Genomic DNA, 40583 nt, shown 5'->3' on the forward strand with positions numbered 1-40583 from the left:
CAACAAAGTTCGTAGTATTAAATTTTTAAAAATCCCATTTTTCTCTTAGGGATACTTTAAACATTTTTAGAATAGCTAATTATGAAATAGCTTCATGTATCTAATTTTTAATTCTGCGGCATAAATATACTGTTTACATTGTTTGCGCATAGACTTGTAAGAAATGGGGGGCTCTGTCAAAATGGTCATGAGTCTTTCAAAAGGATAAATTAACCTGTCTATTTTTTCAGATAGTGATATAATAGTACTAGTTGGAATTCTATATTCTTGGAGGTGGCACTTGATGATTGAGGTCATCACCCATGCAGAATTTGTATTACGTCTTTCTACTTTTCAAGAACACTTGAAAGCGGTTAAACATATCTTGGCCCAAACTGACAAGAGTAAAATACAACTACAAGAATTAGTCCATATCAATGAGCCTACAATTAACCCTAAAAACCGTGCAATCGAATGTGAAGTTAATGTGACGGTTCAATTAACTATGCCAGAAGATTCAAAAAAACAAAAAGTAGATGAATATATTGAAGAGATTGTCCCTTTTCTACAACGACATTTACCAAATTGTAACCGAATCAACCATACGAAAATTATTCAAATGAAAAGGATATTAGAAGATCCTAATATCCATGAATATTCTGTTAAGTTTGATTAAACAGTTTTGAGTATTTCTTTGGAGTAAAGCCTTCTAAACGTTTAAAGGTTGCTATAAAATGGCTGACATCATGAAATCCCACTTGTTCTGCTATCTCACGTAAAGGTACTTCTGGGTGGGTTAATATTTTCTTCTTTGCTTCCCGAATTCTTAACTGCACTAAGAATGTGTAAGGGCTCATTTTTAGAGTTTGCTGAAACAGTCTTGTTAAGTATTGTGAGCTCATATTCATGCGATTTGCCATGTCTTGCAGGCCGATATCTTCTGCATAATGGTCCTCTAGCCAATTTACTAATGGGCGAATTTTATCGTAGTATTGGGATAAGGATTGTTGTTTTTCTACATCACCATATTTTTTCAAGGCAATCATGTAGCTAAATAAATACTCTGAGGAGTCTAGCCTGGAGAACTCGGAGCTATCATCAATATTATCCATAATCTTATGAACAATGTTAGAAAGTACGGGATAATCTTTTTTATCAGAATAGACATTGGTATGATGTATATCAAAAGAAGTCATAATTTCTTCTACAGCTGCACCTGAAAAAGTCATATAAATAGTAGACCAACGACTGCCCTCTGAGAAATAAGAATGCGGAGTAAATGGTAATAGCAAAATACCATGGCCTACTGGTAATCGATATTCTTCATTGTTAAATATAAACGTACCCTCTCCTTTAACCGTTTGGAGCCAATGATAATATGGGTAGCCTTCTGGTCTCGCAAAGTCCTCCTCCTGTGGATTATATCCAATACTCTCAATATATAAAGGCAATGACTTCTCAGAAACAGAGAATACGTATCTCCTTTTAATCTCTACCATTTACACCCTCCTTTCCTCACCATAGTTTTCATTATATATAACATTATACAATAAGGATTAATAAGAGTAGATAAGTAGAAAAAAGAATCTGTCAATTCAGATTCTTTTTTCTAAAACAATTACTTCATATGGTTCCAACTCTATCTTTCGCTTTACTTTGTTTCCGGAAATACAATCAATAAATGAATCTTCTTCTAGTGTTAAATTACTTTTATCCTCATTAAAATTCATAACAAACAGATGCTCCCCTCGTTGCTGAACACTTACAACTTCAGGAATAATTCCTTTTAATGGAGGTGTAATATCGTGTTCCCGCATTAAATAATGAAAGAAATCGTCTTGGAACGACTGTTCATTACGAGATGCAATATAATAAGCTTTTCCTTTACCATGCTCATTCATCGTAACAGCTGGTTTTGCTTGGTAATAATCAGATTCATAAACAGCTAAAACCTGCGCGGTTGTTAAATGAATAACTTCACAATAGTCAAATGCACGATAACTTTCTTTTAACGGGGCAATCTGATTTGAGAATATTACTCGGTTCTCTTCTCCATCATAAAGAGAGTCTATTTCTTCTACCCATATCCCTAAAATATCTTTCAAAGGACCTGGAAATCCATCCAAAAAGCATAAATCATTCTCATCCACAATCCCGCTCCAATAAGTAGAAACAAAGGACCCACCATTTTTGACAAAGCAATCTATCTTCTCTTGATAGCTAGCCTTAATCATATATAACATTGGTGCAATAACTATGTTGTACTGGGAAATATCTTTAGAGAGAGAAATAATATCAACGGAAATTCCCTTCTTCCAGAAAGACTTATATATGGACTGGCATGTTTTGATATATTCTTTCTTGTCCATTTTTAGTCCAGCTGCGTCGTCTATCGCCCATTGATTCTCCCAATCATATATAATCGCTACCTTTGCTGGTTTCTCTCTTCCTTTTACAGGAGTTATTTTTTTCATCGTTTCACTAAGCTTTGTTATTTCTTGAAACACTCGTGTCTGATCTGCCCCTTTTTGAAAGTGATCTACTACTGCACCATGGAATTTCTCGAAGGAACCTCTACTCTTTCGCCATTGGAAGTACAGAACGGAATCAGATCCATGAGCAATAGATTGCAAAGCGGATAATAAATGCATGCCCGGGCGTTTTGGTTTATTAACTTGATGCCAATTCACTAAGCTTGGTGTATTTTCTAAAATGAGAAAAGGTTGCCCATTTTTGATAGAGCGGTATAAATCATGAACGAATGCGACATCGGAAGCAAGATCAGCTGTTGATTGCCAATTATTATGCCAAGCTGGGTAGGCGTCCCAGCTAACGATATCTACATGCTCCGCAAACTTATTGTAATCTAGGCCAGTGAACGGTCCCATATGTGGGTAATCACCCATAAAGTTTGTCGTTACAGGTAGATGAGGAGTGATATTCCTTAATGGTTTAATTTCATTTTTATAAAAATCAATCGTTTGATCGGTAACAAATCGCTTCCAATCAAGATTGTGGGCATGAATAGAATCTTCACCGTGTGGGGCAGGAGATTCTATTTCGGACCAGTCACTAAATGTATGACTCCAAAAAGGTGTCCACCAGGCTTTGTTTAGCCGATCTAAATCATGTTGATATTTTTTTTGTAACCATAAACGAAAGGCGTCTTGGCATAAATCACAGTGACAATCACCACTATACTCATTAGACACATGCCATCCTAATATGTGGTCACGCTCGCCATATCTTTCTGCCAATAGATGATTAATCTTCTTTGTTTTTTGACGATAGAATGGAGAAGTAAAACAATGATTGTGCCTCTTTCCATGAAGATTGCGTTGGCGATTAGCTCCTACCCTCAATACTTCCGGGTATTTTTTTGATAACCATGCAGGTCTTGCTCCACTTGGGGTTGATAAAATAACGTAAGCTCCTATCTGTTCCAAGCCGTTAATAATAGAATCTAGCCATTCGAATTGGTAATTTCCTTCCGTGGGTTCAAGCGCGCTCCATCCGAAAATACTAACGGAGAACGTTTGACAACCTGATAACTGCATTAATCGAAAATCCTCTGTAATGACCTCTGGCATGTCCAACCATTGATCAGGGCTATAGTCTCCACCATGGAGAAATTCCTTAGTCTTCGTATAAATTGGCATTTTTTTATGAATCATTAGATTTATTCTCCTATATTTTTTAATATTTTACTTCACTGCGCTACCAAGCATTCCAGCAATAAAGTGTTTCTGTAGAACTAAGAAGAAGATAATAATGGGAACAGTAGCAATTGATATTCCAACCATCACCTGACCATAGTCGATAATAGAAAAGCCAATTAAGCTAGATAATGCAACCGGAAATGTATACATATCTTGGCTAGATAGTACAACGAGTGGCCACATAAAATTATTCCACTGCATCATAAAGAGAAAAATAGCAGTTGCGGCTAAAGCTGGTTTCATGGATGGTAAAACGATACTAAAGAAAATTTTTAATTCTCCTGCTCCGTCGATACGAGCTGCTTCGATTAATGCTGTGGGAAAGGCTAAGAAGTTCTGTCTCATTAGAAAAATAGCAAACGGATAACAAAGCTGTGGTGCTATTAATGCAAAGTAAGTATTTAATAAGCCCAATTCAGAAAATAATTGAAATAAAGGAATTAAAGTTGCCTGATAAGGGATCATCATGGACAACAGAAAGGTAATAAAAATTGCGTTTCTACCCTTGAATTCAAACTTTGATAAAGCATATGCAGCCAAGGTACACACAGCTAAAGCCAGTACAACATAGGTTAAAGAAACGAAAAGTGAATTAAACAAGACTCGCCATATTCCAACCGAATTATTTAAATTCGTCAAATTCTCCATTAATTGACTTCCAACAGTCAGCGTTGGTGGATTCGTGAACATTTTACTCGTATGATTCGTAGAACCGACAAACATCCAATAAAAAGGAAATACTGAAATAATAAAGAAAATAATTAAAAGTACATATTGCACTATTTTTTTAATTTGCTTCTGTATCATATTATTGATCCCCCGATACCTTTAGTTGGAAATAAGAAAGTATAGCTACCATTATGACAACAACATAAGCAACGGCAGAAGCATAGCCAAAATCGAAATATCGGAAACCATTGTTATAAATATAGAGGCCAAGTGTCATCGTAGCATCTGCAGGGCCGCCATTTGTTAAGTTGTATGGTTCATCAAAAAGCTGTAGTGTTGATATGGTCGATATAATGGCAGTGAACAGGATGACAGGCTTTAAGTTGGGAATCGTAATGTGTAAAAATTGCTTCAATTTCCCAGCACCATCCAATGAGGCAGCCTCATATAATTCATTCGGAATATTTTGCATGGCAGCTAAATATATGACCATATTATATCCAGTCCATCTCCATGTCATAGCTAGAATAATAGATGCCTTCGCCCAGAACGAGCTAGATAGCCAGCTAATTGGACCAATGCCGAAAAACCCTAGAAACTGATTAATAATTCCAGCATCTTGGAGCATGATACTAAACAATATGGAATACGCCACTAAAGACGTTACAGCAGGTAAGAAGAATCCTACACGAAAGAAACCGCGTAATTTTAATAGCTGATTATTGAGCGCATTCGCAAGTACTAAAGCTAGGAATAACATAATTGGTACTTGGACTACCAGTATAATAATCGTATTAAGAATGGCTTTACCGAAGACTGTATCATTAAGAAGCCGAATGTAATTGTCTAACCCGACAAAAATATAGGAACCAGCATCAAGAGTCTGAAAACTTAATACAAATGATGCAAAAATTGGATATATCGTAAAAGCGAGAAACAAAATTAACGCAGGCGCTAAAAATAAATATGGTGTCCATTTAGAATATGACATACTATCACTCCATCTTTTCTGACTTTTTTCCCAAGTTAATGTTCTAAATGGTAAATGTACAGCAAGCTACTGTACATTTACCAACTTGTTTAATTGATTCTATTTTCTATTCTTCCGTTGGCATCAGAAACAGATTGTTCAGGATCTGTTCCTTCAAGAACTTCAGCTTGTACCTTGACTGCTTCGTCACGTCCAAGTGAGTCATGCTCTGTATAGAAAACAGATGGAATCTTCGTCATTTCTTCCGCAAAGAATTCCCACACAGGCTCATTGTTAAAGTACTCCACAGGCTCAGCGAATAAGTCTGATTCATAGACAGGTAGATAACTAGGGAATAAACCACCTTCCATAGCAAGCTCTTGAACTTCAGTACTTGTAGCAAAGAATACTAGAAAGTCATACAGTTCTTCTTTGTTATCACTGCTTTCAAAGATAGAGAAGGAACTTCCACCCTGGTTTGCAGAGCGGCTATCGCTTCCTTCGAAGGAAGGTAGTGGCATTACTGCCCAATTACCAGATTGATCGGGGACCTGTTGTTCTAATGTCCCGATTAACCATGCTCCTGTTATGGCAGTTGCTGTTTGACTATCTACTAAAGATGCAACCCAAGCATTCCAACCAGGTGCACGGAATATAATATCTCTTTCAGCCATTTCTGAAAACACGGATGCCGTTTCTATAGATACTTCACTATCCATATTGCTCGTTCCATCCTGTTCAAAATAACCTTTCCCCTGCTGGCTCATTAAAATGGTGTAAACTGTTGAGTCATTGGAGTCAAAACTTAACATATTAGCCCCAGTTACCTCTTTAATCTTTTCTCCAGCCTCAAAGTAGTCATTCCATGTTTTAATGTCTTCCGCATTAACCCCTGCTTCTTCAAATAAATCTGCCCGATAAAATACACCAACTGGACCGGCATCGAAAGGTATGGCATACATGTCCCCCTCATAAGATACACTGTCCATTTTATATTGAGGAAATTGATCTTCGTGTTCATCGAAACCTAGCTCTGTAATATTAGCAAATGTATCTGAGAAGTTGGTTACATATCCAGTGATACCATCATCTACGAGTAGCGCACCATCAGGTAAACCTTGTCCTGCTGATTGAAGACCTGCAGTCATTTTGGAACGAATATCATCATTGTTCATTTCTTCTACATTTAAATTAAATTCAGGGTGATCCTCTTTATAAAGCTCTGCTGCCTTTTCTAAAACAGGTACATTAATGTTCGTTGCCCAAATCGTAACATCTACATTTTCCTTCTTACTAGAATCCTTACCTCCATCTGTACTATCATTGGAACATCCAGCTACAAATAAAACGACTAAGCTAATTCCCAATATGAGTTTTTTCAATTTTGACCCCTCCGTTTTATAATCTAATATTTTACCATTACACCTTAATTATAATAACGCTTACAGCAGGGTGAAATATAACATTTTTATAAATAGATATAATAATATGAAACTTAGTATTAGAGTTAAACGAACTGAAAAGATAGTGAGCAACAAGAAAACTATCCGTTTCTTATTGTAAATATATGTAAATATATGTAAATATATAATTTAAATAGAATAAAAACATATTTGTTTCAAAATATTATATAGTTTCAGTGAATTCTTATATACAGGGAATAAGCAAATGACTTTATAATTTAACGTAACAATGCGAAGGAGGGATTTAATGAGGAAAAGAAAACATTTAATAAGGTTTTTACTTATTGGTTTCAGTTCATTCGTTATATTGTTCTTTGCTTTATCTAAAGAAATAGAAGCGAATTCTAATTTTGCTTTAGGAGCTGACATTGGTTGGATGAAGCAGTTGGAAGATGAAGGAGTAAAATGGTTGGATGATTTTGGTGTTCAGCAGGATCCCCTGCAAATCTTGAAAGAGCATGGAATAAATGCTGTTAGATTAAGGGTTTTTGTTAATCCACCATCCAATTATTACTGGTTAAAAGATGGAACAACATGGACGATGCTTGGGTATAGTGATAAGAACGGTGTAATTGAAGCGGCACAAAGAGCAAAGGCTCTTGGAATGGATGTCATGGTAGATTTCCACTATAGTGATGTATTTGCTGATCCAGGTCATCAATACAAACCGTCAGCATGGGAATCGCATAATTTCAATCAGTTACAAGCGTCTGTTTATAGTCACACTTTGGATGTATTAACTGAACTAGGGCAATATGGAATAACACCAAAGTGGGTCCAAGTTGGGAATGAAATAAATACAGGCATTCTACATCCTAGTGGGAGTACTAATAATTTTGGACAACTCACTGCATTACTCAATAGTGGATACGATGCTGTAAAAGATGTGAATCCATCTATTAAAGTTATAACCCACTTAGCAGACGGAGATGATAATAGTTTGTTTCGATGGTGGTTTGACCAATTTTTTCAAAATGGTGGGAAGACAGATGTTATCGGAATGTCGTTCTACCCTTATTGGGCAGGTGAACCATATTGGGAATTGGTAGATGATCTAGAGTATAACTTAAATGATATGGTTTCACGTTACGATAAAGAAGTTATGGTTGTGGAAGTAGGTGGAGAAGATGTCAGTCCTGAGGAATCTTACTGGACGATAAAAGAAACAATTAATGCGGTGGATTCAGTACCTAATGGAAAAGGATTAGGAGTCTTTTACTGGGAACCTCAAGCTAATTCGAGCGTTCTTCCTGATCAATACGCTCTAGGTGCAACTAGAGTTGTTACAAACAATACGTTGCAATATACATTGGCGATAGATGCGTTTAGCGATGCATCAGAGGAAACAGGTATTAATCTCCTTTCTAACCCAGGATTTGAAGCGAATGAATTTAGTTATCAACCATTTGGATGGGATACGTGGTCTTCGAATAGTCAGAAAGTGAATTATGTTGAGGATAATGGATTTATGGGTAGTTATAAATTATCGCATTGGAGTGAAGCTGCATACCAAGTTAGCACTTATCAAACGAAGTATGGTATTGCCAACGGAATGTATACACTGCAAGCTAGGGTGAAAAGCAGTGACGGATTTAACTCGAATAAAATGTATATAAAAGATTATGGGGGATATGAGTTAAACATAGATATTCCAATTACGGATCAATGGACGCAAGTAACGATACCAAATATTCAAGTAACAAATGGACAAGCAGAAATCGGATTTTGGACAGACGGAAATCCAAACAGTTGGATTAACGTAGATAACGTACAGTTTTTTAGAGAATCGTAATATTTTTGCAACCACCTCAATGAATAATCGTGAGGTGGTTGTTATCGTTTAGATGATCCCCCAACCTCGGAGAATACTATAATTATCTTTCTATCAGTACATAAATTACAGACAGTATCTATTTAATATCCTAATCTAGTAGACCCTGATTTAAAAAACACTATAGAAAACCCCTTAACTAATAGGAAATTCCTTGTCTGTTAAGGGGGATATACAGATATATGATTGTTACTCTGTAATTGTTTCAGGTTCTACAGTTTTAATAACTTTTATTCTTACAATTTGATAGCCATTGATTTCTTCTACGATAAATTGGTATCCTTGAGCTTCAATAAGAGTACCTACTTTCACATCTAGTTGCTGTGCGAAAATCCATCCACCAATTGTATCAATATCTTCATTTTCTAACTCAATTCCCAGGACATCATTTAATTCTTCAATTTGTAATCTACCAGAAACGATATAGGTATGATTGTCTTGTTCTTCAATTAGAGGAACTTCATCAACATCAAATTCATCACGTATTTCTCCAACAATCTCTTCTAAAATATCCTCTACCGTCACTAGACCTGCAGTTCCACCATATTCATCATTTACAATAGCCATGTGAATTTGGTCCTTTTGCATCTTCAGTAGAAGTTGTTTTATAGGAGTTGCTTCTGAAACGTGAATAATCGGACGAATATAATTATCGATTGAGAACTCATTTTCATCTTCATATCGTTCAGTTAGGATTTCCTTAATATTAATTAATCCAACGATATTATCTTTGTCGTTATGAGCCACAGGGTACCTTGTAAACTGTCCATCGTGAACAATTTCATAAATTTCATCGAAACTGTCCTCTTTATAGATACAAATCATTTCGGTTCTTGGCTTCATAATTTCCTTAGCTAATCGTTCGTCGAATTCAAATATATTCGTAACATATGTCATTTCTGCTTGATTAATTTCGCCACTTTCATAGCTTTCGGATAGAATTAATCGTAACTCTTCTTCTGAGTGAGCAGCCTCATGATTATTGATAGGTTTAAATCCAAACAAACGAATAAATTGGCGTGCCGACCCATTTAATAACCATATGAATGGATACATCACATTATAAAAGAAAATTAACGGTCTTGCTAAAAGCAACGTAACTTCCTCTGCCTTTTGAATTGCAACGGTTTTCGGTGCAAGCTCCCCGATTACCACGTGTAAAAAAGTGATAGTAGCGAAAGCAATAATAAATGAAATAACCGAGCCTATGGTTGGATTCAATCCAATACTTTCAAAAACAGGATTTAACAACCTCATAATAGTCGGTTCACCTAACCAACCTAGTCCTAATGCTGTAACGGTTATCCCTAATTGACAAGCGGATAAATAACCATCTAAATTGTTTAAAATCTTTTGAGCAGGTAATGCACGTTTATTCCCGTTATCGACTAAATAATCTATCCTTGTTGATCGTACCTTCACGATCGCAAATTCGGTTGCTACAAAGAATGCTGTCATCAGAATCAATATAGCAACCAAAAGCAAATTAACAATATCCAAATAATATCCCTGTACCTACCTTATAGATACAAGGATTTCACCTCCTGGTTTTACAAAAATTATTGCGTCCTCATGTGTCCGTTTCTAAGCGATGACACATGGAAAACGTCAGATACTTGATTATTAACTTATTTAGAAAACGTTGTAGTTTTACCTTCCCATGAGCATCACTCCTAGAAAAAGGACCCTTTTTGTTATACCAAGTGAATATTCCTCTACCAGGTCACTTCTATTAAATAATATTACTATTTATCTTATTAAAGGACTAGTTAATAGATAACAAAAATCTCAATTTAAATTTAAGAATGATTTTACTAGATTTCACTTAAAATAAAGCGAAGTGTTTTCTCGAAAGTAATAATAAAAAAAAGAAGGAATCAAACTGATTTCAACAAACCGTTCGATTCCTACTATTGATAAAATATCTCAGACTCATTCACTCTATGTGCATCTATAAAAAGTCTCAAAATTATTCATAAATAGCGGCCTGTATTTCATCGCTATCTATATTGTCCTTGTCATACCAGAAATATCCTGTATCGATACTCTTTTCGACTTCTTTGTTGTTCAGTGTTTCTACTGCTGCTTTAACCGTTTCATATCCGATGCCTTCAGGATTTTGTGTAATCGCACCATTCATTACTCCATTTTTGATGGCGTCTATCTGTTGTTTTCCTGAATCAAAACCAATGATTACAATTTCTTCTTGTTTGCCTAATTCCGTAATCGCATTTACTACACCAATTGCAGACCCTTCATTTGAACCATAAATACCGGCTAAGTCTGGATGTGCTTGAATGATGGTCTTAGCTAGGTTGGTAGATTCCAAATGGTCCCCACCACCATACTGAGTATCAACGATTTCAATATCTGGATATTCATCATTTATAGTATCGACAAAACCATCACGTCGCTCTACACCTGTTACGGATACTTGATCGTGAACGATTAGCGCTACTTTCCCTTTTTCTTCTATTAATTCTGCCATTCGATGAGCTGCTTCAGCCGCTGCTGCATAATTGTCTGTCGATGCGGTTGTAACTGGAATATCGCTCTCGACCCCGGAGTCAAAGGCTACTATTGGAATGCCTCGTGAATCAGCTGTTTCTAATAGAGGCGCAGCTGCTTGAGAATCTAGTGCTGCAAATCCTATGGCATCAGGATTTCTATCTAACGCTGCCTGAAGCATCTCAATCTGCTTATCAATTTGAGATTCATTATCTGGACCTTCAAATGTAATTTCTACGTCAAATTCTTCCGCTGCTCTTTCTGCACCACTTTGTACTGCTTGCCAGAATTGGTGCTGGAAACCTTTTGACACAATAGCAATATAAGGTTTGTCTCCATCCTCAGCTTCTGTTTCATTATCGGTGGTTTCTTGTTCTGAATCGTCTGTATCAGGAGCAGAATCACTACCTTCATTCGTTGTGTCGCTACCACATGCAGCCAAAAATACAAAAGACAGAATGACAATTACAAAAGGTAAAAATAATTTCTTAGCCATTTTATACTCCCCTTTATAAAATTTATATATAACTCAAAATGTGAGTTATTACAAAATGGTTAGTTATGCACCTTTTTTGCGTAGCATATCTATGTAAACCGCAAGAAGGATTACAATTCCTACAACGACTGTCTGCCATTCTTGAGGAATAGACATGATACGTAGACCGTTCGTTAGAACACTCATAATTAGTGCACCAATCATTGTGCCAATTAAGGACCCCTTTCCGCCACTTAAAGATGTACCTCCAATAACAACTGCAGCAATTGCTTCTAACTCATAACCCATGCCCAATGATGGTTGAGCGGAATTTAATCGAGAAGCCATAAGAACCCCAGCAATACCTGTGAAACTACCAGCAATTGTGTAGATTATAATCTTCCACTTTTTAACGTTAATTCCTGATAATCTGGTAGCTTCTTCATTACTACCTATAGAAAATGTGTATCTTCCTACGATAGTTTTTGATAATAGAATCCAACCAATAATCACCATAATAAAGAAGATAAGAACGGCGTTAGGAATGGAGATGGACGATACTACGTTACCTAAAGCTATTTGGTTAAATCCTTCGATATCCGTGAAATAAATAGGTGAAGCTCCTGAGATTACAAGAGATAACCCTTTTGCAATCATCATCATTGCCAATGTCGCAATGAATGGTGGAATTCTAAGTATAGATACGGAAAAACCTGATACAAATCCAATTAGAGCGCCAACTAGAACACCGCCAATAATACCAACAATGATAGGTAAACCTAGAAATACAATGAATACGCCTGTCATCACCGAGGTTAATGTCATACCTGTACCAATGGATAAGTCAATACCGCCAGTTATAATAACGAATGTGGTACCTAAGGCTAAAATACCAATGACAGTAGTAGACAACAAAATCCCTTCAATATTAGACCAAGTTAAAAAGTGTTCGGAAGCAACAGAAAAAAAGATAATCAGAAGTATTAAACTAGCAAACGCTAATATTTGCTGTAATGCTGATGTGCCACGAAATAATTTCTCCTTTTTTTCTTCGTTATTAACAGCTATATCTGTCATGGATTCCCACTCCTCCAATATATATTTATTGCATTGTTGCTAGACTCATAATTTTCTCCTGAGTTGCTTCCTTACTTATTAATTCTCCAGTGATACGTCCTTCGTTCATGACAATTATGCGATCACTAAGACGTAATATTTCTGGTAACTCAGAAGAAATCATAATGATGGATTTCCCTTGGTTTGCAAGTTGCTCCAATAAGTCATATATTTCTTGTTTAGCACCTACATCAATCCCACGAGTTGGTTCATCAAAAATTAAAATCTCGGAATTCTTAAGCAACCATTTTGCGATGATTACCTTTTGTTGATTACCACCGGATAATAGTTTCACACGTTGATTAACATTAGGTGTTTTAATCTTTAATAGGGATGAGTAGTGTTCAGCAGCTTTTTTTATTTGTTGGGGTTTTACAATAGAAGTCGTTGTATAGTTATTCAATGAAGAAATTACGATATTTTCTTTTACTGTCATGTCTAGCATCAAACCATATTGTTTTCGATCTTCTGATAAGTAGCCAATACCGTAACGAACAGCATCAACAGGTTGCTTTATCTTTACTTCTGTTCCATGGATTATAATGCGACCTGTATAAGGGTCAGCTCCAAAGATAGCCCGAGCCATTTCTGTTCGTCCTGCTCCTACTAAACCAGCAAATCCAAGTATTTCGCCTTTTTTTAGTTGAAAGGACACGTCCTTGATAAACTGGTTATTAAGACGATTGGCCTCTAAAACAACATCTCTAAACTTCTCTGGATCGGAAACCTTTTTATTAATGGTTACTTCTCTACCAACCATAAGTGACACCACTTTACTAATTTCTGTTCCGGCTGTGGGAAGTGTATCAATGTATTCTCCATCACGCATCACCGTAATTCTATTTGTTATTCGTTTTAGTTCCTCCATACGATGGGAGATATAAATAATACCTACCCCATCCTTCCGCAGCCGTTCAATTAACTCAAATAACGTGTCTATTTCTTTATCTGTGAGAGCGGCAGTTGGTTCATCCATAATTAATATCTTGGCACGAAAGGATAATGCTTTTGCAATTTCAACCATTTGTTGTTTGGCAACCGTTAAATCAGAAATTTTAGTTTGTGGATCAAGTTTAATATTTAAACGATGAAGTAGTTTTTCGGTCTTAGTATTTAATTTCTTGCTATTAATAAAGAAATTTAATGAATCACGTGGCTCTCGACCAATAAAAATATTCTCAGCTACGGTCAGGTCAGGCATCAGGTTCAGTTCCTGGTGAACAATATTGATTCCCATTTCCTGAGCTTCTTTTGTATTCTTCGGAGAGATTTCCTCATGATTATAAATAATAGAACCTTCATCTTTCTGGTAGATACCGGTTAAAATTTTCATTAAGGTGGATTTACCGGCTCCATTTTCTCCTACGAGAGCTAATACCTCTCCTTCATATAAATCCAACTGGACATTGGATAAGGCTTTAACACCAGGGAAAGATTTAGATATATTTTTCATCTCTAATATCTTTTTCGTCATGAATTAGACTCCTTTCCTTTTTTTAATCGGAACCAAATGAAAGATCTACTTTTAATAAAACAGAGTAACTCGCTTTTTGATAACGCTTTCAGTTATCGGTAACATAAAAATAGCATAACGGTTTAGAGGTGTCAACAATGTATTTTATCGTTTTTCTACTTCTAGCGATTGTTATATAGGTAAAACCTTAATGTATAAGGCTTTTAATTTACATGTAAAATAAAATAAAGAAAAATCTCTTGCAAAATAATTATGTTACCGCTATCATATACATATAAATATTCGAGTATGACAACAAAAAAAGAGGTAGATGAACTTGGTAACTATTTACGATATAGCAAAAAAAGCAAAAGTATCGCCAATGACTGTTTCAAGAGTAATAAATAATTCGGGGAATATCCGGGTGGCAACTAGAGAAAAAGTAGAAAAGGCTATTAAAGAGCTCGGATATATTCCAAACGAGGCTGCGAGAAGTTTAACCTCAAACCAAACAAAAACATTAGGATTAATTTTAACCGATATAACAAACCCTTTCTTTGCTAAAGTCGCTAGGGGAGCAGAGGCAAAGGCTATGGAAACAGGGTATCGTATCTTGTTAGCGAATACCGATGAGGACTTTGAAAAGGAAAAAAGCTATACAGATATGATGATCTCTGCTCGTGTAGATGGAGTTATTATGACCCCTACTAATGATGAAAGCTTGAAGCATGTAGAACGTTTGAATCAACATAATATTCCAACCGTTTTGTTAGACCGTACTGTTGAGGGATTTGAAGGAGATTGCGTGCTAGGGGACAGTTATAAAGGCAGTAGAGAGTTGGTCCGGCATTTAATAGACTATGGCCACAAGAATATAGCGTTAGTAAATGGTCCTAGAAATATATCAACTTCCCGAGAGAGAGAACGAGGATATGTAGAAACATTAAAACTGAATGACCTACCAATCCATGAAAATTATATATCCGAGTTCGATTTCCGTAGTATGGAGCCTCATGCTGCACATAGCATTGTAGAAAAGCTCATGTCTTTAGACGAAGACAAACGCCCTACTGCAATATTTGCCTCTAATAACTTTATTGCAATAAGTGTTATTCAATCATTAAGACAAATGAATCTTCGCGTTCCGGAGGATGTGTCTATCGTTTGCTTTGATGAGATAGAGCCAGTGGAATATTTTGACCCTTTCTTTACTGTTGCAGCACAGCCGGCTACTGAGTTCGGAAAAATCTCTTTACAATATTTGGTTGAACGATTAGAGAATGACGGGCTCGAGCAATCAAGAAAGGTTATTTTACCCCCTGATATTCATATACGTAAGTCTACTCAGAGAATAGAAGAATAGGAGTGTCTAACCATGCTAAGGAACATACCTGATGTCATTTCTCCAGAGCTTTTAAAAATTTTGCATGAGATGGGGCATGGAGATGAACTTGTTATTGCAGATGGTAATTTCCCTGCAGCACGTTTAGCTAGCCGTCTCGTTCGGTGTGATGGGCATCAAGCATCGGATCTTTTAAAAGCAATCCTAACCCTATTTCCAGTAGATACATTTGTAGAGAAGCCAATTACACTTATGCAAGTAGTAGATGATAAAACGGAAATGGAGCCAGAAATTTGGAATGTTTATAAAGGCATTTTTAAAAAGTTAGATGTAGAACCCAACCAAATTAACTATGAAGAACGTTTTACTTTCTATGAAAAAGCTAAAGCAGCATATGCAATTGTCGCTACATCCGAGAAAGCACTTTATGGAAATATTATATTAAAAAAAGGTGTTCTTTACTAAAATCTATCTAATTTAGAGGAGGCTTTCTTAATGGAAAATGTAAAAACTATCCTAAGTGAGTACGGTAAGAAGTTGGTTACTTCTGGACTGGTTGTGGGAGCTGGCGGAAATCTAAGTATGCGTGATGGAGACTATATGTATATTTCGCCAAGTGGTTTTGACTTACAGGATATTCAAGATGAGGATTGGGTAAAAGTTAACATTGCTACAGGTGAAGTATTAAGTGAATTAAAACCATCCTCCGAGCTTCATATGCATTTACAATGTTTTCGAAAGAGGGATGATATCAATTCTGTATTACATGCACACCCTAGCTATTCGGTCGGAGTTTCCTCAACTGGAAAAGAAATTCCCAGCATGTTTCCTGATTTTCCCGCTATGATAAAAAATATCAAATACCTAGACTATATGATTCCTACCACCAACATTCTAGCGGACGCTGTAGGAGATGTTATTCATGAAACAGACGTAGTCGTTATGCGCAATCATGGTGTATTAACGGTTGGAACCTCAATGAAGGAAGCGTATTTCTTTATGCAATTAACGGAAGAAGCTGCAAAAGTATACACTATTTCTAGTTCTGTAGGCGAACCAAGGATACTTACAGAAAATGAATGCTCCGATCTTAAAAATTTATCGAGTGAAAAATTTCGTGCAAAGCTATTAAAAGAATCACAATAATCTCTTAGAAAGTAGGGATTTTATGAAAAGCGTATGGGCCTTCGATATTGGAGCATCAAACGGAAGGTTAATACTCAATAGTTTTGATGGGGAAAAAATGTATACGAAAGAAATATACCGATTTACGAATCTAGCTGTCTCTGTGACTAATAATTATTATTGGGACGTTTTGAACATATTTACACAAATGAAAACAGCAATACGTACTAGCGTTCAACAAGGGCACAAGGTAGAAAGTATGGGAATTGATACATGGGGTGTAGATTTTGGCTTATTAGCCTCTAATGGAGAATTACTTGCTAACCCGTATAGCTATCGAAACCCAAAAAACAAAATGGGAATGGAGCGCGCTCTACAAAATATCACCTCAGAAAGCTTATTTCAAAAAACAGGCGTAGAAACAGCACCAATCAATACACTTTTTCAATTATTTACAATGAAAACAGAACACCCTCACCTATTAGAAATGGCAGATCAATTGTTACTGATGCCTAATCTACTAGCTTACTTCTTCTGTGGAGAAAAAAACAACGAATTCACAATCAGTACAACAACTCAACTATTAGATCCTCAATCAACAGATTGGGATTCATCCATCCTAGATTTTCTACAAATAGACAGAAAAATATTAGCACCGATAGCTCAACCAATTACAATAGCTGGTGAGACTTTACCAGTTATTAATGATGAATTGCAAATAGATCCAATAAAAGTCATTAATGTACCGGGCCATGACACAGCATGTGCTTTAGCGGCTTTACCACTGAAAGACCATCACTCTATTTTTATGAGCTGTGGAACTTGGGTAATAATAGGCATTCCTGTAGAAAAGCCAGTAACAGAAGAGCAAGCTATGACGTGGGGATTTACAAATGAAGGTACGATGGAAGGCACGTATCGTCTTCAGAAAAACATGATGGGAATGTGGTTACTGCAACAATGCCGTATCGTTTGGGAACGTGAGGGAATAGCAACAGATTATGAAGAAGAGAATCGCTTATTCGAACAGGCACAACCATTCTATTCTTATATTAATCCAGACGACGAACGATTCTTTAATCCTCTTAATATGGTAGAAGCGATTCAAGATTATTGTCGAGACACAAACCAAAAGATTCCGGAAACAAGAGGCCAAATTATTCGTTGTATATTGGAAAGCCTCGCATTCCATTACTTCTTAGTTATCAAACGCCTTGAAACGTTAACTGGAATAAAATTAAAGCGCATACATATGGCTGGTGGCGCTACACGTAATGAGCATCTATGTCAATTGATTGCTAATGCTACAACCCTTGATGTATTGGCGGGACCCGTCGAATCTAGCTCTATTGGTAATGCAATCGGTCAATGGATAGCATTAGGGGAAATGAAAAATTTACAGGAGGCAAGAGAAGTTGTTGAGCGTTCCTTTCCTATTCAACATTATCAACCTACAGATAGTGCCGGATGGGAGACCGCATATCAGCAATTTTTAAAGGTTATAGAATGAAATAATACAATTTTGGGAGGAATAATAAATGAAAAATCAGCGCCTAATTGGAGAGATGCCGAAAGTTGGGATTCGTCCAACAATTGATGGAAGAAGAAAGGGTGTCCGAGAATCTTTAGAAGAAAAGACAATGAATATGGCAAAATCTGTAGCTGAATTTTTATCGGCTAATCTAACATACAATAATGGAAGTCCGATTGAGACCGTTATTGCTGATACATGTATTGGTGGTGTAGCTGAAGCTGCGTTAGCAAAAGCGAAATTTGATAAGGAAAATGTAGGAGTAACAATTACGGTTACACCGTGTTGGTGCTATGGTTCTGAAACAATGGATATGAATCCGAATCGACCGAATGCTATATGGGGATTTAACGGGACAGAGCGTCCTGGTGCTGTCTATTTAGCAGCAGTGCTTGCTGCACATAATCAGAAAGGAATTCCCGCCTTTGGTATTTACGGTAGAGATGTTCAAGATATCGAGGACAATACGATACCAGCTGATGTCCAAGAGAAACTGTTACGCTTTGTTAAAGGGGGCCTTGTAGTAGCGACCTTAAAAGACAAATCGTACCTATCGATAGGATCTGTTTCAATGGGGATAGCTGGTAGCATGGTCGATGAAGGCTTTTTTCAAGAATATCTAGGCATGCGAAACGAGTATGTCGACATGACAGAGTTAATACGACGAATAAATGAAGAAATATATGATAAAGAAGAATTTGAAAAAGCGTATAAATGGGTAAAACAAAAAGCAGTATTTGGAGAAGATATTAATTCGGAGAAAAATAAGCGTACAGAAGAGCAAAAAGATGAAGACTTAAAGATGAACATAAAAATGACAATGATCACACGAGATTTAATGGTAGGTAATCCTAAGTTAGCAGACTTAGGATATGAGGAAGAAGCAATGGGGCATAATGCAATTGCCTCTGGGTTCCAAGGCCAACGACAATGGACCGACCATTTACCAAATGGAGATTTTATGGAGGCTATATTAAATTCTTCCTTTGATTGGAATGGTATTCGTGCGCCATATATTGTAGCAACAGAAAATGATACTTTAAATGCAGTAACGATGTTATTTGGTCATTTGTTAACCAATTCTGCTCAAGTATTTGCTGATGTTCGGACTTATTGGAGTCCGGAAGCAGTGAAACGAGTAACGAATAAAGAATTAGTGGGAAGAGCTAGTAATGGAGTGATTCATTTACTTAATTCTGGATCTGCCTCTTTAGATGGTACAGGAGAACAGAAAATCAATGGCGAGCCAGTAATGAAACCATTTTGGGAGATTTCAGAAACAGAAGTAGATAAATGCTTGCAAGCAACCAAATGGCGCCCAGCTAATACCGAGTATTTCCGTGGTGGTGGATTTTCAAGTAACTTTAAATCAAGAGGTGACATGCCTGTAACAATTGCTCGAATCAATTTAATTAAAGGCTTAGGGCCTGTTCTTCAGATAGCTGAAGGTTATACAGTGGAATTAGACGATGATGTTCACGAGATTTTAAATAATCGTACAGACCCAACATGGCCAACGACTTGGTTTGTCCCTAACTTAACGGGAGAAAATGCGTTTCGTGATGTATATTCGGTAATGAATAATTGGGGAGCAAATCATTGCTCTATGAGTTATGGTCATATTGGTGCAGATTTAATTACGTTAGCATCTATGTTACGAATTCCGGTTAACATGCATAACGTAAGTAGCGAAAAGATATTCCGTCCAAGCGTTTGGAATATGTTTGGTACGAGTAATTCCGAGGGTGCAGATTATCGGGCATGTCAAACCTACGGACCTTTATATAAATAAAATCCAATAGTTTAATGACGATATAGAAAAAACACTTGATTACATGTGGTTATCAAGTGTTTTTTCGTGCATATAACATCTTTTCAGTCGATTTGTGAAAGGTTTCTCTTTATGAACAAATTCGACACTTACCAAGAAAGCACTTACAATTATCTTATAAAGGAAGGTGAAATTCATGCGATATATATTCCCTATATTAATACTTATCCCATTTTTACTTATGTTGTATTTTGGAAAGGAAACATTTTATATAGAAGATTCATTGAAAGAAGCGCAAACGTACGATTATCATTTTGTTCTTATTACAGAAGAAGTAGGAAATCAATATTGGCGATTAATTGAAAAGGGAGCAAAGGATGCTGCCGCAAATCATAATATTTATCTTGAATATATCGGACCGAAAGTATCGGATACCGAAGAAATACTAGCCACGCTCGATCGAATGATCGCTGCAGGGGTTGATGGAATTATGACAAAAGGAATGAACGAAGAGGAATTTAGTGAGCTTGTCCATAAAGCAAGCGAACAAAATATTCCTGTTGCAACGGTAGATACAGATTCGGAAGGTAGCGGCAGAGAATTTTATGTTGGAACAGACAATTACCTAGCGGGATATTTAGCTGGAGAAAATTTAATTGAAAATACTTCTGGTGAGCAGAAGGTAGCTGTAATTATTGGATTATCTTCAGCACAGAATCAAATTGAACGATTGGAAGGTTTTAAAGATGCAATTTCACAGACTAATAGAATCGAGCTTATCGCTGTTTCAGAGTCTAATATTACGGAGCTAGGAGCAGCGCAAGCTACGTATCGTTTGTTGAAAGTGCATCCAGAGATTACTGCTATTTTTGGTATAAGTGCTTTGGATGGTATTGGAATTGTAAAAGGTATTGAAGAAATGCAACCGACAGAGAAGCCGTATGTCATTTCATTCGATATTTTGCCGGAAACATTAGATGCAATAGAGAAAGGACACATTGATGTAACCATTGCTCAATATCCAGAAGAGATGGGACAACTAGCAGTGGAGCAAATGCGAACACTGAAAAACAATCAAAAGGTAGAAACGATACTTCATACTTCTACCGGAATAGTAGATGCCTCGCATATTCGTAATGGAGAGTTAATCGAACCACCTAAAGAAGGTGAACTACCATGAAAAAACATCTCTATCATTATTTTAGTGGAAGAACGATTCAATCTAAGCTTACTTTAATATTTGCTGTCATTATTATTCTTTTTAATATTGTAACAATCTCTATTTACGTAAGCTCCACTCAGCTTATGCAAAATTACCATGATAGCTTCGAAACATTACTTAGGATGAATTCCATTTCACAAACAGCGCGGGATTTATCCGATCACACAAAATCCTATGTGCTAGAGCAGGAAGAAACAGATTTAGAAGACTATTATAATAGTCGCCTCCACTTAAAGGAGCTCGTTCTACCATTGAAAGATGAAGGAATACCAATCCGGTACAAAAATTATACGAATATGGTAGATGCACTCATTGATGAATCAGAATTAACGATTGGATTTGTTTTAAGAGAAGATATTGAACAATATACAGCGCGAATGAAGGAAGTCCAAAACACTGCGAATTATATTCAAGAGACAACACTAGAGCTACAAGACGAATCATTAATGGAATATCAAACACTCTATCGTGATATGGAGAGAAGAAATAAATCGTTTAAGTATTTTACAATTTCGTTATTAATTACATCAATTATGCTAGGCGGATATATTGCGGCTCGATTCTCTCGCAGTATTCATAAGCCTGTTCGAAAGTTATCGGATGCAGCCAAGGAAGTATCTTATGGTAAATTCGATGGCGAGCCAGTACACGTTTATTCCAGTGATGAATTAAAATTACTCGGTGATTCCTTTAATACAATGCGTTCCAATATTCAAGGATTAATTAAGGAGATAAAGAATCAATCAGAACAAGATATGCTAATGAAAGAATTAGAATTGAAGCATCTTCAAAATCAAATCCATCCTCATTTTCTATTTAATACATTAAATACTGTTTCGAAGATGGCCTATTTCGAGGATGCCCCTGCCACCTCTAAGCTAATAGAATCACTCGCAACAATGATGAGACATAGTTTAGGAGATTTAAATCACATGGTAGATTTGCAGGAAGAGATAAAAATGGTAAGAAATTATGTACATATTCAAAGCGTTCGTTTTATGGAGCGGGTAGAATTTTATATGGATCCACTCGCCGAGGATGTTCATGTACCTATTCCACGCTTAACGATCCAACCTTTGGTAGAGAATGCATTTATCCATGGTATTGAGTCACTAGAAGAAGGCGGAAAAATTGAGGTACTACTAAGAGAGGAACTTGCCGATATAATTATTGAGGTGCGTGATAATGGAGTAGGAATAAGTGACGAACAACAAAAGAGGTTATTTCAAGGCGACAACCAAGAGCATGTTGGTCATGTTACAGGTATTGGCCTGTCTAATGTGTATAAACGCCTCCAGCTCTTTTATCAACGAGATGATGTATTAGAAATTGATTCTACTATAGGTGAGGGAACAACGATACGATTAAAGATTCCAAAACAAGTAGGAGGAGATGCAGAGTGAGAGTAGTAATAGCAGAGGACGAAATGCTAGAAAGAAAAGCGATGCGTAAATTCCTCGAGGAGCATTTCCATGATATCGAGATTGTAGGTGAAGCGGTAAACGGACGTAAAGCGATAGAACTAGCGGAAGAGCAAAAGCCAGATTTAATGCTCATGGATATAAAAATGCCAGGGATTGATGGTTTGGAAGCGATGGAGCGAATAAGTAAAACACACCCGATGATAAAGTTCATTGTCGTCTCAGCATATGATTCGTTTCGTTATGCTAAGCAAGCAATGAAATTCGGCGTAAAAGAATATATATTAAAACCGAGCAATCAAGAGGAAGCGATTCGCGCCATCTTAAACGTCAAAAAGGAAATTGCTCGAGATCGTCAGATGAATGAAAATAGACGTGCATTCTTTTTAACGAAGATTATGCAAGGCGAAGAGATCAAATCCTTGCAACAAAGTTTATTTCCAGAAATGAAAAGTGGTTTCTTTATTGTTATGAATCAAACTGTCCCTCTTCCAATTAACTATTTGCAAAAGGATCAGGTAGCCTTATATATATCCAATGAAAAATTAGACAATGCGGCAGTATTAACGAAGGTCCGTACGCTTCAATTACAGCTAGGCGCACATGTGTATATTGGCATTGGCCATCCAAGCTCACAAGTGGAAGATTTAACGAACTCCTATTATGAAGCAAAACAAGCATTATTTCAGTTAGTCGAAGCAGGTCAAAAGAAATACGGATTTCCACCATTACGGAAGACAGGGCCGGACATAACTCCTTTCTTTCAAGCTTTAGAAGAAGGAAACGAAGACCGAGTATGGCTTCTATTTGAAGAGATAGTAGATCAGTTAGATGTCGAATGTTATTTTAAAATAAAGCAACTAGTAGAAGAGAAGGAACGTACATTTCCAGATATCCCTTCTCATCAATTACAAACGGCGTCTGACTGGCGAGGCTTCCTTGAAATGGTATGTTATGAAATCCGTGAATACTATCAATCAAAAAATAAGATTGGGAGAGCAAAGCAATATATTAGCGAGAACTACCAACAATCATTAACGTTAGAAGAAGTTGCCGATGTAACGGAATTAAGTCCTAATTACTTTTCCCAACTCTTTCGTGAGGAGACAGGCTATACCTTTAGCGACTACGTAACAGAGGTGAGAATTCAAACAGCGAAAGAACTTTTACGAGAGAATAATGCTACTTTAAAGGAAATAAGCAGTCATATCGGTTATCGAGATCCTAATTATTTCAGCAGAGTATTTAAAAAGCAAGTCGGTATTTCGCCAAAGCAATATCAAAACCAAATCATAAAAAAGTGAAGACAATCTTAATATAATACAGAAATTTTCAACCTAATAGGAAACGCTTTCAATATATAATCACTTTGAAAGCGTTTTTTTATTATATAGAGGGGGTTGAACATTTTGTTAAAAAGAAGTTTATCGCTTTTATTTATGATGGTTGTAATCAGTCTGTTAGTAGCTTGTGGTAGCGACAGTGAATCATCGAATGATGCAGCAGATGAGAATGCTTCGAATGAGGAAACAGACAATAACTCAGAATCAACGGGCTCTGGTGAAGGTGGAACGTTAGAGATCTTCAGCTGGTGGACAGGAGCCGGTGAAGAGGATGGCTTGTTAGCACTTATTGATTTATTTGAATCCAAATATCCAGATGTAGCAGTTGAAAACGCAGCTGTTGCAGGGGGAGCAGGTACGAATGCAAAAGCTGTATTAGCAGCGAGAATGCAAGGGAATGACCCACCATCTACCTTCCAAGTACACGGAGGTGCAGAGTTGAATGAGAGCTGGGTAGCAGCCGATATGATGGAGCCATTAAACGATTTCTATGAGGAATATGAATTAATGGACAAATTTCCAGAAGAACTGATTGATCTAGTTAGTAAGGACGGCAACATTTATTCTGTTCCAGTAAATATTCACCGTGGAAATGTTATTTTTTATAACAAAGCAGTCTTTGAAGACAATGGAATAAGTGAACCGACTACATTGGATGAGTTCATGGACGTACTACAGCAGTTACAAGATGCGGGTGTGACACCACTAGCAATGGGAGATAAAGAGGCATGGACCGCAACACAAATTTTCGAAAACTTATTACTTGCTACATTAGGTCCAGATGATTATCGCAACTTGTGGACAGGAGACGTAGCTTTTGATGACGATCGTATCGTCGAAGCAGCAGAATATTTCAAAACAATTCTTGGTTATGTGAACGAAGACCATGCTTCCCGTAACTGGCAGGATGCGGCGCAGTTAGTTGGTGAAGGTGAAGCAGGAATGACTAATATGGGAGACTGGGCGAAAGGTTATTTCTCTAATGACTTAGAGTTAGAAACGAACGTAGACTTTGGCTACTTTGCATTCCCAGGTACAACAGAAGACTTTATGGTTATTACCGACACATTCGGCTTACCGAAAGGTGTGGAAGATCCAGAACTAGTGAAGGAATTTCTAAATGTGTTAGCTTCAGCAGAAGGGCAAGATGCATTTAACCCACTAAAAGGGTCAATCCCTGCACGTGTAGATGCAGATCCTTCGAAGTATGACGAATATGGTACGGACACAATGGAAGATTTCCAAAATAGTAATTTAACACCGAGCTTGGCCCATGGTTCTGCAGCCTCTGAAGGTTTCCTAACGAAGGTGAACCAAGAAGTAAACATTTTTGTTACACAACAAAATGTAGAACAATTTATTGAAAAATTAGTTCAAGCTGCAGGAGATTTATAAGTTTCCCTCATGGCTCGCTCTATGCGGGCCATGTTTTTTAACGAACTATCAAGATATAGAAACAGATAGATGGGAGGACAAACTGAATGAAATTAACAAAAGATCAGCTTATGGCAGCATTATTTCTAGCCCCATCTTTATTGCTTATTGCCATATTTGTATACGGTTTTATTGGATGGACAGGTTGGGTGTCGGTAAGTAATTGGAACTCTCTTATGCCTGATATGTCGTTTGCTGGCCTTAAAAATTATCTATATTTATTTGGCGATTACCGTTTTCAAGCTGGAATTAGAAACACTATTTTCTTCACGGTTTTATTTATTCTATCCGTAATTGTTTTAGGGTTAAGTCTAGCCATTTTATTAGATCAAACGAAAAAAGGAAATGCAGTTTTTCGAAATATTTTTCTTTTCCCGATGGCACTTTCTTTTGTCGTAACAGGTGTTGTATGGCAATGGCTACTTCATCCTTCTACAGGATTTAACCGCTTTCTTCAAGTGTTCGGTATTCAACCGAAATGGTATACCGATACGAATATTCTCGCAGGATTTCAATGGGGGAGTATTGAGTTTGGTTTACCTGTCGCCATCATTGCCGTTGTAATTGCTGCTGTATGGCAAATGACAGGATTTTCATTGGCTATGTATGTTGCTGGTTTGACTGGGATTGACGAAGAGCTTCGTGAAGCGGCACGAATTGATGGTGCAACAGAGTTTCAAATTTATCGTAAAGTTATTTTACCAATGCTAACGCCAATTACGATGAGTGTCATCATAATAATGGCACACATATCGTTGAAAATATTTGACCTTATCTATGCAATGACAGGATCAGGTGCAAACTTTGTTACCGATGTCCCTGGTGTTTATATGTTTGAAACTACTTTCCGTGGAAATTACTATGCCAATGGAGCAGCAATCGCAATGATTATGCTTATACTAGTGGCGGTATTTATCGTTCCATATTTAATCCACAGTAGAAGGGGGACATCCTAATGGCTATTAGAAGAATCATCAAATATGCAGTACTCATTATCTTAGCTCTCTTCTTCTTAACGCCGATTTATGTCATGCTCATTACAAGTGTGAAGCCATTGAGTGAAGTATCACTTTCCGAAATGTGGTCCTTACCATCGGCGATTGATTTCTCTAGCTATTCGGAAGCATTTACTCAGCTAGCACCAAACATGATGAACAGTTTATATTTAGTAATCCCAGCTACTCTACTGTCTGCAATATTAGGTGCAATGAACGGCTATGTTTTATCAAAATGGAGATTCAAAGGGTCTGAAGTTATTTTTACGATGATATTATTTGGAATGTTTATTCCATATCAAAGTATTTTAATACCGTTAATCCAGTTCCTAAACTCGATTAATCTTTATAACTCACTCGGTGGGTTAATCTTTACCCATGTAGTATATGGGTTACCGATTACGACGTTAATGTTCCGTAACTTCTATGCCAATATCCCTGAATCAATGATAGAAGCGGCAAAAGTAGATGGCGCAAGCTTCGTAAAAATTTTCCGCCTTATCATTCTGCCACTCTCGATTACAGGCTTTGTTGTAGTGGCAATCTGGCAGTTCACAAACATTTGGAATGAGTTTCTCTTTGCTGTTACGATTACGAACAACAATACACAACCAGTTATGGTTGCATTGCAGAACTTATCTGGAAGTCAAATTGTCCAATGGAACGTTCAGATGGCAGGTGCCTTACTCGCAGCATTGCCAACTTTACTCGTCTATATATTTTTAGGTAAATATTTTGTCCGTGGCTTATTAGCTGGCTCTGTAAAAGGATAAAGCAGGAAGCTTCTAATTGGTGTAAGAAACCATTAGGAGCTTTTTTGTTTTTTAGAAAATCAGATGGAAAACATTCTCTTTTTCATATTGTGGAACGCAATATTCTATGTTAGCATAAATGATAATGAAAATCATTATCATTTAAAGTGTAACTTAAGTCTAACGCCGTATGGAAAAATGTGAATAGGAAAAGAGGAGTAATACATGAAGAAATCTGAAATATACGACGTGACCATTATTGGAAGCGGACCTGCCGGCTTATACTCTGCTTTTTATAGTGGTTTAAGGTCGATGAAAACAAAAATCATTGAATTTCAGCCAAAGTTGGGTGGAAAGATACACGTTTATCCTCAAAAAATGATATGGGATGTTGGCGGACTGCCACCTGTGTCAGGCGAAAAACTAATTGAGCAGTTAGTAACACAAGGGTTAACGTTTCATCCAACCGTTATTCTAAATGAAAAGGTAACCAATATTGAGCAAAACGAACAGAAGCTTTTTGTACTACATACGGAATCTGGCAAGAAGCACTATTCGAAAACCGTTATAATAGCGATTGGTGCAGGTATATTGAAGCCAAAGGTTTTAGGATTGGAAAATGCTAGCCGTTATGAATCTGCTAATTTACATTACACAGTCCCCTCATTAAACCATTTTAAGGATAAGACCGTCATTATATCAGGTGGTGGAAATGCAGCTGTTGATTGGGCAGTGGAATTATTGCCTTATGTTAAGCAATTGTATTTTACGTATAGAAACAATTCACTTAAAGCCCATGAAGCGCAAGTAGAATTGTTAGAAAGTAGCTCGGCAAAGTGTTTTTTAAATGCATCGATTACGAAGTTAAACGGTGATCGTTATCAAGAAAATATCGAGAGTGTCGAATTAACCAATCATCTAACAAGAGAAATAACTACTGTATCTATAGATGATGTTATCGTTAGCCACGGTTATGAGCAGGATTCAGAATTATTGAATCAATGTACGTTAGATATTAAACGAGTGCAGGATTACTATATTGATGGTACAGCAAAAAGCCAATCCTCTATCGAAGGCATATATGCAGCGGGTGATATTTTAATGTACGATGGCAAGGTTGGACTTATTGCAGGAACATTTCAAGACGCCATCAATGCTGTAAATCGCGCAAAACAATTTATTCAGCCAGACGCAAGTGACTATGCAATGGTATCTTCCCATAATGACTTATTTAAAGAAAAGAATAAAGCATTGATTGAACAGTAAAGTGACAAATAACGAAGATTTAATTTCCATAATTATACTAAAAAATTATTGACAATCTAAAAAGTAACGCCTATCATTGATAATGATTATCATTATCAATGTATTTTTCTCATGTAATGTCTTTACAACTATGAACTAGCACTTATAAAAATAGGAATTGAATATTTTGAAGGGAGAGAAATAGCGGTGAATACAAATCGTAAATTTTCACTAACTATTTTATTCGTATTAATCGTAAGTATGTTTTTATTTGGTTGTTCCTCCGATACAACAGATTCTGCAGAAACAAATGCAACAGAACATAGTGAGTCGACCGATACAACTTCAGAGGAAGAATCCTCTGAATATCCAATCATTATTGACCACGCATTTGGCGAAACGAAGATTGAAAGCAAACCAGAACGAGTAGCAACCATTCAATGGGCAAATCATGATGTTGCTCTTGCGCTTGGCGTTATACCTGTTGGATTCTCTGCAGCGAATTATGGTGTTCAAGATGATAGCGGTTTACTACCTTGGACAGCAGAAAAACTCGAGGAGCTTAATGTTGAAGAGCCAAATGTTTTTCAAGATACAGATGGTTTAGACTTTGAGGCTATTTCCGATACGAATCCGGATGTTATTCTTGCAGGCTATTCAGGAATTACAGAGGAAGACTACGAATTACTTAGTGAAATTGCTCCAGTAGTGCCTTATAAGTCTGGTCCGTGGGTAACAACATGGCGTGAACAAGTCATGTTAAATGCTACAGGCATGGGAATGAAAGCGGAAGGTGAACAGCTTATTAAGGATACAGAGACTTTAGTTGAGGAAAAGGCTAGCGAATATCCTGAAATAAAAGGAACAACAGTAGTTTGGGTCAATTTCTCTGCGACGGACATGTCGCAATTACATCTTTATACACCTGTAGATCCTAGGGGTTCGTTTCTTATTGAACTAGGAATGGAATACCCAGAAACTGTAATAGAAGCAATCTCTGACCCTGAGAGCTATTCGTTTAATTTAAGCGCAGAAAACGCGGATATTTTGAACGATGCAGATATAATTATTGGCTATGGTGACGAGAGTTTATATGAAGCTGTTAAGGCTGACCCGTTATTAGGAAAGATACCAGCGATAGAAAGAGGCTCGGTAGTATTTATCGGAAACGATACGCCATTAGCAGCATCCGGTAATCCAAACCCTCTTTCGATAGCTTACACGATAGATGAATATCTAGAATTAATCGGAGGAGCTATTGAAAAGCTAGATGAATAGTTTAGCAAGCACGAATAATAGGCGGTTGTCTTCACGTATTCCGCGACACTTTGTTACGACTCTTGTGGGATGTTTTATTTTGCTAGCTATCTGTATCATAGCCTCTTTTATATTTGGCTCACGAGCTGTGAGTTTTCAAGATCTTGTAGATGGGTTAATCTATCAAAATAGTAATTCTTATGGAGCAAATGTAGTTCATAAGCGGATTTCTCGGACTATTTTTAGTGTTTTATGTGGTGCTGCCTTAGGCGTTTCTGGAGCACTTATGCAAGCTGTTACGCGAAATCCAATCGCAGACCCAAGTATATTAGGAGTCAATACAGGAGCCTCTTTATTTGTTGTATGTGGCATTGCCTTTTTCAATATTAGTACGGCACATCAATATATTTGGATGGCTCTCATCGGGGCCGTACTTACAGCAATTTTTGTGTTTGGTATTAGTTATTTAGGTCGTGGCGGTGCAACACCACTTAAGTTAGTTCTAGCAGGTGCAGCCACAAGCGCGATACTTTCTTCTCTCGTTGTTGCCATTATGATTCCACGCGCTAATGTCATGGATGAATTCAGATTTTGGCAAGTAGGTAGTGTTGGTGCAGCCAATGAAAATGCGATTATGCTTTTTCTTCCCTTTTTTATTATTGGCACCGTATTAGGCGTTCTTTCTACCTCTGCACTAAATGCGTTAGCTTTAGGCGACGAAATTGCAAAAGGATTAGGTGTTCGAACTGGTACATTGAGGATTGTAGCGGCTTTTGCTGCTGTTCTTTTGTGTGGTGCGGCAACAGCGCTAGCCGGTCCAATTGGCTTTGTTGGACTATTATCGACACATGTTATCCGTCTTGTTCTTGGACCCGACATGCGTTTTATTATTCCAATGTCGGCGGTGACAGGAGCTATCATTTTAACTATATCGGATGTATTAGGTAGGGTCATTGGTAGCCCTGGAGAGTTAGAAGTAGGTGTTGTTACAGCGTTTATAGGTGCTCCGATTCTAATACTATTAGCTAGGAAAGCGAAAGTGCAATCATTATGAAGAATAAATCGATGAAATATATTATGAAAGGTAGAAAACGGAGACATCTTCGATGGCTATATGTTACGGTCTCACTAACTATCCTCTTATTTATTGTAAGCTGGGCAATGCTACTACTTGGAAGCACGATTTATCCAGTAAAAGATGTTATCTCTGTTCTTTTAGGAGAAGAAATAAAAGGTGCATCATTTGCTGTGCATTCTATTCGTTTACCGAGAATGATAGCAGGCCTGTTCGCAGGTTTTGCCTTTGGTATTGGTGGTCATATTTTTCAGACGATGTTACGTAACCCGCTCGCTAATCCGAATGTTATCGGAATTACGACTGGATCAAGCGCGGCAGCTGTTTTTTGTATTGTTATTTTACATACGAGTAATGCGGTTGTCTCTATATCTTCAATTGTTGGCGGGCTTGTTACGGTTCTTTTCATTTACGTATTCTCTAAAGGAAAATCCTTTTCTATTGGACGATTAATTTTAGTTGGAATCGGCATACAAGCAATGCTTAATTCCTTCATATCCTATCTTCTCCTAGTAGGTGCACAACAAGATATTCCAGCTGCCTTACGATGGCTTAGTGGTAGTCTGAATGGTTCCCAAATGCATGACCTTCCACCTTTAATATTAGGAGTGATGATTTTTGCTCCTATAATCATCCTATTAGGGAAACAACTAAGCATTTTAGAACTTGGCGAACAAGCGGCTACATCTCTAGGAGTACGCACCGATAGAACAAGACTGCTGCTTATTGTAAGTTCTGTTTGCGTTATTTCATTAGCTACAGCGACAACTGGACCAATTGCCTTCGTAGCTTTTCTGTCTGGACCGATAGCTAAGAGACTAGTTGGAGCCGGATATTCTGCAATTATTCCAGCAGGTTTAGTTGGTGCCAATCTTGTATTGGCTGCTGATTTAGTCGGGCAATTCGCCTTTGAAGTCAGATACCCAGTAGGCATTATAACAGGAATCATTGGTGCACCGTATTTAATCTACTTGCTTATCCGAATGAACCGAAAGGGAGAATTATAATGAAGCTGAACCATACATTTCATGCGGAAGGAATTAGCGCTGGCTATAATGATAGAACGGTAATTCATGATATAAGCCTAGAGGTTCCTAGTAATAAAATAAACGTCATTATTGGTGCCAATGCTTGTGGGAAGTCTACCCTTTTAAAAACCTTAGCACGGCTATTAAAGCCTACCTCCGGAGAAATCTCATTAGATGGCAAGTCTATTAGTAAGATACCACCAAAACAATTTGCTAGAATGGTCGGACTTCTTCCACAATCACCAATTGTCCCTGAAGGCATAACGGTTACGGATTTAGTAGGTAGAGGGAGATTTCCACATCAATCTCTATTTAATGGGTGGACAACTGCTGATACAGAGGCAGTTGCCGAAGCAATGGAGACGATGAACATTACCGAGTTAGCCAACCAACATATGGATGAACTTTCTGGAGGACAAAGGCAACGAGTATGGATAGCAATGGCTCTGGCTCAGCAAACAGATATTTTATTTCTAGATGAGCCAACTACCTTTTTAGATATTACCTATCAAATTGAAATTCTCGACTTACTGACAGACCTTAATCGAAAGCGTGGAACTACTATCGTGATGGTACTACATGATATTAATTTGTCTGCACGTTATGCGGACTACATATTTGCACTTCATAAAGGGAAGCTTGTCAAAGAAGGCGAACCCTCCCATGTAATTACACCTGCGTTAGTTAAGAATATCTTCGGACTAGACTGTACAGTGATAGAAGATCCTATTTCCAGTTCTCCATTAGTTGTCCCAATAGGTCGTCATCATGTTTTCCAAAATAATGTCTACTCGTAATAAAATAACCATGTTAACTCCTAATAGGGTGGCTAAGACCATTAGGAGTTTTTTGAGATGGAAATATGTAGTTAGAGTTGCTAGGATTCCTACTCACAATCACTTTTGTTCCTCTTCCTACTAGTAAAGACGTCCTGCAAAAGAACTCAAGCTAATTCTTTTTCCGTAGTTAAAGTTTCAATGTAATAGGGTAAATTAACCAATTTTGTTAAAAGTCATTTTTCTCCATTCTTTTTCTGGTATATTAATGAATGATTTTAAAAATACAAACACTTCGTACATTTTTACTAAAAAAATAGTGGATTGCTCCTAGGTTGCGAGTAAGGAGGGAAAAAATGAGTACGACCCAAACATTAGAGACGAAAACACTAATCGAAGCGATGGAGAGTCGCGCCAAAGAATACCGGTTGCTTCGTGAGCAATTTCAGGAATTGAAGACTTCTTTTAAGGACATCGTGGATTTGGATGACTTTAAAGGAAAGACTGCGGACTCGGTAAAAGGCTTTTATCGTGCTCAAATAGATGTGGTCAATTCTTGGATTGATTTCATCGATTTACAGGAAGCTTTTTTCAAAGGAATTAAGGGAATGGCAGACGATGAAGATTTAGGTGGAAAAACGCTTGTCCATCTCCCTTTCCTAGAAAGTGATTTAAAGAACAGTGAATCGCGAGCACGGCAAATGGTAGATAGCCAAGAACAAGCCTTAGAAGATATTTTTTCTGGTATTAGTGATATTGTATCTATGGAACCGAATTCGACAAAACAGTTTGACAAACACATTGATGAGGCTACGAAAAAGCGAAAAGAAACAAAAGAGAAAGTAGAAAACTTTGATCAAACACTATTAGAGTTTTATGAACAGTCTAAATACCATGAAAATGTCATTGCAGGCTTAATTTCTGAATTATACAAAGCTTCCTCGCAAGGAGGCGAAGTAAATCCTCTGTACTTTAATGAGGATGTATACAAAAAGAGTGACGTACATACAGCGAGAGAAGAAGCAAAAGAGATTACTGCCAATTATATTAGCTGGCAAGATGAGTTAGAAAGAGCACGAGAGTTAGAGAATCGTTCGTTTGGAGAGAAAACGTGGGACACAATCTGTACCTTCACTGGAGAGGTAACGGGTTATTACGATATGAAACGTGCGTCAACAGGAGTCGATCCGGTAACAGGTCAAGAATTGACAGATGGACAGCGTGCGACAGCTGCCGCATTGGCAGCTGCAGGATTTATTCCATTTGTCGGGTGGGCAGGAAGAGCAGCCAAAGGCGGACACGCTATCTATAAAATTAGCAAAACATTCTCAGCTGCTGATAATGTGTTAAACGCCTACAAAACAACCGAAGCATTTGATATACTAAAAACATCAGAACGAGGACTGTATGGATTAGCCTCTGCCAATGGATTTAGCGAATTCATTACGGGACGAGATATATTCGGGAATCCAATCAGTGAAGAGGAACAACAAGCAGGATTTGAACGTGCCTTATTACTCCTACCGTTTAAAGGTAAAACAGCTAACCCAGTGTTGGGAGTTAGAGATGATGCTAGGGTTGTGAGTAAGGGGACGGGTGAAACTATCCAAGTTAAGAACATTAAAGATGAAGTAGAGGTTATTGCTGAAAGAGCTAAAGGCCTGGACTTAACCCTAAGAGAAACTCCATATAAAATCATGGGTAGTAAAAAAATGAAACAATTGAATGAAAAGGTAAGAAATAGAACTATCACAAAAGAAGAATGGCAACAATTGATGTGGAACAAGAGATTTAAACGCAGAAGAGATAAAGGTGTAGATGACTTTTGGGAACAAGAAAGAGAACGCTTATTAAAGGGAGAAGCTACGAGGGTATGGACGGAAAAACAAGCAAAAGACATAATAAATGGTAAGGCGCCAAAATATGAGGGTAAAACTATGATTGGTCACCATACTTATAGCGCATCTAAATATCCACAAATTGCCAATAAAGGCGAAATTATATATCCTGTAACATTTAGAGAACATTTGTATCGATGGCATGGTGGTAGTTATAAGAAAAGCCTACCTGGTAAACCACTAAATGATTCAGTTGATAATGATTTTTAAGGAGGATATAAAATATGTCGGTAATACTTTTAGTGGTAGAACAAGATGAAGATCAGATGAAATATTTACCTACAATAAGAAAAAGTACGAATTTAGGATTTTCTGAGATAAAAAAAAGAATTGAAAATGGTAGTCCAATAATGGAATGTAATCTGTTTGAAGATGATGAGGACGATACAAAACTTAAAAAATTAATAAATGAATTGAAAAATGTTGGTGCAAAGATAAGACTGTTTGATGGTGAATTAGTTAAAAATAAGGAAGTATCTATTGAATACTTGATGAATAGGTTAGATAGATATAAAGAAATACAACGACAAAATGAAATGTTAGATGATTTAATGTATGGCGAAGATTAATTTGTGGGGATGTTATGTAGAGTCGAGAAAATTCAACTACAACATTTTGGCGAGATGACTTTTAAACTGATGAAATACTGTTACAGGTTACACGCAAAAACTTACGAAATTAAACAGGCATGTTGGTTTAAAGATAGAAATAGTAATGAATGGACTTAATATAGCTTGTTGTAAAGCACTTGATTGCCTTTTAGGCAACAGGTGTTTTTGTTTTTTGTGAGAAATTTAAACTTTGGACGATATGGATGAGGTTTTACTGAAATTCATAGCTCATGAAGGCTGTAACATCATGGAGTAGTGTTGTAATACTTGAATATTGTGAGAAGTACGATAATTAGGCGAGAGTTGTTAAAACCGATTACAAATAGTAAAGATAATATAAAATTTAAAGGAGTTAGCTGTTAAGTTGTAGAAGTTAGATGCTGATGAAAAAGTATTTTTTTTTAACGATGAATAAGGTGTAGAAATTTTCAAATTTCAAGAAAACCTTAGATATCATAATTTATATGAATTAATAAAAAGGGATTGTGGAAGAAATATAGAAATATGATGACGATATGGTTTGATGAAAGATAAAAAATAATAAGGATTATTATAGGAGAAAATAGACAATCAAGGAGGGTATGAAATTTGAAAATACTTGTTGCGCAACCAAAACAAGAAGCAAACCTTAATCAACTGAAAAATGAATTGGATATAACGACAAATGTAGATGTTGTTTTATTTCCGGAGGGTTACATTCAAAGTATTGATTTATTATCGGAAGTTCAAAATCTTACTACTAAAACAGATACTATGATTATTACTGGATATAAGGATATTCAAAACAAAGATCGTGGTTTGATTTGTGACACAAATGGAAATAAAGTGCTTGACCGAGCTAAAACACCAATTCCGAGGATAATCTTATCGAACCTGTAGTTGTACAAACGAGTAAAGGTAATGTTGGTTATATTCTTTGCATGGAAATTTTAAAAGGAGTAGAAGGTTTTACTAGTGAGCTTCCGATTGACTTTATTGCTCATCCTATCGGAACGGGTATGTTTAGTGAAGATCAATTCAATGAATGGCTAGAGTATGCAAGGAGAGTTGCGATTAAGCATCAATGTTACATACTTGGAACCAGTCATGCTGATGGATCATATAAAAATTGTGGGATTTCTATACCCATTGCTTATTGCATAGATAAAAATGGGAAAGCTCTTTTTATTGCTAAATCAGATACCCGTACACGAATAATTGATTTGGATTCAAATAAAGTTACGATTGTGGACGGACATTAGGATGCTGTAGTAGAAAGCTAAGTTACAGTCATTATTATTAGAGATAAAAAGGGATAAAGATAAAACACAAATACCATTATTGCGATAATCAAAAGGATTATTGATAATAGAAAACGAACAAATCGATTTCTAACTTCTTCTTCACTTCCATCACTATTAGACTTCTTTCTATAATTTTGCCATACGGAAAAAATACCAATCGATAGTAACGCTAAGTATAAAATCTCCACAACAAAATTGCTCCTGTACAAAAGTCTGGAAAAACAAATATCAAAACAAGCTTAACATCTATAATCTAGACTGAGAAATAGAAAATATATATTGACTCTAATTCGTATTCTAAAAAGCAAATTATACGCTTATCCATTGGTTTAGTGGTAATGAAGGCTTAGTTCAATAGAAGTAAATGGATATAAATCCCTATTGACTACCATTATTTAGCATAAGATAATGGTACTAGCATTATATTCCATAATAATGATAAAGGGAATGATAGACATTGAGTTATCAAGTCGTCAAGAAAGATTGCTTTCTAGCTGTTGGCTTGCCGTGGGAAGGCACCTCCGCTGAGGCGGATGCTGGAGCAATTAGAGAAGTGCTTAAAGAACTTCATCATCGCGTAGGAGAGATTGGCTATAAAATATCTTCAGAGGAAATTATCGGTCTTTCTTATCGGGTGAAGGCAAATAGTGAAAAGTTTCGTCATTATTCATTAATAGAAGTCGAAAAGGTAACCCATATACCAAATGGAATGGTGGCAGTGCAGGTACCAGCTATGAATCTAGTAAAAGCTACTCATAACGAAGGGGAAGACGTAGCTACCTCTTATCAGGATATCTATCAATGGATAGAACAACAAGGACATACAGCGGCAAGCGTAGAATATACTCATATGGAGATTTATCCGTTAGATACTAGCACCTATGAAGGTAACCCAGAGTTTTCGATATACATACCAATTAAGGAACACGTGCACAGCTAAGTTGGAAGGTTGAAAGTAATTAAACTAGCTCGATATGAAGGCGATTACAGATATTTTGTAATTGCTTCTATCGGGCTTTTTCTGGTTCATTTAAGGAATCTCACAGATGGTTTTAAGATCTATAGGAAGTTTTTTAAAATTTCTAATAAATGAAAAAAACTTTATCAACACTCAATTATTTCATGCTTTGACTTATAGAATTGAAATCAACACAATTTGGCAGAATATTAGTACATAGAGTGAAATTCTAAAACTTGATCTCAGTGATTTTTTTTCAATCAACTGATATAGCGCAAATGTTATAAGAAGTGCTGATATGTATACAATAATATACTCCATATTTCCTCACCTCACCAAATTAGAGATTTATTATAAATTAGTTATAAGGTCAGCATTTTTATTATCAAATAGCTACTATTTTAAGCCTAAATGTCTCACGAAATTCTCCGTAATGGCTACACCCTCTCGTTCAATGATAACTTTGCCGGCTACCTAATTGTAAGATACCTTCTATTCTCCCTAGTTTAAGATATTATTAGAGTAACATATAATGAATGTATGATTTTGTTGAAACATGTCTTATTTGAAGGAAGAGCGAAATCAAGATACTTTGAGTTTTTTAGTAGATAGAAGAACGCTCCACGATTATACCCGATTAATGATAGAATAATAAGTAAGATAGAAACGATGAAGTTTACTATAAAAGGAGATGAACAACTTTGCACCATCTAAAAATACCGACGAAGGTTCATCCTGATTTTAAACGTAAATTCGTTCCGATTAAAGACAATGGTGAAGAACTTATCCAAGTGGCTCAGCTAAACACCAATCAAATTATAGAGGACCCGCAATATGTAAAGCAAGGCATAGACGGAGCATTGGAGCATTGCTATGTGCGAGAGTCTGCTGCTCAGCAATTAATGCAAGCTGCAAAAGAGCTACCAAGTGGCTATCAATTTGTCATCTGGGATGGATACCGACCATACGAAGTACAGAAGGCGATCTATGATGATTACTATCGAACGATTCAATTGAATAATCCAGAAAAAGGCGAATCTGACTGGCGCCAGCTTACCGAAGATTTTGTTAGCTATCCATCTATCGACAAGGAGCAACCTGCACCACATATTACTGGTGGAGCTGTAGATTTGGCAATCGTGGACGCACAAGGAGAGTTATTAGACTTTGGTACAGCCTTTGATGATTTTACCGAAAAAGCACATACTGCTTATTTTGAACAACTAGGACAACAACGAGATTTAACGAAAGAAGAGCAAATCATTCGCGATAATAGAAGGCTGCTATACCACGTATTGGCAGCACAAGGATTCACAAACTATTCTTTAGAATGGTGGCATTTCGATTACGGTAACCAGTGGTGGGCACAGCAACAAGAAAAATCCCGTGCTATATACGGGGTTGCTCAACTTACTGATGTATAGAAAGGAGGAAGAAACATGCAAAAGCGAGAGGTAGAAGAACGTAGACTTTTACTCAAGTCTTTTCGCAATATTAATATATTATTCTTTTTATTAATTTTATTCTTATTATTTATCGTGATCTTAGTAAACGTGTTGATGGGGAACTACTCTTGGTCGAGCCTATATAAAGACTTATTTAACTCCCTAGTGGGTGTTTTAATCCCACTCGTGCTCTTCAATTTTGCTTACGATTATTTAACGCAGAAGCAAAAAGATAGAGAATTATCAGAGAAGCTGACAGAAACGATGCTATTAGACGAGGAAGTCATTGATCAGTTCTCTACGGAATCAAAGAAGAAATTTATTCAAAATTCTACAGAATCTATTTTAGGAGAAAAAGTTGGTGGTATGCTTTATGAGACTTTGATTCAATCTTACTTATCAAAATCGTATCAGTTCCGCCAACGTTTTAAATATTATATATCCTATATGGAGCTTAAGGAAAATATGACTTCTTATGCTGTTAATGAAGAGCAAGCGTTTGAATTCTCGGCAGATGATTATTATATGGTGAAGCAAGATTTGTCCTTTGAACGGGATTTAACGAATTACCGAGATAGCAACGACGTGCGTGTAGGCTTTTCATACAAAGAGAGTACGTTAGATGGGTTATATCAGCGTGCAGAATTTCTGTTTAGAGAGAATCTATGGGTGGATGAGGCAAGCAATAAACTCCTCAAACAGCTAGATGATAAAGAGGTAGAGCGATTTGTTAAAGAGTTCCTTGAATTTACCGTACATATTAACGAGAAACCAGTAGCATATGAAGTAATGAATAACGAAGGACATGAAGGATTTCATTTATTATTAGATTTCCCACAGGATGTACCAAGTGGTGAGTTATCAAAGGTACATATTCGTTTTCGTATGCCACAGCTGAAAAGTCAGGAAAAATTTATCGTCGTCATTTCAGAGCCAACAGAAGATGTCGAGATCATGTTTATGCATTTAGAGGACAAAGTAGATGTAGAAGTTATCCCATTTTTGAATGAAGCAGAATCGATTACAAAGCTACCAAATGATACGATAAAAATAGATATTCATGATTGGATTCTCCCGCGAGCGGGTGTCGTGTTCGTATGGGATGATAAGGAAGAAGAGTGTTAAAGATTGGAATTAGCGGCTCAGAGTTTGAATACTCTGAGCTTTACTTATTCCTAAATAACCTTCTTGATTTTGTTTATCCCTAGTTCGATTGATGTTTCTACATATCCAACGATTTGTTCGAACGTAAAAACACGTAAATTTTCTTCCAGACAATCTACGCCATATTCCATATCTTCTAATATACTATGTACAAATTTTTTCACATTGACAGCCTTCACTTCCTCTAATTCTGGAATCGTACAAGCTCTTGAAAAAGTCTGACGCAATCCTTGATTCATTGAATAGTGCTCTAACAGCTTTCCATTAAGTAATTGAAAATCGCGATGATATAATTCGTGCAACTGATTATTATTTGCCATCCGATTCCGTAACCAAGCCAAATAAAAGCCTTTTAACCAAATATCATCCGCAATGAGATGTGCATAATAACCTAATAAATATGCTTCATCCTTCACGTTAAGCAAATGATATTTTTGAAAAAATGTATCATAACAAATTCTTCTTGTATTGTCTTCAATGTTACCTGCGTAAAAATGAGATAAATCTTTTGCTTTTGATGTCAATACAGCATCTGGAGCAATAGATCCAAGCAAGAAGGATGTTCTATTTCCGATAGATAAAGCTTCTGCTATTTGATAACCTATAATGGAATGCATGATTCTAGATCCTTGTAACTGCTAGAATAAAGTGAACAGATTCCGCCAGATAGAATTGAACACTTTCTGCCAAAACAACCTAAAATCAGTTAAAATATAAAAGTATA

General features: G+C 36.7%; 36 protein-coding genes. 25 read left to right on the forward strand and 11 right to left on the reverse strand.

Annotated features, from left to right (window positions below; genetic code table 11):
- Window positions 1-283 precede the first annotated feature (283 nt).
- Window positions 284-655 (forward strand): hypothetical protein, encoded by a 372-nt coding sequence (locus GGQ92_RS14420; RefSeq protein ID WP_184250510.1) that lies wholly within the window; start codon window positions 284-286, stop codon window positions 653-655.
- Here the strand turns inward: GGQ92_RS14420 and GGQ92_RS14425 are convergent.
- The 5 genes from GGQ92_RS14425 to GGQ92_RS14445 all read right to left on the reverse strand — a co-directional run bounded on the left by GGQ92_RS14425 (window position 642) and on the right by GGQ92_RS14445 (window position 6719).
- Complete coding sequence (locus GGQ92_RS14425; protein ID WP_184250513.1) at window positions 642-1478, reverse strand: AraC family transcriptional regulator; 837 nt, start codon at window positions 1476-1478, stop codon at window positions 642-644. The two genes, GGQ92_RS14420 and GGQ92_RS14425, sit on opposite strands and share 14 nt — an antisense overlap.
- A gap of 96 nt (window positions 1479-1574) precedes the next feature.
- Window positions 1575-3653, reverse strand: coding sequence for a beta-galactosidase (locus GGQ92_RS14430; RefSeq protein WP_184250516.1), 2079 nt, complete (start codon window positions 3651-3653; stop codon window positions 1575-1577).
- A 30-nt stretch (window positions 3654-3683) separates the two neighbouring features.
- Complete coding sequence (locus tag GGQ92_RS14435; RefSeq protein ID WP_221437340.1) at window positions 3684-4505, reverse strand: carbohydrate ABC transporter permease; 822 nt, start codon at window positions 4503-4505, stop codon at window positions 3684-3686.
- A 1-nt stretch (window position 4506) separates the two neighbouring features.
- On the reverse strand, window positions 4507-5358 hold the full coding sequence (locus tag GGQ92_RS14440) for a carbohydrate ABC transporter permease (protein WP_184250519.1): 852 nt from the start codon (window positions 5356-5358) through the stop codon (window positions 4507-4509).
- Between the two features lie 89 nt (window positions 5359-5447).
- The gene (locus tag GGQ92_RS14445; RefSeq protein WP_184250522.1) at window positions 5448-6719 is read right to left on the reverse strand and encodes an ABC transporter substrate-binding protein; all 1272 of its coding nucleotides are present in this window, start codon (window positions 6717-6719) and stop codon (window positions 5448-5450) included.
- Window positions 6720-7047: 328 nt separating this feature from the next.
- On the opposite strand from GGQ92_RS14445, the gene GGQ92_RS14450 reads away from it, so the two are divergent.
- Window positions 7048-8592 carry a glycoside hydrolase family 53 protein gene (locus GGQ92_RS14450; RefSeq protein ID WP_184250524.1) on the forward strand — a complete coding sequence of 515 codons (1545 nt, stop codon included), beginning with the start codon at window positions 7048-7050 and terminating at the stop codon, window positions 8590-8592.
- A gap of 228 nt (window positions 8593-8820) precedes the next feature.
- On the opposite strand, the gene GGQ92_RS14455 is transcribed toward GGQ92_RS14450, so the two are convergent.
- The 4 genes from GGQ92_RS14455 to GGQ92_RS14470 all read right to left on the reverse strand — a co-directional run bounded on the left by GGQ92_RS14455 (window position 8821) and on the right by GGQ92_RS14470 (window position 14204).
- Window positions 8821-10131, reverse strand: coding sequence for a hemolysin family protein (locus GGQ92_RS14455; protein ID WP_184250527.1), 1311 nt, complete (start codon window positions 10129-10131; stop codon window positions 8821-8823).
- Window positions 10132-10600: 469 nt separating this feature from the next.
- Complete coding sequence (locus tag GGQ92_RS14460) at window positions 10601-11635, reverse strand: ABC transporter substrate-binding protein (protein ID WP_184250529.1); 1035 nt, start codon at window positions 11633-11635, stop codon at window positions 10601-10603.
- 63 nt (window positions 11636-11698) lie between these two features.
- A complete protein-coding gene (locus tag GGQ92_RS14465) occupies window positions 11699-12691 on the reverse strand; it encodes an ABC transporter permease (protein WP_184250532.1) in 993 nt (330 codons plus the stop codon).
- Between the two features lie 25 nt (window positions 12692-12716).
- Window positions 12717-14204 (reverse strand): sugar ABC transporter ATP-binding protein, encoded by a 1488-nt coding sequence (locus tag GGQ92_RS14470; protein ID WP_184250535.1) that lies wholly within the window; start codon window positions 14202-14204, stop codon window positions 12717-12719.
- Window positions 14205-14520: 316 nt separating this feature from the next.
- Between GGQ92_RS14470 and GGQ92_RS14475 the strand changes: the two genes are divergently transcribed.
- The 20 genes from GGQ92_RS14475 to GGQ92_RS14570 all read left to right on the forward strand — a co-directional run bounded on the left by GGQ92_RS14475 (window position 14521) and on the right by GGQ92_RS14570 (window position 36250).
- Complete coding sequence (locus tag GGQ92_RS14475; protein WP_184250538.1) at window positions 14521-15546, forward strand: LacI family DNA-binding transcriptional regulator; 1026 nt, start codon at window positions 14521-14523, stop codon at window positions 15544-15546.
- Window positions 15547-15558: 12 nt separating this feature from the next.
- A complete protein-coding gene (locus GGQ92_RS14480; RefSeq protein WP_184250541.1) occupies window positions 15559-15990 on the forward strand; it encodes an RbsD/FucU family protein in 432 nt (143 codons plus the stop codon).
- A gap of 30 nt (window positions 15991-16020) precedes the next feature.
- Window positions 16021-16671 carry a class II aldolase/adducin family protein gene (locus GGQ92_RS14485; protein WP_184250544.1) on the forward strand — a complete coding sequence of 217 codons (651 nt, stop codon included), beginning with the start codon at window positions 16021-16023 and terminating at the stop codon, window positions 16669-16671.
- 22 nt (window positions 16672-16693) lie between these two features.
- Window positions 16694-18160, forward strand: a complete 1467-nt coding sequence (locus GGQ92_RS14490) for a rhamnulokinase (RefSeq protein WP_184250548.1) — start codon at window positions 16694-16696, stop codon at window positions 18158-18160.
- A 28-nt stretch (window positions 18161-18188) separates the two neighbouring features.
- The gene (locus tag GGQ92_RS14495; protein WP_184250551.1) at window positions 18189-19973 is read left to right on the forward strand and encodes an L-fucose isomerase; all 1785 of its coding nucleotides are present in this window, start codon (window positions 18189-18191) and stop codon (window positions 19971-19973) included.
- 175 nt (window positions 19974-20148) lie between these two features.
- On the forward strand, window positions 20149-21132 hold the full coding sequence (locus GGQ92_RS14500; protein ID WP_184250554.1) for a sugar-binding protein: 984 nt from the start codon (window positions 20149-20151) through the stop codon (window positions 21130-21132).
- The gene (locus GGQ92_RS14505; RefSeq protein ID WP_184250558.1) at window positions 21129-22577 is read left to right on the forward strand and encodes a sensor histidine kinase; all 1449 of its coding nucleotides are present in this window, start codon (window positions 21129-21131) and stop codon (window positions 22575-22577) included. The genes GGQ92_RS14500 and GGQ92_RS14505 overlap by 4 nt, the downstream gene beginning before the upstream one ends.
- The gene (locus tag GGQ92_RS16630) at window positions 22574-23899 is read left to right on the forward strand and encodes a response regulator (protein ID WP_184250561.1); all 1326 of its coding nucleotides are present in this window, start codon (window positions 22574-22576) and stop codon (window positions 23897-23899) included. Before GGQ92_RS14505 ends, GGQ92_RS16630 begins: the two co-directional genes overlap by 4 nt.
- Before the next feature lie 105 nt (window positions 23900-24004).
- The gene (locus tag GGQ92_RS14515) at window positions 24005-25333 is read left to right on the forward strand and encodes an ABC transporter substrate-binding protein (protein ID WP_246384503.1); all 1329 of its coding nucleotides are present in this window, start codon (window positions 24005-24007) and stop codon (window positions 25331-25333) included.
- Window positions 25334-25419: 86 nt separating this feature from the next.
- The gene (locus GGQ92_RS14520; protein WP_184250564.1) at window positions 25420-26328 is read left to right on the forward strand and encodes a carbohydrate ABC transporter permease; all 909 of its coding nucleotides are present in this window, start codon (window positions 25420-25422) and stop codon (window positions 26326-26328) included.
- Window positions 26328-27140, forward strand: a complete 813-nt coding sequence (locus GGQ92_RS14525) for a carbohydrate ABC transporter permease (protein WP_184250567.1) — start codon at window positions 26328-26330, stop codon at window positions 27138-27140. The genes GGQ92_RS14520 and GGQ92_RS14525 overlap by 1 nt, the downstream gene beginning before the upstream one ends.
- A gap of 204 nt (window positions 27141-27344) precedes the next feature.
- On the forward strand, window positions 27345-28385 hold the full coding sequence (locus GGQ92_RS14530; protein WP_184250570.1) for an NAD(P)/FAD-dependent oxidoreductase: 1041 nt from the start codon (window positions 27345-27347) through the stop codon (window positions 28383-28385).
- A 186-nt stretch (window positions 28386-28571) separates the two neighbouring features.
- Window positions 28572-29642: an iron-siderophore ABC transporter substrate-binding protein gene (locus tag GGQ92_RS14535; protein ID WP_343068844.1), complete on the forward strand. Its 1071-nt coding sequence runs from the start codon at window positions 28572-28574 to the stop codon at window positions 29640-29642.
- Window positions 29635-30675, forward strand: coding sequence for a FecCD family ABC transporter permease (locus tag GGQ92_RS14540; RefSeq protein ID WP_184250573.1), 1041 nt, complete (start codon window positions 29635-29637; stop codon window positions 30673-30675). The genes GGQ92_RS14535 and GGQ92_RS14540 overlap by 8 nt, the downstream gene beginning before the upstream one ends.
- The gene (locus tag GGQ92_RS14545) at window positions 30672-31703 is read left to right on the forward strand and encodes a FecCD family ABC transporter permease (RefSeq protein ID WP_184250576.1); all 1032 of its coding nucleotides are present in this window, start codon (window positions 30672-30674) and stop codon (window positions 31701-31703) included. The genes GGQ92_RS14540 and GGQ92_RS14545 overlap by 4 nt, the downstream gene beginning before the upstream one ends.
- Complete coding sequence (locus GGQ92_RS14550; RefSeq protein ID WP_184250579.1) at window positions 31703-32521, forward strand: ABC transporter ATP-binding protein; 819 nt, start codon at window positions 31703-31705, stop codon at window positions 32519-32521. Before GGQ92_RS14545 ends, GGQ92_RS14550 begins: the two co-directional genes overlap by 1 nt.
- 335 nt (window positions 32522-32856) lie before the next feature.
- Window positions 32857-34608, forward strand: coding sequence for a T7SS effector LXG polymorphic toxin (locus tag GGQ92_RS14555; RefSeq protein ID WP_184250581.1), 1752 nt, complete (start codon window positions 32857-32859; stop codon window positions 34606-34608).
- Between the two features lie 14 nt (window positions 34609-34622).
- Window positions 34623-34967, forward strand: coding sequence for a hypothetical protein (locus tag GGQ92_RS14560; RefSeq protein ID WP_184250583.1), 345 nt, complete (start codon window positions 34623-34625; stop codon window positions 34965-34967).
- Window positions 34968-35597: 630 nt separating this feature from the next.
- Window positions 35598-35888 (forward strand): hypothetical protein, encoded by a 291-nt coding sequence (locus tag GGQ92_RS14565; RefSeq protein ID WP_184250586.1) that lies wholly within the window; start codon window positions 35598-35600, stop codon window positions 35886-35888.
- Window positions 35889-35929: 41 nt separating this feature from the next.
- Complete coding sequence (locus GGQ92_RS14570) at window positions 35930-36250, forward strand: hypothetical protein (RefSeq protein WP_184250591.1); 321 nt, start codon at window positions 35930-35932, stop codon at window positions 36248-36250.
- 17 nt (window positions 36251-36267) lie between these two features.
- On the opposite strand, the gene GGQ92_RS14575 is transcribed toward GGQ92_RS14570, so the two are convergent.
- Window positions 36268-36480, reverse strand: coding sequence for a hypothetical protein (locus tag GGQ92_RS14575; RefSeq protein WP_184250594.1), 213 nt, complete (start codon window positions 36478-36480; stop codon window positions 36268-36270).
- Window positions 36481-36749: 269 nt separating this feature from the next.
- Here GGQ92_RS14575 and GGQ92_RS14580 point away from each other — a divergent pair, with 269 nt between their 5' ends.
- The 3 genes from GGQ92_RS14580 (at window position 36750) to GGQ92_RS14590 (ending at window position 39820) form a co-directional block, all read left to right on the forward strand.
- Window positions 36750-37232, forward strand: a complete 483-nt coding sequence (locus tag GGQ92_RS14580; RefSeq protein ID WP_184250599.1) for a GyrI-like domain-containing protein — start codon at window positions 36750-36752, stop codon at window positions 37230-37232.
- Between the two features lie 719 nt (window positions 37233-37951).
- Window positions 37952-38674 carry a M15 family metallopeptidase gene (locus tag GGQ92_RS14585; RefSeq protein ID WP_184250602.1) on the forward strand — a complete coding sequence of 241 codons (723 nt, stop codon included), beginning with the start codon at window positions 37952-37954 and terminating at the stop codon, window positions 38672-38674.
- Between the two features lie 15 nt (window positions 38675-38689).
- The gene (locus GGQ92_RS14590) at window positions 38690-39820 is read left to right on the forward strand and encodes a hypothetical protein (protein WP_184250605.1); all 1131 of its coding nucleotides are present in this window, start codon (window positions 38690-38692) and stop codon (window positions 39818-39820) included.
- 50 nt (window positions 39821-39870) lie between these two features.
- Here GGQ92_RS14590 and GGQ92_RS14595 read toward each other — a convergent pair whose 3' ends face one another.
- On the reverse strand, window positions 39871-40476 hold the full coding sequence (locus tag GGQ92_RS14595; RefSeq protein WP_184250608.1) for a zinc dependent phospholipase C family protein: 606 nt from the start codon (window positions 40474-40476) through the stop codon (window positions 39871-39873).
- Between the last annotated feature and the right edge of the window lie 107 nt (window positions 40477-40583).

It is taken from the genome of Gracilibacillus halotolerans (assembly GCF_014206945.1).
GTDB classification, from domain to species: Bacteria; Bacillota; Bacilli; order Bacillales; family Amphibacillaceae; genus Gracilibacillus; species Gracilibacillus halotolerans.

Excerpts from the sequence above, each read along its gene's own strand:
- GGQ92_RS14505 (WP_184250558.1), top strand. The coding sequence starts at position 21,129 with ATGAAAAAACATCTCTATCATTATTTTAGTGGAAGAACGATTCAATCT.
- GGQ92_RS14545 (WP_184250576.1), top strand. The coding sequence starts at position 30,672 with ATGAAGAATAAATCGATGAAATATATTATGAAAGGTAGAAAACGGAGA.
- GGQ92_RS14500 (WP_184250554.1), top strand. The coding sequence starts at position 20,149 with ATGCGATATATATTCCCTATATTAATACTTATCCCATTTTTACTTATG.
- GGQ92_RS14570 (WP_184250591.1), top strand. The coding sequence starts at position 35,930 with ATGGAAATTTTAAAAGGAGTAGAAGGTTTTACTAGTGAGCTTCCGATT.
- GGQ92_RS14485 (WP_184250544.1), top strand. The coding sequence starts at position 16,021 with ATGGAAAATGTAAAAACTATCCTAAGTGAGTACGGTAAGAAGTTGGTT.
- GGQ92_RS14430 (WP_184250516.1), bottom strand. The coding sequence starts at position 3,653 with ATGATTCATAAAAAAATGCCAATTTATACGAAGACTAAGGAATTTCTC.
- GGQ92_RS14490 (WP_184250548.1), top strand. The coding sequence starts at position 16,694 with ATGAAAAGCGTATGGGCCTTCGATATTGGAGCATCAAACGGAAGGTTA.
- GGQ92_RS14440 (WP_184250519.1), bottom strand. The coding sequence starts at position 5,358 with ATGTCATATTCTAAATGGACACCATATTTATTTTTAGCGCCTGCGTTA.
- GGQ92_RS14450 (WP_184250524.1), top strand. The coding sequence starts at position 7,048 with ATGAGGAAAAGAAAACATTTAATAAGGTTTTTACTTATTGGTTTCAGT.
- GGQ92_RS14555 (WP_184250581.1), top strand. The coding sequence starts at position 32,857 with ATGAGTACGACCCAAACATTAGAGACGAAAACACTAATCGAAGCGATG.
- GGQ92_RS14470 (WP_184250535.1), bottom strand. The coding sequence starts at position 14,204 with ATGACGAAAAAGATATTAGAGATGAAAAATATATCTAAATCTTTCCCT.
- GGQ92_RS14460 (WP_184250529.1), bottom strand. The coding sequence starts at position 11,635 with ATGGCTAAGAAATTATTTTTACCTTTTGTAATTGTCATTCTGTCTTTT.
- GGQ92_RS14435 (WP_221437340.1), bottom strand. The coding sequence starts at position 4,505 with ATGATACAGAAGCAAATTAAAAAAATAGTGCAATATGTACTTTTAATT.
- GGQ92_RS14595 (WP_184250608.1), bottom strand. The coding sequence starts at position 40,476 with ATGCATTCCATTATAGGTTATCAAATAGCAGAAGCTTTATCTATCGGA.
- GGQ92_RS14495 (WP_184250551.1), top strand. The coding sequence starts at position 18,189 with ATGAAAAATCAGCGCCTAATTGGAGAGATGCCGAAAGTTGGGATTCGT.
- GGQ92_RS14425 (WP_184250513.1), bottom strand. The coding sequence starts at position 1,478 with ATGGTAGAGATTAAAAGGAGATACGTATTCTCTGTTTCTGAGAAGTCA.
- GGQ92_RS14560 (WP_184250583.1), top strand. The coding sequence starts at position 34,623 with ATGTCGGTAATACTTTTAGTGGTAGAACAAGATGAAGATCAGATGAAA.
- GGQ92_RS14465 (WP_184250532.1), bottom strand. The coding sequence starts at position 12,691 with ATGACAGATATAGCTGTTAATAACGAAGAAAAAAAGGAGAAATTATTT.
- GGQ92_RS14420 (WP_184250510.1), top strand. The coding sequence starts at position 284 with ATGATTGAGGTCATCACCCATGCAGAATTTGTATTACGTCTTTCTACT.
- GGQ92_RS14550 (WP_184250579.1), top strand. The coding sequence starts at position 31,703 with ATGAAGCTGAACCATACATTTCATGCGGAAGGAATTAGCGCTGGCTAT.
- GGQ92_RS14520 (WP_184250564.1), top strand. The coding sequence starts at position 25,420 with ATGAAATTAACAAAAGATCAGCTTATGGCAGCATTATTTCTAGCCCCA.
- GGQ92_RS14480 (WP_184250541.1), top strand. The coding sequence starts at position 15,559 with ATGCTAAGGAACATACCTGATGTCATTTCTCCAGAGCTTTTAAAAATT.
- GGQ92_RS14525 (WP_184250567.1), top strand. The coding sequence starts at position 26,328 with ATGGCTATTAGAAGAATCATCAAATATGCAGTACTCATTATCTTAGCT.
- GGQ92_RS14530 (WP_184250570.1), top strand. The coding sequence starts at position 27,345 with ATGAAGAAATCTGAAATATACGACGTGACCATTATTGGAAGCGGACCT.
- GGQ92_RS14590 (WP_184250605.1), top strand. The coding sequence starts at position 38,690 with ATGCAAAAGCGAGAGGTAGAAGAACGTAGACTTTTACTCAAGTCTTTT.
- GGQ92_RS14540 (WP_184250573.1), top strand. The coding sequence starts at position 29,635 with ATGAATAGTTTAGCAAGCACGAATAATAGGCGGTTGTCTTCACGTATT.